Origin of the sequence: Empedobacter sp. UBA7252, from assembly GCF_002472765.1 — a bacterium.
Classification (GTDB): domain Bacteria; phylum Bacteroidota; class Bacteroidia; order Flavobacteriales; family Weeksellaceae; genus Empedobacter; species Empedobacter falsenii_B.
In genome coordinates this window covers 1-57671 of record NZ_DKSQ01000065.1, presented here as the reverse complement: position 1 = coordinate 57671, position 57671 = coordinate 1, and the positions used below count along the sequence as shown (strand labels likewise).

The 57671-nt window shown below is 31.2% G+C and carries 63 protein-coding genes, 3 tRNA genes and 1 pseudogene (1 of these 67 running past the window's edge); 36 read left to right on the top strand and 31 right to left on the bottom strand.

Annotation, left to right across the window (positions count from 1 at the left end):
- Positions 1–2194, bottom strand: partial view of a replication restart helicase PriA gene (priA, locus tag B2X73_RS09635; protein ID WP_286496372.1) — the 5' portion only. The gene continues 266 nt to the left of window position 1, outside the view; only the first 2194 of its 2460 coding nucleotides appear in the window; it begins with the start codon at positions 2192–2194; its stop codon lies beyond the left edge, outside the window.
- Between the two features lie 148 nt (positions 2195–2342).
- Between priA and B2X73_RS09630 the strand changes: the two genes are divergently transcribed.
- Both B2X73_RS09630 and B2X73_RS09625 read left to right on the top strand, forming a co-directional pair.
- Complete coding sequence (locus B2X73_RS09630; protein ID WP_115001209.1) at positions 2343–2654, top strand: hypothetical protein; 312 nt, start codon at positions 2343–2345, stop codon at positions 2652–2654.
- Between the two features lie 69 nt (positions 2655–2723).
- A complete protein-coding gene (locus B2X73_RS09625; protein WP_115001211.1) occupies positions 2724–3032 on the top strand; it encodes a hypothetical protein in 309 nt (102 codons plus the stop codon).
- A gap of 50 nt (positions 3033–3082) precedes the next feature.
- Here B2X73_RS09625 and B2X73_RS09620 read toward each other — a convergent pair whose 3' ends face one another.
- Both B2X73_RS09620 and B2X73_RS09615 read right to left on the bottom strand, forming a co-directional pair.
- Entirely contained in the window at positions 3083–4255 is a 1173-nt protein-coding gene (locus B2X73_RS09620) for a proline dehydrogenase family protein (RefSeq protein WP_115001213.1), read from the bottom strand.
- A 132-nt stretch (positions 4256–4387) separates the two neighbouring features.
- A complete protein-coding gene (locus tag B2X73_RS09615) occupies positions 4388–4636 on the bottom strand; it encodes a type B 50S ribosomal protein L31 (protein WP_038335685.1) in 249 nt (82 codons plus the stop codon).
- A 294-nt stretch (positions 4637–4930) separates the two neighbouring features.
- On the opposite strand from B2X73_RS09615, the gene B2X73_RS09610 reads away from it, so the two are divergent.
- Complete coding sequence (locus B2X73_RS09610; protein WP_257468169.1) at positions 4931–6319, top strand: hypothetical protein; 1389 nt, start codon at positions 4931–4933, stop codon at positions 6317–6319.
- Positions 6320–6351: 32 nt separating this feature from the next.
- On the opposite strand, the gene B2X73_RS09605 is transcribed toward B2X73_RS09610, so the two are convergent.
- From B2X73_RS09605 to B2X73_RS09590, 4 genes are read right to left on the bottom strand one after another with little or no spacing between them, the layout of a single operon-like run.
- Positions 6352–6813, bottom strand: coding sequence for a hypothetical protein (locus B2X73_RS09605; RefSeq protein ID WP_219034692.1), 462 nt, complete (start codon positions 6811–6813; stop codon positions 6352–6354).
- Between the two features lie 56 nt (positions 6814–6869).
- Complete coding sequence (locus B2X73_RS09600; RefSeq protein ID WP_115001214.1) at positions 6870–7328, bottom strand: LexA family protein; 459 nt, start codon at positions 7326–7328, stop codon at positions 6870–6872.
- Between the two features lie 12 nt (positions 7329–7340).
- Positions 7341–8675, bottom strand: a complete 1335-nt coding sequence (locus B2X73_RS09595; RefSeq protein WP_306459994.1) for a Y-family DNA polymerase — start codon at positions 8673–8675, stop codon at positions 7341–7343.
- A gap of 17 nt (positions 8676–8692) precedes the next feature.
- Positions 8693–9121, bottom strand: a complete 429-nt coding sequence (locus B2X73_RS09590; protein ID WP_180906237.1) for a CC0125/CC1285 family lipoprotein — start codon at positions 9119–9121, stop codon at positions 8693–8695.
- Between the two features lie 270 nt (positions 9122–9391).
- Here B2X73_RS09590 and ccsA point away from each other — a divergent pair, with 270 nt between their 5' ends.
- The 7 genes from ccsA (at position 9392) to B2X73_RS09555 (ending at position 16433) form a co-directional block, all read left to right on the top strand.
- Positions 9392–12682, top strand: a complete 3291-nt coding sequence (ccsA, locus tag B2X73_RS09585) for a cytochrome c biogenesis protein (RefSeq protein ID WP_291096329.1) — start codon at positions 9392–9394, stop codon at positions 12680–12682.
- Positions 12683–12797: 115 nt separating this feature from the next.
- Positions 12798–13286: a glutathione peroxidase gene (locus B2X73_RS09580; RefSeq protein WP_409410975.1), complete on the top strand. Its 489-nt coding sequence runs from the start codon at positions 12798–12800 to the stop codon at positions 13284–13286.
- Between the two features lie 108 nt (positions 13287–13394).
- Positions 13395–14096 carry a bacillithiol biosynthesis deacetylase BshB1 gene (gene bshB1, locus B2X73_RS09575; RefSeq protein ID WP_125349099.1) on the top strand — a complete coding sequence of 234 codons (702 nt, stop codon included), beginning with the start codon at positions 13395–13397 and terminating at the stop codon, positions 14094–14096.
- A 118-nt stretch (positions 14097–14214) separates the two neighbouring features.
- Positions 14215–14290: transfer RNA gene (locus B2X73_RS09570), tRNA-His, on the top strand.
- A 41-nt stretch (positions 14291–14331) separates the two neighbouring features.
- Positions 14332–14407: transfer RNA gene (locus B2X73_RS09565), tRNA-His, on the top strand.
- Between the two features lie 42 nt (positions 14408–14449).
- Positions 14450–14525, top strand: a tRNA-His gene (locus B2X73_RS09560).
- Between the two features lie 261 nt (positions 14526–14786).
- Positions 14787–16433 (top strand): dipeptidyl-peptidase 3 family protein, encoded by a 1647-nt coding sequence (locus tag B2X73_RS09555; protein ID WP_125349098.1) that lies wholly within the window; start codon positions 14787–14789, stop codon positions 16431–16433.
- A 48-nt stretch (positions 16434–16481) separates the two neighbouring features.
- On the opposite strand, the gene B2X73_RS09550 is transcribed toward B2X73_RS09555, so the two are convergent.
- Positions 16482–17117 carry an NAD(P)H-dependent oxidoreductase gene (locus B2X73_RS09550; protein ID WP_114999737.1) on the bottom strand — a complete coding sequence of 212 codons (636 nt, stop codon included), beginning with the start codon at positions 17115–17117 and terminating at the stop codon, positions 16482–16484.
- Between the two features lie 76 nt (positions 17118–17193).
- Positions 17194–17658 carry a hypothetical protein gene (locus B2X73_RS09545; RefSeq protein ID WP_147279970.1) on the bottom strand — a complete coding sequence of 155 codons (465 nt, stop codon included), beginning with the start codon at positions 17656–17658 and terminating at the stop codon, positions 17194–17196.
- 105 nt (positions 17659–17763) lie between these two features.
- Here B2X73_RS09545 and B2X73_RS09540 point away from each other — a divergent pair, with 105 nt between their 5' ends.
- The 3 genes from B2X73_RS09540 to B2X73_RS09530 are packed head-to-tail and all read left to right on the top strand — an operon-like array spanning position 17764 to position 19910.
- Positions 17764–18780, top strand: coding sequence for an aminoglycoside phosphotransferase family protein (locus B2X73_RS09540; protein ID WP_219034690.1), 1017 nt, complete (start codon positions 17764–17766; stop codon positions 18778–18780).
- A complete protein-coding gene (locus B2X73_RS09535; RefSeq protein WP_219034689.1) occupies positions 18773–19195 on the top strand; it encodes a RapZ C-terminal domain-containing protein in 423 nt (140 codons plus the stop codon). The genes B2X73_RS09540 and B2X73_RS09535 overlap by 8 nt, the downstream gene beginning before the upstream one ends.
- A gap of 1 nt (position 19196) precedes the next feature.
- Entirely contained in the window at positions 19197–19910 is a 714-nt protein-coding gene (locus B2X73_RS09530) for a nucleotidyltransferase family protein (RefSeq protein WP_219034688.1), read from the top strand.
- A gap of 377 nt (positions 19911–20287) precedes the next feature.
- Here B2X73_RS09530 and B2X73_RS09525 read toward each other — a convergent pair whose 3' ends face one another.
- Positions 20288–20659 carry a YchJ family protein gene (locus B2X73_RS09525; protein ID WP_219034687.1) on the bottom strand — a complete coding sequence of 124 codons (372 nt, stop codon included), beginning with the start codon at positions 20657–20659 and terminating at the stop codon, positions 20288–20290.
- A 30-nt stretch (positions 20660–20689) separates the two neighbouring features.
- Positions 20690–21412, bottom strand: a complete 723-nt coding sequence (locus tag B2X73_RS09520) for an RDD family protein (protein WP_219034686.1) — start codon at positions 21410–21412, stop codon at positions 20690–20692.
- Between the two features lie 29 nt (positions 21413–21441).
- Between B2X73_RS09520 and B2X73_RS09515 the strand changes: the two genes are divergently transcribed.
- From B2X73_RS09515 to B2X73_RS09490, 6 genes are all read left to right on the top strand, one after another.
- Complete coding sequence (locus B2X73_RS09515) at positions 21442–22437, top strand: stage II sporulation protein M (protein WP_219034685.1); 996 nt, start codon at positions 21442–21444, stop codon at positions 22435–22437.
- Positions 22424–23086, top strand: a complete 663-nt coding sequence (locus B2X73_RS09510) for a hypothetical protein (protein ID WP_280036848.1) — start codon at positions 22424–22426, stop codon at positions 23084–23086. Before B2X73_RS09515 ends, B2X73_RS09510 begins: the two co-directional genes overlap by 14 nt.
- Complete coding sequence (locus B2X73_RS09505; protein WP_286495855.1) at positions 23083–24327, top strand: hypothetical protein; 1245 nt, start codon at positions 23083–23085, stop codon at positions 24325–24327. Before B2X73_RS09510 ends, B2X73_RS09505 begins: the two co-directional genes overlap by 4 nt.
- The gene (locus B2X73_RS09500) at positions 24327–25313 is read left to right on the top strand and encodes an AAA family ATPase (RefSeq protein ID WP_286495856.1); all 987 of its coding nucleotides are present in this window, start codon (positions 24327–24329) and stop codon (positions 25311–25313) included. Before B2X73_RS09505 ends, B2X73_RS09500 begins: the two co-directional genes overlap by 1 nt.
- Positions 25313–26641, top strand: coding sequence for a DUF58 domain-containing protein (locus tag B2X73_RS09495; protein WP_219034682.1), 1329 nt, complete (start codon positions 25313–25315; stop codon positions 26639–26641). Before B2X73_RS09500 ends, B2X73_RS09495 begins: the two co-directional genes overlap by 1 nt.
- Before the next feature lie 78 nt (positions 26642–26719).
- Positions 26720–27337 (top strand): N-acetylmuramoyl-L-alanine amidase, encoded by a 618-nt coding sequence (locus B2X73_RS09490; protein ID WP_125349084.1) that lies wholly within the window; start codon positions 26720–26722, stop codon positions 27335–27337.
- 49 nt (positions 27338–27386) lie between these two features.
- On the opposite strand, the gene B2X73_RS09485 is transcribed toward B2X73_RS09490, so the two are convergent.
- Together B2X73_RS09485 and B2X73_RS09480 are read right to left on the bottom strand one after the other, a co-directional pair.
- Positions 27387–27740, bottom strand: a complete 354-nt coding sequence (locus tag B2X73_RS09485; protein WP_185144102.1) for a TonB-dependent receptor domain-containing protein — start codon at positions 27738–27740, stop codon at positions 27387–27389.
- 60 nt (positions 27741–27800) lie between these two features.
- Positions 27801–28490: a DsbA family oxidoreductase gene (locus B2X73_RS09480; RefSeq protein WP_286495857.1), complete on the bottom strand. Its 690-nt coding sequence runs from the start codon at positions 28488–28490 to the stop codon at positions 27801–27803.
- Between the two features lie 230 nt (positions 28491–28720).
- Between B2X73_RS09480 and B2X73_RS09475 the strand changes: the two genes are divergently transcribed.
- From B2X73_RS09475 to B2X73_RS09455, 5 genes and pseudogenes are all read left to right on the top strand, one after another.
- A complete protein-coding gene (locus tag B2X73_RS09475) occupies positions 28721–30010 on the top strand; it encodes an adenylosuccinate synthase (RefSeq protein WP_219034680.1) in 1290 nt (429 codons plus the stop codon).
- A 56-nt stretch (positions 30011–30066) separates the two neighbouring features.
- On the top strand, positions 30067–30921 hold the full coding sequence (locus B2X73_RS09470) for a fructosamine kinase family protein (protein WP_286495858.1): 855 nt from the start codon (positions 30067–30069) through the stop codon (positions 30919–30921).
- Positions 30922–30942: 21 nt separating this feature from the next.
- Positions 30943–32370, top strand: coding sequence for an adenylosuccinate lyase (purB, locus tag B2X73_RS09465; protein WP_125349080.1), 1428 nt, complete (start codon positions 30943–30945; stop codon positions 32368–32370).
- Positions 32371–32458: 88 nt separating this feature from the next.
- Positions 32459–32886, top strand: a pseudogene (locus B2X73_RS09460) (SGNH/GDSL hydrolase N-terminal domain-containing protein); the annotation flags it as partial.
- On the top strand, positions 32887–33525 hold the full coding sequence (locus tag B2X73_RS09455) for an SGNH/GDSL hydrolase family protein (RefSeq protein ID WP_286495860.1): 639 nt from the start codon (positions 32887–32889) through the stop codon (positions 33523–33525).
- Between the two features lie 100 nt (positions 33526–33625).
- On the opposite strand, the gene B2X73_RS09450 is transcribed toward B2X73_RS09455, so the two are convergent.
- Entirely contained in the window at positions 33626–34000 is a 375-nt protein-coding gene (locus B2X73_RS09450) for a DUF962 domain-containing protein (protein WP_286495861.1), read from the bottom strand.
- 114 nt (positions 34001–34114) lie between these two features.
- On the opposite strand from B2X73_RS09450, the gene B2X73_RS09445 reads away from it, so the two are divergent.
- From B2X73_RS09445 to B2X73_RS09435, 3 genes are all read left to right on the top strand, one after another.
- Positions 34115–34603 carry a hypothetical protein gene (locus B2X73_RS09445; protein ID WP_286495862.1) on the top strand — a complete coding sequence of 163 codons (489 nt, stop codon included), beginning with the start codon at positions 34115–34117 and terminating at the stop codon, positions 34601–34603.
- Positions 34604–34684: 81 nt separating this feature from the next.
- Positions 34685–34936, top strand: coding sequence for a type II toxin-antitoxin system ParD family antitoxin (locus B2X73_RS09440; protein ID WP_219034673.1), 252 nt, complete (start codon positions 34685–34687; stop codon positions 34934–34936).
- Positions 34929–35228: a type II toxin-antitoxin system RelE/ParE family toxin gene (locus B2X73_RS09435; protein ID WP_219034672.1), complete on the top strand. Its 300-nt coding sequence runs from the start codon at positions 34929–34931 to the stop codon at positions 35226–35228. The genes B2X73_RS09440 and B2X73_RS09435 overlap by 8 nt, the downstream gene beginning before the upstream one ends.
- A gap of 145 nt (positions 35229–35373) precedes the next feature.
- Here B2X73_RS09435 and B2X73_RS09430 read toward each other — a convergent pair whose 3' ends face one another.
- From B2X73_RS09430 to dnaA, 3 genes are read right to left on the bottom strand one after another with little or no spacing between them, the layout of a single operon-like run.
- Positions 35374–36081, bottom strand: a complete 708-nt coding sequence (locus tag B2X73_RS09430; protein ID WP_286495863.1) for an SAM-dependent methyltransferase — start codon at positions 36079–36081, stop codon at positions 35374–35376.
- A 9-nt stretch (positions 36082–36090) separates the two neighbouring features.
- A complete protein-coding gene (locus tag B2X73_RS09425) occupies positions 36091–36537 on the bottom strand; it encodes a low molecular weight protein-tyrosine-phosphatase (RefSeq protein ID WP_219034670.1) in 447 nt (148 codons plus the stop codon).
- 18 nt (positions 36538–36555) lie between these two features.
- Entirely contained in the window at positions 36556–37983 is a 1428-nt protein-coding gene (gene dnaA / locus B2X73_RS09420; RefSeq protein ID WP_286495871.1) for a chromosomal replication initiator protein DnaA, read from the bottom strand.
- A 255-nt stretch (positions 37984–38238) separates the two neighbouring features.
- Between dnaA and B2X73_RS09415 the strand changes: the two genes are divergently transcribed.
- The 3 genes from B2X73_RS09415 (at position 38239) to B2X73_RS09405 (ending at position 39636) form a co-directional block, all read left to right on the top strand.
- Positions 38239–38499, top strand: a complete 261-nt coding sequence (locus B2X73_RS09415) for a hypothetical protein (protein ID WP_038333588.1) — start codon at positions 38239–38241, stop codon at positions 38497–38499.
- A gap of 84 nt (positions 38500–38583) precedes the next feature.
- Positions 38584–39012, top strand: coding sequence for an acyl-CoA thioesterase (locus tag B2X73_RS09410; RefSeq protein WP_125349076.1), 429 nt, complete (start codon positions 38584–38586; stop codon positions 39010–39012).
- A 93-nt stretch (positions 39013–39105) separates the two neighbouring features.
- Positions 39106–39636: an adenine phosphoribosyltransferase gene (locus B2X73_RS09405; RefSeq protein WP_219035195.1), complete on the top strand. Its 531-nt coding sequence runs from the start codon at positions 39106–39108 to the stop codon at positions 39634–39636.
- A 38-nt stretch (positions 39637–39674) separates the two neighbouring features.
- Here B2X73_RS09405 and B2X73_RS09400 read toward each other — a convergent pair whose 3' ends face one another.
- Positions 39675–40322, bottom strand: a complete 648-nt coding sequence (locus B2X73_RS09400; RefSeq protein WP_286495865.1) for a SanA/YdcF family protein — start codon at positions 40320–40322, stop codon at positions 39675–39677.
- Between the two features lie 109 nt (positions 40323–40431).
- On the opposite strand from B2X73_RS09400, the gene B2X73_RS09395 reads away from it, so the two are divergent.
- The 3 genes from B2X73_RS09395 to B2X73_RS09385 all read left to right on the top strand — a co-directional run bounded on the left by B2X73_RS09395 (position 40432) and on the right by B2X73_RS09385 (position 41991).
- Complete coding sequence (locus B2X73_RS09395; RefSeq protein WP_219035197.1) at positions 40432–41223, top strand: HipA family kinase; 792 nt, start codon at positions 40432–40434, stop codon at positions 41221–41223.
- Positions 41201–41584: a DUF3037 domain-containing protein gene (locus tag B2X73_RS09390; RefSeq protein WP_125349073.1), complete on the top strand. Its 384-nt coding sequence runs from the start codon at positions 41201–41203 to the stop codon at positions 41582–41584. The genes B2X73_RS09395 and B2X73_RS09390 overlap by 23 nt, the downstream gene beginning before the upstream one ends.
- Before the next feature lie 80 nt (positions 41585–41664).
- Complete coding sequence (locus B2X73_RS09385) at positions 41665–41991, top strand: single-stranded DNA-binding protein (protein ID WP_125349072.1); 327 nt, start codon at positions 41665–41667, stop codon at positions 41989–41991.
- A 77-nt stretch (positions 41992–42068) separates the two neighbouring features.
- On the opposite strand, the gene B2X73_RS09380 is transcribed toward B2X73_RS09385, so the two are convergent.
- The 9 genes from B2X73_RS09380 to B2X73_RS09340 form a co-directional block, all read right to left on the bottom strand.
- The gene (locus B2X73_RS09380) at positions 42069–43292 is read right to left on the bottom strand and encodes an aminotransferase class V-fold PLP-dependent enzyme (protein WP_257468255.1); all 1224 of its coding nucleotides are present in this window, start codon (positions 43290–43292) and stop codon (positions 42069–42071) included.
- A gap of 136 nt (positions 43293–43428) precedes the next feature.
- Positions 43429–44748: a Fe-S cluster assembly protein SufD gene (gene sufD / locus B2X73_RS09375; protein WP_291096327.1), complete on the bottom strand. Its 1320-nt coding sequence runs from the start codon at positions 44746–44748 to the stop codon at positions 43429–43431.
- 78 nt (positions 44749–44826) lie between these two features.
- Positions 44827–45582: a Fe-S cluster assembly ATPase SufC gene (gene sufC / locus B2X73_RS09370; protein WP_219035199.1), complete on the bottom strand. Its 756-nt coding sequence runs from the start codon at positions 45580–45582 to the stop codon at positions 44827–44829.
- A 39-nt stretch (positions 45583–45621) separates the two neighbouring features.
- Positions 45622–45966: a four helix bundle protein gene (locus B2X73_RS09365; protein WP_219035200.1), complete on the bottom strand. Its 345-nt coding sequence runs from the start codon at positions 45964–45966 to the stop codon at positions 45622–45624.
- 44 nt (positions 45967–46010) lie between these two features.
- Positions 46011–47468, bottom strand: coding sequence for a Fe-S cluster assembly protein SufB (sufB, locus tag B2X73_RS09360; protein WP_114999857.1), 1458 nt, complete (start codon positions 47466–47468; stop codon positions 46011–46013).
- A 4-nt stretch (positions 47469–47472) separates the two neighbouring features.
- Positions 47473–48327: a hypothetical protein gene (locus B2X73_RS09355; RefSeq protein WP_221854567.1), complete on the bottom strand. Its 855-nt coding sequence runs from the start codon at positions 48325–48327 to the stop codon at positions 47473–47475.
- A 1-nt stretch (position 48328) separates the two neighbouring features.
- On the bottom strand, positions 48329–48658 hold the full coding sequence (locus B2X73_RS09350; protein WP_180906272.1) for a HesB/IscA family protein: 330 nt from the start codon (positions 48656–48658) through the stop codon (positions 48329–48331).
- A gap of 119 nt (positions 48659–48777) precedes the next feature.
- On the bottom strand, positions 48778–49749 hold the full coding sequence (gene trpS, locus B2X73_RS09345) for a tryptophan--tRNA ligase (RefSeq protein WP_286495867.1): 972 nt from the start codon (positions 49747–49749) through the stop codon (positions 48778–48780).
- A gap of 111 nt (positions 49750–49860) precedes the next feature.
- Entirely contained in the window at positions 49861–50517 is a 657-nt protein-coding gene (locus tag B2X73_RS09340; RefSeq protein ID WP_286495869.1) for a hypothetical protein, read from the bottom strand.
- A 64-nt stretch (positions 50518–50581) separates the two neighbouring features.
- Between B2X73_RS09340 and B2X73_RS09335 the strand changes: the two genes are divergently transcribed.
- The 3 genes from B2X73_RS09335 to B2X73_RS09325 all read left to right on the top strand — a co-directional run bounded on the left by B2X73_RS09335 (position 50582) and on the right by B2X73_RS09325 (position 52877).
- Positions 50582–51580, top strand: coding sequence for an energy transducer TonB (locus tag B2X73_RS09335; RefSeq protein ID WP_291047510.1), 999 nt, complete (start codon positions 50582–50584; stop codon positions 51578–51580).
- A 177-nt stretch (positions 51581–51757) separates the two neighbouring features.
- Entirely contained in the window at positions 51758–51952 is a 195-nt protein-coding gene (locus tag B2X73_RS09330) for a C4-dicarboxylate ABC transporter (RefSeq protein WP_135834486.1), read from the top strand.
- Positions 51936–52877, top strand: coding sequence for a PstS family phosphate ABC transporter substrate-binding protein (locus tag B2X73_RS09325; protein ID WP_135834485.1), 942 nt, complete (start codon positions 51936–51938; stop codon positions 52875–52877). The genes B2X73_RS09330 and B2X73_RS09325 overlap by 17 nt, the downstream gene beginning before the upstream one ends.
- 37 nt (positions 52878–52914) lie before the next feature.
- Here B2X73_RS09325 and B2X73_RS09320 read toward each other — a convergent pair whose 3' ends face one another.
- The 4 genes from B2X73_RS09320 to B2X73_RS09305 all read right to left on the bottom strand — a co-directional run.
- On the bottom strand, positions 52915–53559 hold the full coding sequence (locus tag B2X73_RS09320) for a hypothetical protein (RefSeq protein WP_219035206.1): 645 nt from the start codon (positions 53557–53559) through the stop codon (positions 52915–52917).
- A gap of 11 nt (positions 53560–53570) precedes the next feature.
- Positions 53571–54530, bottom strand: coding sequence for a PorP/SprF family type IX secretion system membrane protein (locus tag B2X73_RS09315; protein WP_219035207.1), 960 nt, complete (start codon positions 54528–54530; stop codon positions 53571–53573).
- 17 nt (positions 54531–54547) lie between these two features.
- Positions 54548–56386 (bottom strand): T9SS type B sorting domain-containing protein, encoded by a 1839-nt coding sequence (locus tag B2X73_RS09310; protein ID WP_219035208.1) that lies wholly within the window; start codon positions 56384–56386, stop codon positions 54548–54550.
- A partial coding sequence (locus B2X73_RS09305) for a hypothetical protein (RefSeq protein ID WP_291047508.1) occupies positions 56379–57671 on the bottom strand: 1293 nt, incomplete at its 5' end. The genes B2X73_RS09310 and B2X73_RS09305, both read right to left, overlap by 8 nt.

Here is a 57671-nt window from a genome sequence, read left to right as displayed (position 1 = left end):
GCTTGAAACGCAACTTGATTAACCGTGAATAAGGAGGATACAAAAATTCTTTTCGCTCATACAAAATATCTTTCATCGTTGGTGCATAACTGTAGGTTGTGACATTTTGCAAAATCTGATGTTCTGGCTGAAAAGATTGAATCAATACTTTTCCTTGTTCTTGACGACGACCTGCACGACCAGAAACTTGCGTTAACAATTGAAACGCTTTTTCGTGCGCTCTAAAATCAGGAAAATTTAACAAAGAATCTGCTCGAATAACACCAACAAAATTAACATTTCCAAAATCAAAACCTTTTGTAATCATTTGCGTTCCAATTAAAATATCAATTTCTTTGTTCTCAAAATCTTCGATCAATTTTTCGTACGCAAATTTCCCTCGCATCGAATCGACATCCATTCTTCGAACTTTTGCTTCAGGAAAAATTGTTTGAACTTGCTGTTCTATCTGTTCTGTTCCCAAACCTTTTGTATTCAATTCGTACGAACCACAACTCGGGCAACGCAAAGGTTTTGCTTGTGCATAACCACAATAATGACATTTTAGTTGATTCGAGAATTTATGATATGTTAAACTGACATCACAATTTGGACATTCGGGCGTATGACCACACGTATTACATTCCATAATTGGCGCATATCCACGACGATTCTGAAATAAAATGACTTGCTTTTTTTGATGCAATTGATTGAAAATTTCATCACGAAGTGTATGCGAAATATCTTCTGTAATTTCTTTTTCCTTTTGCGCTTTTTTGAGGTCAATCAAATTAATTTCGGGCAATTTTATACTCCCAAAACGTTCAGTTAATTCGACATAACCATATTTTTTATTTTTCGCATTATAATAACTTTCAGCCGAAGGTGTCGCTGAACCTAATAAAACCTTCGCATTCATCATTCCTCCAAGCAACATCGCCATATCGCGCGCATGAAAAAATGGTTTTACATCCATTTGTTTATAAGAAGATTCGTGCTCTTCATCCACGATAATCATTCCTAAATTATCAAAAGGCAAATACAACGCTGTTCGTGGACCAATGATAATATCAAAATCGCCATTCAAGGTTTTCTGCCACAATTCTACACGTTCATTTTGATTGAATTTCGAATGATAAACTCCTACTCTTTCTCCAAAATGTTTTTTGATTCGATGAACAATTTGAGTTGTCACAGAAATTTCTGGTAATAAGTACAACACTTTATTTCCTTTCGCAATTACTTGTTCCATCAATTTTAGATAAATTTCTGTCTTTCCACTTGATGTTACACCATGTAATAAAACGGTTGATTTATCCTTAAAATCTTCTTTAATTTGATTTAAAGCTGCAATTTGTTTCAAGGTCAATTCAGCAATTTCAGCAACTTCTTTCTCATCTTCATCTACACGAGAAGTTTGATGTTGATAAATTTCAACTGCTCCTTTTTCTGCTAAAGATTTAAGTACAGCATTTGTCGCACCTTGTTTTATAAAATCTGCAACTTTTAGCGGTTTTTCTTGCGATTGCGTTTCTAACGTAATCAATTGCAACAAGGTTTCGCGCTGTTTTGGTGCTTTATTTAATTGATTTAAAATCTCGATAAAGGCAGTTTCATTTCCTTTTAAATCTGGATGTAATCGGACATAATTATCAATTTTTGGCGTATATTTTTCGTTCAGTTTTTCATCTAACCGAATAATTCCTTTATCAATTAATAATTTAAGTGTTGGAATTGCTGATTTCTCGTCTACAATTAAAGCTGCTTCTTCAACTGAAATGATTTCACGCAATTTCAACGCTTCAAAAACTAAGAATTCATAATCATTTAGCTCTTCAATTGTTTCATAATTTGGATTAATTAATCGAACAAAAGTTTGAGATTCTAATTTTAATGCAGAAGGAAAAGCATTTCGAAAAACATCGCCCAGTGAACACATATAATAATTCGCCATCCATTCCCAAAAATTAATTTGCGTTTGCGTCACCAAAGGTTCATCATCCAAAAAAGCATGAATCGCCTTTGTTTTGTATAATTCTGGCGCATTTTGATGAATAGAATGTACAATTCCTGTATATAATTTTTGCGTTCCGAAAGGCACGGAAACACGCTGACCAACTTTAATTTGCTGTAAATCAATTTCAGAAAGATGGTATGTAAATGTTCCATTTAATGAAAGTGGTAAAATAATTTCGGCAAAATAATTCGTTGTCATTTTATATGATTAAAAACGCAAGTTAAACATTTTTTTGTGTTAAGAATGAAGATTACAATTGCTTAAAATTTCACAAATTATTAATATTTCATTTTCAGATAGTTTGAAGAATTAATACTAATTTTAAGAGAATTCAAAAACTATCATTATGTTACATGCCATTTTAGATCAGATTTCGGAATCGGAAAAACCAATTATAAAAATCATTTTCAGAAATGATGATACGCGTGTTGTTGCTTTTGGACTAAAAAAAAGTTTGAAATTAATCGATCATCAATTACCTGTAAATGCAAAAATTTTAATGCTGAAAGGTGAAATAGAAATTGATTCAAAAATTGAGATTGTCAATTTAAAAGAATTTGACGAATATATTCTTCCTCCAAAAGTTATTCATCAAGTGACTTCCTTACAAGATTCGATGATGTTGGTTATTCTAAATTTTAATAAAAAAAGTTTTTAAAATATAGTTAAACTCTATTTATTTACACTATAAAAAACTTTATATTTATGATTATTAATTTATCAAAATATGAAACTACTTTTCTCATTAACTACTCTCCTTACCTTAGCCCTATCTTCTTGCAGTACAAGTATTAAACACGATCGATTATTTACTGGAACGATTGTGAGAGATTGTACAGGAACTTACATTCGTGTTGATGACAAAGAGGATTATTTGGTTTGTAACAATGAAATATTTTCAGACAAAAAAGAAGGTGAAACCGTGAGTGTTATTTATGATTTTGAAAAAACATGCAAAGAGTTAGAAAATAAAGCAACTTGTATGATGTATCATGAACATAAAGGCAAGATTAGAATCAAGAAAAATAATAATTAATCAAAAAATCCACTCAAATTGAGTGGATTTTTGCTTTATATAAAATACGATTATTTCGATTTTTTACGACGCTCTAATTCTTTTTCAATCAGCATCAATTCGCGTCCTGTTTGTCCTGCAACAGAAGTGTTTTCTTGTGCTCGACGAACCAAGTAAGGCATTACTTCTTTGATTGGCCCGTAAGGTAAATATTTTGCAATATTGTATCCTAAATGCGCCAAGTTGAATGAAATATTATCACTCATTCCAAATAATTGTCCAAACCAGAAATTTGGATTATTTTTCTCAATTCCGTTTTCGTTCATCAATTTGATTAACAATTCGCAACTTTCTTCGTTGTGCGAACCTGCGAATAAACCAAAACGCTCGTGATGAGAAGCAATAAATTCTAACGCTAGATTATAATCTCTATCCGAAGCTTCTTTGTTTGGTTGAATTGGAGATGGATAACCTTCGGCTTGCGCACGTGCACGCTCTTTCTCCATATATGCTCCACGCACAATTTTGAATCCTAAGAAATATCCTTCGCGCTCTGCTTTTGCATGCATTTCTTTCAAATAAGCCAAACGATCATGACGATACATTTGCAACGTATTCCAAACTAATGCACGTTTTGTGTTATATTTCACCATCATTTCGTCAGTCAAATCATCTGCAGAACCTTGCATCCAAGTTTCTTCTGCATCTACCATGATATTAACATCCAAATCATATCCTTTTTGACATACTGCCTCGAAACGTTGACGAATATTAGCCCAAGATTTTTCTTCTTCTGCAGTTAACGTTTGTTTCTTCCCTACTTTTTCAAATAATTCGATTCGACCAAATGCAGTTGGTTTAAATACTACAAATGGAATTGATTGATTAGATTTTGCTAAATCAACCAAGTGTAACATAACGTCACGAACTTCGTCAAATTGTTTTTCTTCTGTTAATCCTTCGATAGAATAATCTAAAATAGAACTTACGTGATATTTAAATAATTCATTTGCGACAACCACACCTTGTTCTGCCGTTTCTCCTCCTACAAATTGTTTGTAGATTGTTTCACGAATTACAGGTTTTACGAATGGGATATCTACCGCAAATGGTAAATTAAAAAACTTAGTTCCAAAACTTGTCAATGCGGGGCTTCCGATTAACTTGTATAAGTAATACGCTTTCTTTAAATCTTTATCTGATTTCGATTCGAAAGCAAACTGTGTATTGTCGAATAAAGACATGTGAGTTAACTATTTTTTGTGTTAATATAACGTTACAAATTTATAATTAAAACCTGATTAAACTAAAAAAACCTACAAGAAATTCTTGTAGGTTTTTGATATATTTTAAAGATTGCAAATAGTTGCCTATTCTTATCCTTTTTTAGCGTATTTGCTTCTGAATTTGTCGATACGTCCTGCAGTATCAACCAATTTAGTTTTACCTGTGTAAAATGGGTGAGATGTAGAAGAAATCTCCATTTTGATTAATGGGTACTCTACTCCGTCAACAACTAATGTATCTTTAGTATCAGCACAAGATTTTGTGATGAACACATCTTCGTTAGACATATCTTTGAATGCTACCAAACGGTAATTTGTTGGGTGGATATCTTTTTTCATTTTTTTAATCTTCTTTGTTAACTTTATTGGAGTGCAAAGATAATATTATTTACAGAATGTTACAATCAATTTTATTGAAAAAACATTTAAAACAATACATTAAGCAAATTTAATTTCGAGTGTAATGGGCTTCTTAAAATTAAACCTGCACTTCTTGTACACATTTTTCGTGGTGCAAATATAAACATTTTAGTAATTCGTACAAATATTTTTGGTGAATCTATTCATAAAAATCTATTTTTTATCTTTGTCCATCTACAATAAAACCTATTATTTGCTGTTTAAACTTATATAATGAATCATAATTTTATGAACGTAAAAACATTAATCGCCGGACTTGGTATTGCTTCTTTGATTGGTTTTCAATCTTGTCGCGATGATTTTGACTATGATCCAATTAGTTCTGAATTGCGCTTTAGCAAAGATACCGTTTCCGTAGATACCGTATATAATTTCTCTAAATCTGAAACCTATCTGCTTAAAATTTATAATCCTGAGAATGATGATCGCGTGATTCCAAAAATATATTTGACACGTGGAAATAATTCATTTTTCAATATAAATGTAGACGGAAAAGCAGGAACAAGTTTCGAAAATGTGCCGATTCGCAAAAAGGATAGTTTATTTATTTTTGTTGAAGTAAATGCTCAAGAAGCGCCTCTTAATCCGCTTTACGATGACGAAATTAACTTTAAAACAACCAATTCTTCTAAAAAAATCAAGTTACTTTCTTGGATAGAAAAAGCTAAAATTCATACAAAAGATGCTACAATTTCTTCTGCAAATTGGAATATGGACGAAGCCCAAGTAATTGACGGAAATTTAACTATTACAAGTGATTTAACAATTGATAAAGGTGCAAAAGTTTATTTCAAAAAAGGAGCAAGTTTAACAGTTGGAAACAATGCAAAACTTACTGTAAATGGAGCTTTGAATGAAGAAGTGAAATTTCGTTCAGCTCGTCATGATAATAAATACGATTCGATTCCTGATCAATGGAACAAAATCGAACTAGCTCCAAATAGTACATCAAAAATCAATTATGCAAAAATTATTGGTGCAGATACTGGTTTACACGTAAATAATTCGAAATTAGATATTAGTAATGCTAAAATTGTTAATAATCAATCGTATGGAATTTTAGCAACAAACGCTACAATTACAGGTTACAACTTGGTGATGAATAATAGTAATTTGGCAACTTTAGCAATAGAATATGGTGGTTCGTACGAATTTTATCATTCTACTTTTGCCAATTATTACAATTTTGCGACAAGTGCTGGTCCAGCTTATTCGCTTTTCTTGAGTAACGAAAACAATGATAAAAATGTTTCGGCTTTGACAAAAGCAACGTTCGGAAATTGTATTATATATAATGAACGCACGCCAAATGCTATTTTATTGGATAAAAAAGATGGTGCGGCTTTCAATTATTTATTTGACACCAATGTTATTCACAATGCGGATACTTCAGTATTAAATGTGACAACTGCGCCAAATTTCTTGGCAAGTATTACGTTAGATCCGATGTTTGAGAATACAAATTATTTCGCAAATAAATTAGCTGTGAAAAATGAATCACCTGCTAAAGGGAAAGGAAAAATATCTTTTGCGCAACAATATCCGTTAGATTATAACGGACAACCTCGAGGAACAACTCCTACAATTGGAGCATTTCAATAAAATAAATAAGGTCGAGTAAAACTCGACCTTATTTATTTATTATTTAACTGAACAGATACTTTTCCTTTAAAATCATCTCCTTTAAAATTGATTCTATAACTTTTATAAGATTCTAAATGAATAGATTCTTTTTTATTCATTTTTCCTTTCGAAGCACTACCTATTTGAGTTAATTCTTTTCCTGTATAATCTACAATCGAAAAATCCATTAAACCATTTTTTTGTTTCACTTCATAATCTAATTCAAGTTCTATATCTTGATTTGTTTTCAAGAAATAATAAACTTCTCCTTGCATTTGTGTAAAGTCCAAAACGATTTGATTATTATTTCGTCTAATCACTTTTGTTGCTGAATATGTTGTTCCTTCTGTTTTATAAATTCCATCAATACTCAAATATCTTGACGCATTCGTTGACACATTCGAAACAGTTGAAATTGTAATACAAGATTGCACCAACATCACTGCAAAACACAATAAAATAAATTTTCTCATAACATCATATCTTTACTATTAAGATGCATGTTTTATAAAAAAGTTACAACAAAGATTTAAATTCTATTCGTTATTTCTCGTACCAAAACACCAACAACTCCTAAAATAACCACCTCATCATTTTCGTGTATTTGAACACAATCTTTGTAATTTAGATTTATCGCAATCAGTTTATTGTTTATTTTATCAAAGCGTTTCAACGTATAATCTTCATTATTAACAGAAACAATAATATCATCGTGATGCAACGGAATAAGATCTGTCCGAATCACCAAAATATCATTTTTTTGATAAACAGGATACATCGAATCTCCACCAACGACAATCAAAAAAGTAGATTCGGGATGCGTTAAATAACGTTCGTCCAAACTTATTCTATCGTCCACAAAATCTTCTGCAGGTGAAGGAAATCCAGCATTTACATGACCAAAATTCGGAATATATTTTTTCTCACCATCTGTATTTATAACAAAAAGGTTGAGTTCTTTGTCTAACATTTTTATCTCTCCATTCATTTTTTCTATCGTTTAATACACCACCAACAAATCTTTCCACTTGGTTGTATAACAAGGTGATAAATTATTTTGACGCATTTTCCACGTTTTATTCAAATCTTGCGAAGCTAATTTTATTTTTGCCGCACCAAATTTTTTGTTCAACAAATCGATGACTTTCATCAAATCTGGGTGATTTGGATTTTCTTCTTCAAAAAGCGATAATTGTTTTTGATCTGACGAAACAATTCCAGACACCACTACTCCAGCCTTTTTGTACTCATAACCATCTTTATAAATTTGCTCAAACGCTTTAATTGCAAATTTGGACAACGTTATACTTGAATTCGATTCGTAAGGTAAATGGACCGAAATTGTACGGTAATATTGTGGTTTATTTCTATCAAAATTATTGGTCTGAATAAAAACTGTAACCAAATTGCAAGAAGAATTCTGTTTCCGAAGTTTCTCTGCACACGAAACCGCAAAAGTAGCAACACGCTCTTTTACATATTCAAAATCGTTGGTATATTCTTCAAAACTACGCGTCGTTGCAATACTTTTCTTTGCCGAAATCGCTTCTAAATCTAACACCGCTTCACCTAACAAATCTTTTTTCAAACGCAAACCTACTATCGAAAATTCTTTCCGAAGAAAATCATCTTTTAATTGTACAAAATCCAACGCTTTATTGACACCGATCATTCTCAAACGTCGCGACATTCGTCGACCAATTCCCCAAACATCTTCAATATTTAACCATTTTAACGCTTTATGGATTTGTTCTTGAGTCTGAATAATATATACCCCTTGATGAACTTCTGGAAATTTTTTCGCAATATGATTCGCTAATTTCGCCAAGGATTTTGTTGGAGCAATTCCTACACAAACTGGCAATTTTGTAAATTGATATATTTTAGATTTGATTTCTAATCCGTAATTTTTCAAATCAAAACGATCAAATCCATTCAATTTTAAGAAACATTCGTCTATCGAATAAATTTCCTGATCAGGCGAATACAACGATAAAATCGACATTACACGATTGCTCATATCCGCATATAATTGATAATTTGACGAAAAAACTTTGATTTTTTTCTGTTCAAAAATACGTTGAAATTGATGCGCAGGCGCACCCATTGGAATTCCAGCTAACTTTGCTTCGGCAGAACGCGAAATTACACAACCATCATTATTAGACAATACTACAATTGGCTGATGAAGAAGCTTCGGTTGAAAAACACGATGGCAACTGGCGTAAAAATTATTACAATCTATCAATGCGAACATAATACAAAGTTGAGAAGTTAAAACGCCACATTGTGTCATCGAAAATGTTAAATTATTCAAAAATAAAAAACCACTCAAATGAGTGGTTTGTATTCTTATTTAATTTTATATTTTTTATGCAAATCTTTTATTACAACAGCTGGTTCATAAACCGTTTGAAATTTTATCGGTTTACTGTTTTTGAAATATTGTACTTTCAGCCACGTATCATTATTATCTAACTTTGTATAGCTGTTACTTTTTTCCAAAACTTTATCGTTCACCGTACTTAAAATTGCAAAATAATCAAAATTATTACGCTGACCAATTTCTGCTGCTCTCAACAAAGCATAGTCAAACGTTTTGTCTTTTTTATTGTATTCGTTTCCATCAAAACTAACAATATAGGTATCATTGTTCACCTTTTCTTCGGTATAACCGCCTGTACCATTATCTTTTTGGTATGCAACAGCCTTGCTGTTATGACAACTTGCTAAAGCAAAAATGAAAGCTCCAGCACATAAAATTTGAGTTAATTTTTTCATATCATTATAATTGGTTATTGAGCTTTAACAAAAATTGTTCCTTTTAAGATATGTTTTTGATATTTCTAAATATTTTCTTAACAAATTATTTTTGAATAAAATACTTTGTTATAAACATTTCTGATTAACAGTGTGTTTTTTAAACATTTAAAATCAATTTTGGCACAACATATTTAACATTCTATTAACTCATTGATTCTAATAAAAATCATTTAAGTTTTAATGCTTTATCTGATAAACTCACCTATTTTTGTAAATCAATTATAAGTAATGAGTAAATTAGAAAAATATCTATTTTCTACCAGAACCATGACGGTCTTGCTATTCATCTACGCAATCGCCATGGGTTATGCCACTTTCATTGAAAATGACTACGATACGGCTACTGCAAAAGCTGTTATTTACGAGGCAAAGTGGTTTGAGGTATTAATGATTTGGTTGATCGTTTTGTTCTTAATGAATATCAAACGATACCGATTATGGTCAAAGGAAAAATTGCCTTTATTGGTTTTCCACTTAGCATTTTTGTTTATTTTTATTGGAGGAGGAATTACTCGTTACATCAGTTTCGAGGGTGAAATGCCTATTCCAGAAGGAGGAACAAGTAACGAAATTACATCGTACAAATCTTATTTCAAGATGATGGTTGATGATGGTACACAACGTTTGGCGTATGACAATCATCAATACAATATGACGTATTTTGACAGAAAAGATAGTACAAGTTCTTTGTTCCGTAGACACTTTGAAGGTGAATATCAGTTCAAAGATAAAGTCATTAAATTAAAAACTTTTGATTACGTACCTCACGCTTTAGATACGGTTATAAGAAAAAAAGAAGGAATTAATGTTTTAGAAATCGTGACAGTTGGACAAGCTGGACGTAATTCTGTTTTCATCAGAAATGGTGAAATAAAAAGTGTTAATGGAACTTTAGTTTCGTACAATAGACCGCAAGATGGTGCGGTACAAATTACTGGAGAAGGAGAAAATTTGGTTATCAAATCGCCTTTCGAAGGAGAATATGTACAAATGGCTGGACAACAAGTTGGACAAATTACAGACATGCAAAAATTGCAAGAAGGTGCTGGAAAAGTTGAATTTAATGTTCCTGCTCCATTAAAACTACGTTCGTTATATACAATCAACGGAGCGCAATTTGTAGTTCCAAATCCGGCTTTCAAAGGTGAAGTTTTATATAGACAAGGTTCTAAATTTAAAGCAGAAGAAAAGAATCTACCTGGTGCAATTAGAGCCGAAGTTATTGTTGGTGATAAACGCGATACAGTGACAATTGTTGGTGGAAAGGGTGTCACAAATTATTCTGCTGATGTACAAATTGACGGAATGAATATTTCGTTAGGTTACGGTTCTAAATTAGTAAAAGTTCCATTTAGCATTCGTTTAGATGACTTTATTTTAGATCGTTATCCTGGTTCTACAAATCCTTCTTCTTTCGAATCTAACATTACAGTTATCGACGAGGGAAAAGAAACAAAACATCACATTTATATGAACAATGTAATGGATTATAAAGGTTACCGTTTCTTCCAATCGAGTTATTTTCCAACGGAAGACGGAACTATTTTACAAGTTAACCAAGACTGGTGGGGGACTAACATTACCTATTTAGGATACTTCTTATTATTTGGAGGAATGTTTGTTTCATTATTCTGGAAAGGAACTCGTTTTACGCAATTAAACTCTCTATTAAAAAGTTTACATACCAAAAAAATAAATATTTTACTTCCATTATTTTTACTTTCTGGATTAGCATTTGCTCAAAATCCAAGTACTACTGATGGAGGAAAAAATGGACATCAAAAAATTCAGACTGATTCGGAAAAAGGGAACGTTCATTCATCAGAGCACATTGGTAGTTTTTCTACAAAAATGGCTGATGGAGATGAATTAGCGAAGAATGTAAAAATTCCTGACGAACACGCTGATAAATTTGGTCATTTACTTACACAAGATATCGAAGGACGTATAAAACCTCTTAATACACAAGCTTTAGAAATCCTTAGAAAAGTTTATAAAAAAGATAAATTCCACGGATTATCTGCCAATAAATGGTTTATTTCTTTGCAATTAGACCCTGCTTATTGGGTAAATGCTCCGATGATTGAAGTTGGAGATAAAGGAGGAGATCGTTTAAAGAAAATTACAAGCGCAAACGAAGATGGTTACACATCTTTAATGAATTTGATCGATCCAAAAACGACTCGTTTTAAATTAGATAAAGCCTATAACGAGGCATTCTCAAGAAAACCTTCAGAGCGTTCTAAATTTGATGAGGAAGTAATTAAGGTTACAGAGCGTTTCAATATTTTAGATCAAACTGCAAAAGGATATCAATTAAAAATAATTCCAGTTCAGAATGATCCTTCAGAGCGTTGGACTTCTTGGATTTATCAAACACAAGAAAATCCTGTAGAAATCGATACAATGGCACTTGGAATGATTAGTGTTTATTTTAACATGGTTTCGAAAGGATTAGAAAATGGTAATTGGACGCCTGCAGATAATGCGGTAGATTATATCGATAAATACCAACAAAAATGGGGTAAAAATGTTGTGCCTTCTCCAACAAAAGTTGAGATAGAAGTGTTATACAACAAATACAACGTTTTCTTTTGGGTGATGATTGCTTATTGTATGGTTGGTGGAGTTTTAATGATTTTATCCTTCATTCAGTTATTTTCAGAAAGCAAAGCACTTCATCGAATTATCAATGTTTGTTTGGGATTAATATTTATTGTCTTTATCGTACAAGCCGCAGGACTTGGTGTTCGTTGGTATTTAACTGGACACGCACCTTGGTCTAATGGTTACGAAGCCATTGTATTTATTTCATGGATTAGTGTTTTAGCTGGATTGTTATTATACAAAAACCGAAACGCATTTATTCCAACAACAGGAGCTATGGTTGCTGTAATTATGATGGGATTTGCACACGGAGGTTCTATGTTAGATCCACAAATTACACCACTTGTTCCTGTACTAAAATCATATTGGTTAATTGTACACGTTGCGATTATCGTTTCATCTTATGGTTTCTTTGGATTAAGTGCTATTTTAGGAGTTTTCTCATTAATTATCATGATGATTAAACCAAATAAAAAGATTGAAATTTCGCTAAAAGAAATGACTTACGTTTCTGAAATGTCATTAACAATTGGTATTTTCTTACTTACCGTTGGTACATTCTTAGGAGGTATGTGGGCAAACGAATCTTGGGGACGTTACTGGTCTTGGGATCCAAAAGAAACTTGGGCTTTCGTTTCTGTAATTGTTTATGCAGTTGTTTTACATATGCGTTTAGTTCCAGGATTGAGAGGGAAATTTGCCTTCAATGTTGCAGCAATGTGGGCTGTTTGGACAGTAATTATGACGTATTTTGGCGTTAACTATTACTTATCTGGATTACACTCATACGCAGCCGGAGATCCAATTCCAATTCCATTCTGGGTTCCTGCAACAGCAGTCGCAATGTTAGTTTTATCTATTGCAGCTTGGTATTTCCAAAACAAAGTTTACCACGTAAAATCAAAAAATTAATTTCTTTAAATATTATAAAATAAAAAAGCTCATCCAAAGATGAGCTTTTTTATTTTAACCTACTTTAACTTACAAATCATAACATTTTTTTTAAATTTGTTTAAAATAGTACGCAATGAAATATTTATTCATCGGATTTTTAGGGCTATTTATAGCTTGTAATGCGCAAGAAACTAAGAAAGTTTCTAAAAAGCAAACCATTCATCAAACAACAAAAACACCTCAAAAAGTGAACAAAATTTACGATTATACATTCAAAGATATCAATGATGACGATTTTAATTTCGCGGATTTGAAAGGAAAGAAAATCTTAATTCTTAACACAGCTTCAAAATGTGGTTACACACCTCAATATGATGCTTTAGAAAAATTGTATCAAGAATATAAAGATCAAGGTTTAGTTATTGTTGGATTTCCTTCAGACAATTTTGGAGGTCAGGAATTTGACAACAATGAAGAAATTGCAAGTTTTTGTAAATTAAATTATGGCGTAACTTTTCCTTTGATGTCAAAAAGTGATGTAATTGGAAAAAATCAAAATGAAATTTTCAAATTCTTAACAAAAAAATCATTGAACGGAAAATCTGATAATGATGTAAAATGAAATTTTACGAAATTTTTGATTAACGAAGACGGAACTTTAGAGGCTTCTTATCCATCAAAAGTAACTCCAGATTCAAAAGAAATAATAGATTGGTTAAATAAATAGTAAATGAAGTTAGATATTCTTGCAATTGGAGCTCATCCTGATGACGTAGAATTGGGATGTGGAGGAACACTTGCAAAAGAAATTAAAAACGGTAAAACAGTTGGTATTCTCGATTTAACAAAAGGAGAATTGGGAACTCGTGGTACTGATGAAACGCGCCGTGTAGAAGCAAATGATGCCAAAAACATTTTGGGAGTTGCTGTAAGAGAAAATCTTGGAATTCCTGATGGTTTTTTCTTGAATGATAAAGAAAATCAATTGAAAATTGTCGAAATCATTCGCAAATATCAACCTGATATTATTTTGAGTAATGCACCTCACGATCGCCATCCAGATCATGGAAAAGGTTCAGATTTAGTGAATACTGCTATTTTCTTATCGGGTTTACCAAAAATTGATAATGGATTACCAGCTTGGCGTCCAAAAAAGCACTTCCACTACATTCAATGGTTGCCTTTAGAACCTCATTTTGTAATTGATATTTCTGGTTTTGTTGATACAAAAGTGGAAGCTTGCATGGCGTATAAAACGCAATTTTTTGATCCAAATTCGAGCGAACCTCAAACACCAATTTCATCGAAGAATTTTACAGATTCTATCCGATATCGTGCATATGATTTAGGAAGATTAATCGGAACTGAAGGTGGAGAAGGATTTATTTCGCGAAGTTATATTGGCGTAAATAATTTAGATTCTTTAATTTAGAAATAAAGGTGTAAAAAACCTTTATTTTTTTGTCAAAATTATTTGCAAGTACCGATTAATAGGCTATATTTGCAGTCCAATTGAGAGATTAAATAAAAGTTAATTTCGCAATAAAAATGGTGATTGTAGCTCAGTTGGTTAGAGCGCCGGATTGTGGTTCCGGAGGTCGTGGGTTCGAGACCCATCATTCACCCTAAAACTTTAGAATTAGTTTCAAAAGAAATTCAAACCAAATGGTGATTGTAGCTCAGTTGGTTAGAGCGCCGGATTGTGGTTCCGGAGGTCGTGGGTTCGAGACCCATCATTCACCCTAAAAACTTTAGAATTAGTTTCAAAAAAAATTCAAACCAAATGGTGATTGTAGCTCAGTTGGTTAGAGCGCCGGATTGTGGTTCCGGAGGTCGTGGGTTCGAGACCCATCATTCACCCATATTAAATCTCAATTTCAATAGAAGTTGAGATTTTTTAATTGAATTAATATCAAAACTTGGGAGCAATGCAAAAATTTGTGATAATCTGAATAAGAAAAAAGCTCTATCTCTAACTTCTTACAATTGCATTCTAAAGCTTTTTTATTTTTGGATTAGGAGTCAGGATTCTTGGTTATTTTAAATTATATTTTTATGGATAAAAAAAATAAGAATGATTTTTAGTTTGATTCTTCGTTGTAAATTTACCAAAACATTCAAAATGAAAAAATCATCAATATTCTTAGGAATGATTGCTTTTGCTGGAGTTTTAAGCTCTTGTTCAACTCAAAAAACAGCAGCAGAATCAACTCAAACCTCAATAGAAATGACAAAAGATTACGCTTTTCAATATTATGCTCAAGTTCCATTAACAACAGATATTTCGCATTTAACAAAAAACGAAAAAGAGATTTTACGTTTGATGTTCAAAACGGCAGATATTATGGACGATTTATTTTGGCAACAAGCTTATGGTGCTAAAATAGATTTGATGGACGAAACGAAAGGTGAAGCCAAAGAATATGCAAAAATAAACTACGGTCCTTGGGATAGATTGAATAACGAAACGCCTTTTATAAACGGTATTGGAGCAAAACCTGCTGGTGCAACTTTCTATCCAATTGATATGACGAAAGAGGAATTTGAACAAGCAAATATCAAAGATGGTAAATCTCCTTACTCAATTATTCGTCGTAATCGTGAAGGAAAATTATATTCGATTCCATACCACGAAAATTTCAAAAATCAATTATCAAAAGCCGCTGAATATTTAACAAAAGCATCAGAATTAGCAGAAGATGCTGGGCTTAAAAAATATTTAAAATTACGTGCTGCAGCTTTGATAAGCGATGATTTTTATGCAAGTGATTTGGCTTGGATGGATATGAAAAATGCAAATATTGATATGGTGGTTGGTCCGATTGAAAATTACGAAGATCAATTGTTTGGATATAAAACTTCATATTCTGCATATATTTTAGTAAAAGATATTGAATGGTCGAAAAAATTGGCAAAATTCGTTCAATATTTACCAGAATTACAGAAGAATTTACCTGTTTCTGCAAATTACAAAAAAGAAATTCCTGGAACTGATTCGGATCTTAATGCGTATGATGTGGTGTATTATGCGGGAGATTGTAACGCTGCTGGAAAAACAATTGCGATTAATTTACCAAATGATGAAAAAGTTCAACTAGAAAAAGGAACGCGCCGTTTGCAATTAAAAAATGCTATGAAAGCGAAATTTGATAAAATTCTTGCCCCAATTGCAACTGCTTTGATTGATGAAAGCCAACAGAAAAACATCAAATTTGATGCATTCTTTTCTAATGTGATGTTTCACGAAGTGGCGCATGGTTTAGGAATCAAAAATACAGTAAATGAAAAAGGTTCTGTCCGCGATGCTTTAAAAGAAGCTAATTCAGCTTTAGAAGAAGGAAAAGCTGATATTCTTGGTTTGTATATGGTGAATCAATTGTTGAAAAAAGGTGAATTGACAGGAACACAAGAAGATTATTTTGTGACTTTCTTGGCTGGAATCTTACGTTCAGTTCGTTTTGGAGCAAGTTCTGCACACGGACAAGCAAACATGATTGCGTTTAACTATTTTGCTGAAAATGGAGCTTTCGAAAAAACTACAAATGGACGTTACAGAGTAAATGTAGCTAAAATGGAAAAAGCAATGAATGGTTTATCAGAATTAATTTTGACACTTCAAGGAAATGGAGATTATGATGGTGTAAAAAAATTATATGCTGATAAAGGAATTATTCACGACGATTTACAAAAAGATTTAGATGTCTTGAAAACAAAAAACATTCCAGTTGATGTTGTTTTTGAACAAGGTCCAAAAATGTTGGGATTGTAAAAATAGATTCAATAAAAAAGCTTTCTCAAAATTGAGAAAGCTTTTTTGTTATTCATATAATTTCGTAGCAAAATCCTTCATCGGATTTCTAACTTTTTTCATTGGCGCTAGCCAATCTTCACTGTCTCTGTATCCCAAAGGAAGCATTAAAACGCTTCGCATTCCTTTTTCTTTCAAATCAAGCAAATCATCCAATTCAGCATTATCAAAACCTTCCATTGGCGTACTATCAATTTTCAATTCTGCTGCTTGAGCAAGAGCAAAACCTAATCCAATGTATGCTTGACGAGCTGTATGTGCAAAATTTTCTTCAGAAGTTTGAGGCAAATAAATTCCTTTCAATTTATCTGTATACGAACCAAAACGACCTCTTGGCAAATCTCTCTCATCCGTTGTATAATCGTAAATTGCATCAATACGATCTTCTGTATAACGATCCCAAGCTACAAAAACCAATAAATGCGAACAATCTACAATCGCTTGCTGATCATAGGCAATTGGAACAATTTTTTGTTGCAATTCTTTATTTTTAATAACTAAAATTCTGAACTGTTGCAAACCTGATGAAGTTGGTGCTAAACGAGCTGCTTCAACAATTTTTTTAACGTCTTCTTCTTCAACAATTAAAGACGGATCATATTTTTTTGTAGCGTAACGCCATTTCAAATCATCTATTAAAGACATAATTACTTATTTAAAATCTTTCTAAAAATACATCAAAAAAGTAATCGATCGACCAAAAAATATGCTAAAATTTATGTTATTTATCTTGTTTCCATTCCAAAAAATAACTTCCAGTTGCATTCGTAGAATTCCAACGAACTTGATAATCACCTTTTGCTAAATCAACTGTAAAATTTTCTTCTTTCGAATTTGTAAGTTGACGATTAAACACTACTTCATTATTTTGATCTACAATTTCAAAAATCATTTCGCCTTCTAATTTAATATTCGAATGAAAATTAGCAGTTAAACTTTTCGAAACATTTAGCTTGATATAACTCGTTCCAGAAGCATCTTCAAACTTCGCTTTTGTCCAATTATCACCATTCGAATTCGACCATTTCGAATCCCCCACTCCTTTGTCAAAAAAAGTTCCTTGCGATTTGATATTTGGATTATCCACTTTTCTATAAAAATTATTCGAATCAACATCTGCATTAACTTTTACTGTAATACATGATTGTAACGAAATCATTGCGATAATAAGTGCTATTTTTTTCATATTAGTTTCTCTTTTACTAAATAGATGCAGCATTTTGAAAAAAGTTACAGCAAACAAATATTTTTAAATCATTTTTGATATGCGTAACTTTCGCAAAATATTCTGATGAACGATACTACAGCTCAATTTTTGCAAGAAAACTTTACTCAAAAAGCAATTGAAAGTTTAACTCAACTTTCAGGAGGAGGTTCAGCTCGAGTATATTCGAGATTTTTTGATCAAAATCAGTCGTATATTTTGGCTGAAAGCTCTAATATTGAAGAAAATAAAGTATTTATTCAGTTCTCTTTAGATTTAAAAAAAGTCATCAATAATATTCCAGAAATTGTTTCAGTTTCAGAAGATTTTGCAACCTATGTTCAAACAGATTTAGGAGACGAAACACTGATGAATATTGTCTTGAATGATTTCGAAAAAGCAAAACCTTATTATTTTAAGACATTAGAAAAATTAGCAATTGCTCAAATTCAAGGTGCAACTAAAATCGATTTTAATCATACTTTTTCGTATCCAAAATTAGATAAAACATTAATTTTAAGAGATTTATTTCAGTTTAATTTTTACTTTTTAGATGTCTTAGGAATTGATTACAATGCAGGAAAATTAATCAAAGATTTTGATCGTTTTGCGTCTCAATTTGATAAACTTTCGCCACAAGGTTTTGTGTTCAGAGATTTCCAAACGCGCAACATTATGATTCATCAAAACGAACCTTATTTTATCGATTATCAAGGCGGTTTATATGGACCTGTTGTCTATGATTTGGTTTCGTTAATTTGGCAAGCAAAAGCCAATTTACCATTTGAATTTAAAAAAGAATTATACGAATTTTATTACCAAGAATTAACCAAACAAATTCCAACTTTAGTTCCAATAGATTTTCGTCAATCGTACGAATATTGTGTAGTTGCTCGACTTTTACAAGTTTTAGGAACCTATGGTTTGAGAGGAATTATTGAACGTAAAAAACACTTTTTAGAAAGTATTTCATTTGGGCTTAAAAACTTAGAATCAATAATCGATTATCCTATATTACAAAATTATCCAGAATTAAAACATATTATAAAAATCCTTGTTCTTCCAGAAACGTTAGAACGCATAAATCATAAAATAAATGGCTAAATTAAACATCAACGTTCGTAGTTTTTCGTATAAAAAAGGAATTCCAACCGATCCAACTGGAAATGGTGGTGGTTTCGTTTTTGATTGTCGTGGAATTCTAAATCCAGGTCGAATTCAGGCATATAAAACACAAACAGGGCGCGACGAAGAGGTTAAAAAATACTTGAAAACAGAAACTAAAATTGCAGTTTTTTTAGAAGGTGTTTTTCAAATTATTGACATTTCGATCGAAGATTATTTGCAACGAGGTTTCGAGAATTTAGAAATTAATTTTGGTTGCACAGGCGGACAACATCGATCAGTTTATTCTGCTGATGCGACTGCAAAACATATTCAAGAGAAATTTCCAGAAGCGCAAGTTACGTTACATCATATTGTGCAAGAAGAAAAAAATTGGATAAACGAGGCGTATTAATATGAAAGCAATGATTTTTGCAGCGGGTCTTGGGACTCGTTTAAAACCATTTACTGACAACCATCCCAAAGCTTTAGCAGTTGTAAATGGAAAACCTCTTTTGCAACGAAATATAGAATATTTGAAATCTTTCGGAATTAATGAAATCGTGATTAACGTGCATCATTTTGCAGATCAAATCATTGAGTTTTTAGAAGATAATAATTATTTCGGAATTGAAATTACTATTTCAGATGAAACAGATCAAGTTCTTGAAACTGGTGGTGGTTTGGTTAAAGCAAAAGCTAATTTCGAGGAAGATTTTTTGGTGATGAATGTGGACATTTTAACAGATCTAAATCTTGCTAAATTTATCAAAGCACATCAAGAAAACAAAGCGTTAGTAACGTTAGCAGTTTCTGATCGAAATTCATCTCGTAAACTATTTTTCAATGAACAAAATGAATTAAAAGGTTGGCGAAATCTGAAAACAGAAGAAGAAATAAAAGCTGTAGATTCTTTAGACAATTGCAAAGATTTAGCTTTTAGTGGAATTCATGTTATTTCTCCTACTCTATTTGATAAAATTACAGAGAAAGGTAAATTTTCTATCATGAAAGTTTATATGGACTTGATGAAAACTGAATCTATCATTGGTTTTGATCATTCTGGCGGAATTTTAATCGACGTAGGTCGACCAGAAAGCGTGTTAGAAGCAGAACAATATTTTAAATAGAAAACAAAAAACTCAATTCAATGGATTGAGTTTTTTTATGCAAAAAGTTTACATATCTTAGATAGAATGAAATACATTAATTATTTTATCTATTTAACTATTGTTGTAGTGATAATTCTCGCTTCAATACTTTACTTTTCTTTCAAAAATAAAGTTGGAAAGATTCTGCAAAAATAAATTACAATAAAAGCTTAGTTTTGATTAAGAAAGGATTCAAAGATACTTATCCTTATGACGAACGTTTTTTAGAAATTTATGATACAGAAATTCAGGATAAATTGAAGGAATTGTAAAAGTAATTGCTCAAAAAAAATATCCATTTTTTTTAATTTCTAGACTTCGCTTGAAATAATATTTTCTGAATTTATTTTTAAAAATCAATAAAACTCGCCATCTACATAAAACCATTTGCCATTCTCTTGCACAAACCTAGAAAGTTCATCATGTTCGTAGATTTCACCTTGTTTGTCTTGGTAATAAGCTCTAAATCGAACTTTATTATCTTTAGCAAAAACAATTTCTAACTTTAACCATTTATTCGATTTTGCCCAATCTTCGATATCACTAAAATCATTATCTTTTTGCGTAGAAGAATGTGTTGTATCAACTAAATATTCAGGCAAAACCATTGCAAAAGCAGCGTAACGAGAACGCATCAACTCTTCGGGAGTTTTTGGCAATTCAATATTCAAATGAAAAGGTTCGCAACAAGTTGCATATACTTTTCCAGAACAACAAGGACAATTCATTTTATTCTTTATTTTTTGCAAAGATACTGTTTACTTGTCTTTGTGGTAATGATAATGATCCTGAATCACCACTTGAATAAAATCAATATTTCCTAAACCATCACTTTTCACCTCCATTATTTCCTCCAGTTTTCGCGTTAATTTTAATAAAATATCATAATTATTATTGTTTAATGCAGACGTAAAATTTTCTTTTACAATATTAATATCACGATCAGACAGGCGATAAACTTCGGGAAAACGAATTTTATAGGTTTCAGAAACTTCAGCGAAAATAGTTTGTGATAAAGCTAATTTCGGATTCAAATCAATCAAACATGTATTCGCAACAATATCACCTAAACGTTGACCATTTTTATTTATAATCATCGTTATCAACGCGATAAGTCCAGTAAATAAAAACAATTCGACACTTCCAATTACCCAACGCAAGAAATAATCAAAATTATTGGCACGATTTCCGTCCATTCGTATTACACGAATTTTCATAATCCATTTTCCAATTGTTTGCCCTTTCATTAAAATCTCGAGAACCAACGGATAAAGTAAAAATATAAAACCTATTATACTATAAATTCCCATACGAAACCATTCGTCTCTATTCGGAATAAACTCAGAGAAATAATACATACCGTAGACTAATATGATTCGGATAATCATATCGATGATATACGCAAGCAAACGTTTTCCAAGTGGTGCAATATTATAAGCAATTTGCACGTTTTGAGGTGTATTGACTAAAAGTTTATTCATATATTTGGTTCACTAACAACTACTCTACAATGAGAGAAGCGCATTTTATTGATAAAAATAAGTCTAAATGGTCTGATATTGAACATAATTTGAAAAATAAAATTGATGTTCATCCAGATATTTTAGCAAAAAACTACATCGAAATTACAAATGATTTGGCGTTTGCTCAAACTTATTACCCAAAAAGTAAGACAAAAGATTATTTGAACGAGTTAGCTTTATTTGCGCATCAGTCAATTTACAAAGATCAACGAACTTCTGGGAATCAATTTGTGCAATTTTTCAAAGAAGATGTGCCAAATGTAGTCTACAAAAATCACAAAATGTTGTTGTATTCATTCTTAATTTTTGCCTTAGCGGTTTTAATTGGCGTTTTATCATCGCATTTCGATCCAGATTTTACACGATTAATTTTAGGAAATCAATATGTAGACGAAACGTTAATGAACATCAAAAAAGGTGATCCTGCAGCAATTTACAAATCAGGAAGTCAGACTGGCTCTACATTAGCTATAACCATCAACAATATTCGTGTTGCTTTTTTTGCTTTTACATTAGGATTATTTTTCAGTATTGGATCAGGATATATTCTATTTTCGAACGGAATTATGTTAGGTGCATTTCATTATATGTTTTTCAAAGAAGGCGTTTTGGGAAAGGCAATGTCAGCAATTTGGATGCATGGAACAATCGAAATTTCGGTGATTATTATTGCTGGAGCTTGCGGATTAATGCTTGGAAATGGCTTTATGTTTCCAAAAACTTTATCGCGAAAAAAATCACTCACAATCAAAGCAAAAGAAGCGGTAATGATTTTATTAAGCACTGTTCCAATGTTTATTATAGCTGGATTTATCGAAGGTTTTATTACGCGTTTATATGATGTTAATATTGTATTGAGTTTATTGGTAATAATCCTTTCATTAATCTTAATTATTTGGTATTACATCATTTATCCGATTCAAAAAAATAGACAAAAAACTTTTTCGTTCAATCAAACTTTAGAATCGAATGAAACAATTTAGACTATTTTTTACATTTACATTATTATTAATTCAATTCGTTGTTTTTGCACAAGAAAAAACAGCAGAATTTAAAGCATTCAAAGAAAAATATGCTGGAAAAGAATTTGATTATAATGATGTTCCAAAACCTAAAAAAGAATTCGAACCTGGCTTTTTCTCAAAAATAATCGAAGGTATTTTTAGATTTCTCTCTTATTTACCTTGGGAAATCATTTTCTATTTTGTAATTGGATTATTCTTAATTTTTCTTGCCACACGTATTTACAAAAATGGTGGAATTCTTAAACGAAATTCGAAAAAATTATATGACGAATCTGATTTTGATTTTATCGAAGAAAATTTAGCCGAAGTTAATTTGAATTCATTAATCAATAAAGCAGAAACAGAACAAAATTTTGCTTTAGCAATTCGTTATTTGCATTATCAAAATCTACAAAATTTAGATAAAAAAGGTTGGATTGAATGGGATCCGAAGAAAACAAATCAACAATTTATCAATCAAATAAAAGACGAAAAATCAAAGATTTTATTCAATCAAAATACTAAAATTTTCAATCAAGTTTGGTTTGGAGAATTTAAAATTGATGAAAATAAATACCACGAATTCAAGACAAATTTCAATCAGTTTAACCAATATTTAGCCTCATGAAAAAGAAATTAGGTATTCTATTAGGCGCTATTTTATTGATCGGAATTTTTATATTTTCTTTCTCAAAACTTCGTTATAAGCTTCCTAAATCATGGAATGTAAGCCTTTATCAAAATAGTAAAGATCCGTACGGATTATTTATTATGCACGAAGAACTTGGGAAGTTATCTAATGGGAAAATGAAAGATTTGGAAAAACTTTCTGAATTAAAAATTGATCCTAAAAAAGCAAAAGATTATGCAGTTGTTGTGCTCGGTTCTGAAATTTATTTTGATACAGTTTCTAAAAATTTATTGAGCAAAATTGCCGAAAATGGTGGAATTGTGATGATTGCAGATTATTATGACAATTTTGGTGATGACACAAATGGAAAAGAAGATATTAACGAAGAAACGTATTCTACAGATACGCCAACAACTGATTCTACGGAATCTGAAGAGAATATCTTGTACAATCAGACAATAAATATTAATGATAATTTTGAACTTAGAACAAATAAATTGTTCAAAATAAAGAAGAAAAAAGAAATCGAACATCACTATTTTAGCGATATCACAAATGATTCTGAAATTTTTGGAACAATTACTTATAAAGATAAGGCTTACCCAAATTATTTAAAAATCAAACCAAAAAATTATAAAGGTTATTATTTATATCACGCAGAACCGCTTTATTTTACCAATTATTATTTGTTAAATGAGGACAGTTATTTCTATGCTAAATCAGTTTTAGAACCACTGAAAGGGAAAACTATTTTTTGGTACAATACCTCGAAAACTTATGCAGGAAGTTCATCAATGATGCGTTTCATAATGAGCGAACCAGCTCTAAAAGCTGCTTGGATTACGTTATTGGTTTTACTTTTCTTCTTTTTAATTTTTAGAAGCAAACGCGAACAACGCATCATTCCAATTTATACCAAAGAAGAAAATCATACCGTCGAATTTGCTAAGACAATTTCCTCTTTATACCAAGAAAATGGCGAAGTAAAAGACATTGTTTCAAAGAAAATCGATTATTTTTTATACAAATTGAGAAAAACATTTTTAATCGAAACAGACGATATTACAAACAAACAATTCATTGAAATTGTTGCACAAAAAGCAAATTTGAGCCAAGAAGAATGTCTTGAAAAATTCACGATTCTGAAAAATATTTATCAAAAAAATCAACCAAATGAACACGATTTGAAAATTGTGTATCAAATCATCGAAAACTATAAACAAAAAGCAAATATCTAATGAGCGAAAATACATATCAACCATTCGAAAATAGAGTCGATTTTTCGGATGTACAACATAAAATGCAAACTGTAAAAAATGAATTGAAAAAGGTAATTGTCGGACAAGATGATATTATCGATCAATTAATTTTGGCTTTGCTTTCTAACGGACATTCTCTGATAGAAGGTTTGCCTGGAGTTGCCAAAACAATGATGGCAAAATTGTTGGCAAAAACGATAGATTCTGGTTTTAGTAGAATTCAGTTTACGCCAGATTTAATGCCTTCTGATGTGATTGGAACGTCTATTTTAAATTCTAAAATCAATGAATTTGAGTTCAAAAAAGGACCAATTTTTTCGAATATTATTTTAATTGATGAGATTAACCGTTCGCCTGCAAAAACTCAAGCGGCTTTATTCGAATCGATGTCAGAAAAACAAGTGACGGTTGATGGAACAACTTATCCTTTACAAGCTCCTTTTCTAGTTTTTGCAACTCAAAATCCAATCGAGCAAGAAGGAACGTATCGCTTACCAGAAGCACAATTGGATCGTTTTATGTTTAAGATTTATGTCAAATATCCTTCGTTAGAAAGTGAAATTGAATTATTGAAAGAACAACAAGAACGCAAAAATATTGACAAAGAAACGTTGGTAGAAAAAGTAATTTCAGGAAATGAAATTATTGAGTTCCAAGATCGCATAAAATCAGTTTTCGTACACGAAGCGTTGATTACGTATATTGCGACAATTGTTCATCAAACCAGAATCGATCAAACCTTGTATATGGGTGCATCGCCACGTGCTTCTATCGCGATTTTAGATGCTGCAAAATCAAATGCAGCGGTGAATGGACGCGATTTTGTGATTCCAGAAGATATCAAGCAAATTGCGCATACAATTTTGGGACACCGCGTTGTGATGGTTCCTGAAAAAGAGATGGAAGGTTTTACAACACAACATATTATTCAGCAAATTATTGATCGCGTAGAAATTCCTCGTTAATGAAATTTTTCAGAAGCTTATTTCTTACCAATCGCTTTTTTTATGCGGGATTATTCATTGCATTTTGTTATGTGATTGCATTTTTTCTATCTCCTATTTACATTATTGCAAAGATTTTGACACTTGTCTTTATCGTCAGTGTTATTGTCGAAATATTTTTGGTTTATATTCCTAAAACTTCCATTGAAGTTCTTCGAAATTATCCAGAACGACTTTCAAATGGTGATGAAAATGAATTGGAACTTTTCGTAACAAATCATTATCAATTCCCTCTAAATGTAAGGATTATAGAAGAGTTTCCTGTTCAATTACAATTAAGAGATTTTCAGTTTAGAAAACGATTTAAAAGTAGTCAAAATACTAAATTTGATTTCAAAATTCGACCAACAGAACGAGGTTCATATAAATTTGGATTAACAAATGTATTTATTTCTGTTTTTGGATTGATTGAGAAAAAGATCAAAATAAACGAACCAATTTCGATTGCTTGTTATCCTTCTTATTTGCAATTAAAACAGTTTCAATTATATTCTACCGCTCAGTTACAGAATCAATTTGGAATGAAAAGGATTCGAAAAATTGGAACAAATACAGAATTTGAAAATATAAAAAATTATACGATTGGTGACGAATATCGTTTAATCAATTGGAAAGCAACGGCAAAAGCAAATCGACTGATGGTCAATCAATTTCAGGAAGAAAAATCGCAGCCTGTTTATTCGTTAATTGACTTAGGGAGAACGATGCGAATGCCTTTTGATGGTTTAAAATTGTTGGATTATTCAATCAATTCTAGCTTAGTTGTCGCAAATATTTCACTTCAAAAAAATGAAAAAGCAGGTTTAATAACATTTAATAAAAGAATTCAAGATCACGTTGTTGCGGATAGAAAAAATCATCAAATGCAATTGATTTTGGAGAAATTATACAATGTACAAACTGATTTTTTGGAAAGTGATTTTGGACAATTGTATGCCTATATCAAACGAAAATTAACGCAACGATCGCTTTTATTTATTTATACCAATTTTGAAACAATTGATGGTTTGGAACGTCAATTACCATATCTGAAATTGATTAAAAAATCGCATGTTGTCGTTTTGATTCTATTTAAAAATTCGGAATTGAAAAAACTTAATCATCAGAAAGCAAAGACTACTACTGATATTTACGATCAAACAATTGCCGAAAAGTTTAATTACGACAAAGAATTAATCATAAATCGTTTGCATCAATTCGGGATTTTAACGATTTACTGCGAACCACAAGAATTGTCTATTAACTTAATCAATAAATATTTAGAGATAAAAGCGCGAGGTTTGTTTTAAAAAAAGTTTTTTTAACCATTTTTTTAGAAAAATAAGCACAATTATTGCTTAAAGTTGGTCAATTTAATCTGAACAACCATGAAAAAACTATTACAGATCTTTTGTTTAATTTTAACAACAAGTCTTTTTGCACAAACAAATTTTATCGAAAATAAAACACTTTCTACAAAGCGCGTAATCCTTTTGGACGCTGGACATGGAGGAACAGATACTGGCGTAAAAAAAGATGAATTTCAGGAAAAAGATATTGCGCTGAAAATTGCAGAAATTATTCAAGAAAAAAATCCTTTTACAGATATTGATTTTGTATTATTGAGAAAAGGTGACGAACAAATTATCAATACAAGTCGTGCGAAAATGATTAATGAAATAAAACCTGATTTGGTTTTATCAATTCACGCAAATTATAATGTAAAAGATTCGAAAAAAGGAACAGAAATTCACCTTTCTCCATTGAATCCTACTTTCGAAGAATGTAAAATACTTGGCGAAAAAATTGGAACAAGTATAAGTTCTTTAGGTTTTGAAAACTTAGGAATTGTTGAAACAAATTCGAAAATATTACGAGATTCACAAGTTCCAATTATTATGATTGAAATCGGTTATTTGACAAATGACGATGACCGAAAAATATTAACAAACGAAAGTAATTACCCTAAAATAGCAGATAAAATTTTTGAAGCATTGAAGAATTAGACATAAAAAAATCTCAGAGTATTTTGCTCTGAGATTTTTTGTTTTTTCTCTATTTTCCATCCAATTCTTGTTCTTGATGAAAGGCAATTTGACCAAAATCATCTTGTATATTTTGATAATAAACTTTTGCTTGTAAATAATCTTTGAATCCATAACTTAACTCGAAATTATACACAAAAGCTGGTTGCATAAAAGGATTTCCTTCTGTGTAAGAAATAGGATTACTATACCATTTATTTGGATTTAATTCCCAAAAAGCTGGTCGTTGAATTCTTCGCCCAAAATTAAAATTGAACGAATGATCTTCTGTTGACTGATATTGAATATAAAACTTTGAAAAGCTCTTTTCATAAAAATCAATTAGCAGAAAAAATTGTACAATTTTTAGAAAATTATCAATCAATATAAAACGAAAAAAAGGACTTCAATTGAAGTCCTTTTCTATATTTATTTGCAAATTGTATTAATCACAATTTCCGTCTACATCACAAGAAGCACCATTTTGTGGTTGGTCCAAATGATCTTTTTCGTAAGCTTGTGTCAAAGCAGAAACGAAATACTCGACTGGTTGAGCACCAGAAAGTGCATATTTACGGTCAATTACGAAAAACGGAACGCCAGAAACACCAATATTACGCGCATCTAAAATATCCGAAGCAACTTCAAAAACATTTGCATCAGAATTTAGCATTTCAAGAACTTCGGTTTTGTTCAAACCAATTTCTTCTCCCAATTCAGCCAAAACTTCATAATCAGCTACATTTTTACCTTCTGTAAAATACGCTTTAAAAAGTCTTTCTTCTGCTTCCGAACCTTTTCCATTCGCTTGCGCAAAATGAATCAATCGGTGAGCATCACCCGTATTGACAACTTTAGAATTTTGTTGTTGAAAATCAATTCCAACAACTTTTCCCATTTCAGCCAATTGATTATTCATTGCCGAAACTTGTTCTTCCGAAATTCCTTTTGTTTTGATTAAATAATCATTGACAGAAGTAATTTCAGTTTTTGATAAATCAGGATTTAACTGAAAACTTTTCCATTCAACCTGTATTTTATCTTGATAAGGAATTTGCGTTAAAGCTTGTTCAAAATGTTTTTTTCCGATATAACAGAACGGACACATTACATCCGACCAGATTTCAATTTTCATTATAGAAATTTTTGGTGTAAAAGTTTGTAAAAATACGCTTTTTATTTGAATGGATTCGGTTATTTTTCGGTTAATTTTATCTTGAAAAATTATTAACAAAATCTTGAAAAATAATCGTGCTAAATTGAGTTTTAAATTTGTTTAAGACAAGGTTTAAATTACCTTTGCAGTGAACCAAGAAAAGATGATTAGTTTCATTTTTATTCCAAATCAAATAACGAACAAACAATATGTCAACACACGTAGTAGTCGGTCTTCAATGGGGTGACGAGGGAAAAGGAAAAATTACAGATGTATTAGCCGAAAAATCGGATTATGTTGTACGCTACCAAGGTGGTAACAACGCTGGTCATACGGTATATGTAGGCGATGATAAATTTGTCTTACACTTATTACCTTCTGGAGTTTTACAATGCAAAGGAAAATGTATTATTGCGAATGGTGTCGTAGTAAATCCTGAAGCTTTTTTTGCAGAAACTGAACAATTAGAAGCAAAAGGTTTATCTACAGATCACGTTTTTATCTCGAGAAGAGCGCATATCATCATGCCTTATCACATTTTGTTAGACGAATATCGTGAAGAATTTGCAGGAAAAGATAGTCAAATTGGTACAACAAAACGCGGAATTGGTCCTTGTTATGAGGATAAAGTAGCGCGCGTTGGTATTCGTGCAATTGATTTATTAAATCCTGAAGTTTTAGCAGAAAAAATCAAAGAAAATTTAGTGGTTAAAAATGCTTTATTCGAAAAATTATTCAATAAAGAACCATTAAAATTCGAAGACATTTACGAAAAATATTTAGCTTATGGTGAGCGTTTGAAAGAACGTATCTTAGATTCTGAGTTAGAAATTAACCACGCAATTGACGAAGGTAAAAATGTATTATTCGAAGGTGCTCAAGCATTAATGTTAGACATCGATTTTGGTACATATCCATTCGTTACATCATCTTCTCCAACAACAGGTGGAGTTTGTGTTGGTGCTGGAGTTCCTCCTACAAAATTGAAAAATTTGATTGGAGTTTCGAAAGCATATTGTACACGCGTTGGTAACGGTCCTTTCCCAACAGAATTGGACAACGAATTAGGAGAACAAATTCGTCAAGTTGGTCACGAATTCGGAGCGTCGACAGGTCGTCCACGCCGCACAGGTTGGTTAGATTTAGTTGCATTGAAACACGCTTGTATGATTAATGGAATTACACATTTAGTAATTACTAAATTAGATGTAATGTCGAATATTGATACAGTAAAAGTTTGTACAGGTTACAAAACAGAAGACGGAAAAATCATTGATTATTTCACTTCTTCTACAACTAAATTAGCTGATTACGAAGCGCAATACGACGAATTACCAGGATGGAAAGAAGATATTACAAACGTAAAATCTTTTGATGAGTTACCGCAAACAGCGCAAGATTACATTCACTACATTGAGAAATACTTAGGAATCGAAGTTTATTTAGTTTCGGTTGGACCAGAGCGTTCTCAAAACATTATTAGAACAACTTTATTTTAATAAATTAAATAGTATAGCCTGACTTTTGTTGGGCTATAACTTTATGAGATATTTTTATGAACGAAATTTTAGTACGATTAAAACAATTGAATTTAGGTATAGATTCTATCGTCCCGATGAAAGGTGGTGATATTAACGATGCTTTTCGATTAGAATCGTTTGATAAAAAATATTTTTTAAAGGTAAATTCCGCAAACAACTTTCCTCATCTTTTCAAGAAAGAAGCACGTGCTTTAGAAGCCATCAAAAAGACCAAAACATTTTCGGTTCCGAAAGTGGTAAATGTTGGCGAAGCTGGAAAAGATTTTCAATATTTATTATTAGAATGGATGGAAACCTCTACTCCAACTGTTGTAAATTGGGAAAACTTAGGAAAAAATTTAGCAAAACTTCATCAAAATACAAGTAAACAATTTGGTTGGTCAGAAGATAATTACATTGCAATTGTCGTTCAGCCGAATAGTTTAACAGATTCTTGGAGCGAATTTTATGCAAAAAATCGCATCATGCCAATGATGAAACTATTGCAAAACAAACAATTAATCAATTCAAAACAAATAAAATCTGCAGAGAGTTTATGTAAACAATTGAATTCGATATTTCCAGAAGAAAAACCTGCTTTATTGCATGGAGATTTTTGGAATGGAAATATTTTAGCCAACAAAAAAGGCGAATTCTCGGTTATAGATCCTGCAATTTATTATGGTCATCGCGAAATGGATTTGGCTATTGCAAAGCTTTTTGGAGGATTTGATGATGTATTTTTTGATGCCTATCACGAAAATAATCCTTTAGCACCAAATTTCGAAGAGCGTTTACCAATTGCACAATTATTTCCATTGCTGATACACGCTTACCTTTTCGAAGGTTATTATGTGAAAGATGTGCAAACCATTTTGAAAAAATTTTAAAAAACAAAACAAACAAATACAATGAACAAGTATCAAAATCCTTTAGAATCGAGATATTGTAGCGACGAAATGCTATATATCTTTTCTCCTGAGAAAAAATTTACAACATGGAGACAGCTTTGGATTGCTTTGGCAGAAATTGAAAAGGAACTTGGATTAGATATTACAGACGAACAAATTCAAGAATTAAAAAATAATGCAACTAATATTGATTATGATGTTGCTGCGGCTTACGAAAAGAAATTTCGTCACGATGTAATGGCTCACGTGCATACGTACGGAGATGTTGCACCAAGCGCAAAAGCAATTATTCATTTAGGCGCTACTTCGGCTTTTGTTGGCGATAACACAGATTTGATTCAGATTCGTGATGGATTTCAACATGTAAAAGGACAATTAATCAATGTGATTGATGGTTTAGCAAAATTTGCGCGTCAATACAAAGATTTACCAACTTTAGGATTTACGCATTTCCAACCAGCACAATTAACAACCGTTGGAAAACGTGCAACACTTTGGTTACAATCTGTTTTATTAGATTTAGAAGAATTAGAATTCAGAATAGATACGTTACGTTTTCGCGGTGTAAAAGGAACAACTGGAACAGCGGCTTCTTTCAAAGAATTATTTGATGGAGATTACCAAAAAGTAAAAACATTAGACAAAAAATTATCTGAACGTTTCGGATTCAAAAATGTTTTTGCAGTTTCAGGACAAACTTACGATCGTAAAATTGATGCTCAAGCATTAGAATTATTATCAAACATTGCACAATCTGCACATAAATTTACAAACGACTTGCGTTTATTACAAAATTTAAAAGAGATTGAAGAACCTTTCGAAAAAAATCAAATTGGATCTTCTGCAATGGCATACAAACGCAATCCTATGCGTTCAGAGCGTATCGCCTCTTTAGCGAAATACGTGATGTCCTTAGCAACTTCTCCTGCAATGGTTGCTTCAACTCAATGGTTCGAAAGAACGTTGGACGATTCGGCTAACAAACGCTTAGCAGTACCTCAAGCATTTTTAGCGATTGATGCAATTTTAATCATTTGGAACAATATTTTAGATGGTTTAGTCGTTTATCCTAAAATCATCGAGAAGCATATCGCGGAAGAATTACCATTTATGGCAACCGAATATATCATTATGGAAGGTGTTAAAAATGGTGGAGATCGTCAAGAATTACACGAAATTATCCGTACACATTCTATGGAAGCTGCAAAACAAGTGAAAATGGAAGGAAAATCTAACGATTTAATTGAACGTATCATTGCCGATGAAAATGTAAAAATTGACAAAGAGAAATTAGTCGAATTATTAGATCCGAAAAACTTTACAGGATTTGCTTCTGAACAAACAGAAGAATTCTTAAAAGATTTGGTTGATCCAATTATCGAAGAAAATAAAACACTTTTAGGCGCTCATACAGACCTTAAAGTGTAAACACGCTTAAGACAAACACATGAAACAAAAAAAAGACTTCCAAATTGGAAGTCTTTTTTTAATTTTAACCTTTAATCAATTATAACCAATGAGAAAATTCTTTCTGTTTTTTGCACTTATTTGTTCTTTTCACGTAGTTGGACAAATCAAATATATCACGAACAAAGAATTTACTGTACAAGGAAAAGCCTTTGATAATACACCTTTTTACCATAGAATCGATACCAACAAATACGCAAATCTTCCTGAAAAAGTAAAAGGTTTATTTACTGCTCCCGCTGGATTATATGTTATATTCAAATCGAATACTTCACAAATAAAACTGGATTGGACAACTCGTTCTACTTATTTGGGCGCGAATACAACTGGAATTATGGCGCGTGGGTTTGATTTGTATATCAAAGAAAACGGAAAGTGGATTTTTGCAGGTGCGGCTTTACCAAATCAGCAAAATATCAAAAGTGAATTGATATCGTCAAGAATTTATCAAAGACAGAAAAGGAATTCATACTTTATTTGCCACTTTGGAACGAAATTACAGATTTAAAAATAGGAATTGATGCTTCCGCTAATTTTATCAATCAACCGATTGCGTATAAAAAGAAAATCGTGGTTTATGGTTCAAGCATTGTGCAAGGTGCTTCGGCAAGTCGTCCTGGAATGAATTATCCTTCTATTTTAACACGAAAAACAGGCTATGAATTCATTAATCTTGATTTGAGTGGAAGTGCAAAAATTGAAATTGAATTGGCTGAAATGATCAAAGATATTCAAGGGGTTGATTTGTTTATCTTGGATTGTGTTCCAAATAGTTCACCCGAAGAGATCAAAAGTAGAACAATTCCGTTCGTCAAATTACTCCGAAAATATCATCCAAAAACACCAATCTTGATGGTAGAAAGCTTGATTCGACCAATGAGTAAATTTGATTTAATCGCTCACGAAGATATGACAAGACAAAATCAAACCTATCGAGCCCAATACGATGCGTTGATAAAAGAAGGCATAAAAGATTTGTATTTATTGAAAGGTGATAATTTAATTGGTTCGGATAACGAAGGTTCTACAGACGGAATTCATCCAAATGATTTAGGTTTTAGCAGATTATCAGAGGCCATTGAGAAAAAAGTAAATGAAATTTTGAGTAAGAAATAGATTAATACTTTATACCAACTTTTCTCAAAATAAAACCTAACAACCAAATAGGACCAACCAACAAAAATTGTAAATCTTTGAGAAAACTTGGCTTCTTCCCTTATATTTTGTGTCCAACGAATTGTAAAATCCACGTGATAATAAATACTACCAAATAAACTAACCAAGATTTTGTACCGAATTGCACATTGCACAACGAAATAAAATATTCCATAATCAACATTAGAAAAATCATAATGAAACCAACGACAACCGATAATCTAAAATAAAATATTGAAACAATAACCAATGCAATGATTGAAGCTATACTGATATAACCAAAGTTCTGAACATACAAATGCGGCGCTGGAATGTAGGATATAAAACCAAGAATCGTCCAAAAGATTAAAGGAACACAAATCCAATGAATAGTTTTGTTTGTTCCATTTTGATGACTTTCTCCATATTCACTAAAAAGTTGTTCTATTTTTCTCATATTGGATGATTTTAACTTAAATATAGGTTGAATTTGTTTGATTATTAAACTTTAAAACCAAAATTATAGTTGTAAATTTGAATATAACTTGAAATATCTTACAAAATCCAATTAATGTTTACAAAAATTATAAATGTATTTGCAATACTATTTGGTATCACACTCTTTACCCTACTAACTTATATTTTTTATAATCAAGCTTCTAAAGATTTATCTAAATATTCGCAAGTTGAAGGTATAATAACAAATAAAGGTATTATAAATTCAAACAAAAATTCTAAAATATTCTTTTTAAAACTTTCTAATTATCCTCAAAATCTCGCAGTATACAAAATGACTAAAAATTATTCAGAGCTTGATAATAATATTAGTCACGGTGACAAAGTAAAAGTATATTTTTCACCTTCAAATTCTAATAAAAATAACTTGGATATAGTTCAAATAGAGAAAGAAAATAAAATTTTATTAAGTTATAATACGCACAAAACCACCTACTATTTTTTAACCGGAATAACTACAATCGCTACATTATGTATCATTTTAATGACAGTTTATTATATAAAAAGAAATAAAATTGAGAATCCTATACCACCTATTTTCTAAATAAAACAAATTCAATATTAAAACATTAGCAATAGTTACCAAAATTTGGTAACTTTATTTTATTAAACTAAATAAGACGTTATGGGACGAAATACATCTGTTTCTTTGGGAAATTATTTTGAAGAATTTGTTGATACAAAAGTCTCTCAAGGAAGATACAAAAATGCAAGTGAGGTTATTAGAGCTGGTTTGAGACTTTTGGAAGAAGAAGAAGATAAAATTCAGTTATTGAAAAATTCGATACAAGAAGGTATAGATAGTGGAATTGCAGAGGATTTTGATGCAAAAAAACACCTCGAAACTTTGAAAGCCAAAATAAAAAATAATGGCTAAGTATTTCTTGACAAATAAAGCTGTTGAAGATCTTTCGAAAATATATGAATATACGTTTGAATTGTGGTCACAGAATCAAGCGGATAAATATTATGAAGAACTAATCAATTTTTGTCAGTTATTAGCCGAAAACCCCATGATTGGAAGAAATTATAGTGAGATTAATTCTGAACTTTACGGATTTTTAGCCAATCAACACATTATCTTTTATAGAATTCTAACTAAAGATGAAATTGAAATAACAAGAATTCTCGGTGCGGAAATGGATTTGAAGAATCGTATAAAAGAATAAACTTTTTAATTTTCTCACTTCAACTATTTTCACCGCAAAAAACGATTATACGAGAAAGCCAACTTTTTCAAGTTGGCTATTTTATTTACTTTGGATAAACGACTCGTGAAAAGCAACACGAAGTGTTGATCTATATTATAAAATTTTAAGCTTGCATCACAAAAATAGCAGGACGTTTATGAAAATCATACTTTTCATTTTTCCACTCTTTGATCGATAACGTGCGGATATCTTCGTCCTCTAATGTAATGTGGCACGCGACACAAATCTTGGTTTCGGCACGAAGAATCTTCGTTAAATCGTCTACCATTTGATTGTTACGATAAGGCGTTTCCATAAAAATTTGAGCAATTCCCGTTTTCGCGCTTTCAGCTTCCAAATGCGCTAATTTCTTTTTACGTTCTGTTTTATCGATTGGTAAATAACCGTGAAAAGCAAAGTTTTGACCATTCATTCCAGAAGCCATTAACGCCAACAAAATCGACGATGGACCAACCAAAGGAACTACCTGGATGCGTTTCTGTTGCGCAACTTTTACCAACTGCGCACCCGGATCTGCAACCGCAGGCAAACCAGCTTCGGAAATAATTCCGATCGTTTTGTTTTGATCAAATAATTTGATCAAATCTAACATTTCTTCTGGCTCTGTATCTTTGTTTAGAATGTAAATATCTAAATCGGCTTGAACTTTTTCGGGGCAAACTTGTTTGATAAATTTACGTGCAGATTTTTCGTTTTCTACCACAAACGTATCAATTGCTCGAATAATGTCAAGATTGTATAAAGGCAATACTCTACTGTGTTCGCTTTCACCTAAAAGTGAAGGAATCAAATAAACTTTAGCCGTTTTCATTGTATAATTTTAAAGATTATATTTTTTGATGATTCCGTCTGTGGCTTCATCTAATAATTGATAAACATGCTCGAAAGCATCTTCTCCATCGTAGTAAGGATCAGGAACATTTTGCGTTTGCCCTATTCCATCTTTCAAGATCAATTTGATTTTACTTTGCTCCTCTTCGCTTCGAGCTAATTGTTGCAAATTAATTAAATTTTGTTTATCCATTGCAAAGATTAAATCAAACTCATCGAAAAAAATTGGATTGAAATGCATTGCACGTTGATCAGAAATATCAACACCATATTTTTTAGCAACCGCAACCGAGCGTCTATCTGGTTGTTCACCAACATGCCAATCACCCGTACCAGCAGAATCTACCAAATGATTGTCGCCAACCTTTGATTGTAAAATTCCTTCTGCCAACGGAGAACGACAAATATTACCTAAACAAACCATCAAAATTTTCATTGAAAAAATATTTATAGATTAATCTGAAATTTTACGTGAAATATCTTCAATATAACCACGAAATTGCTTGTCCGTTTCTTGTAAATTTTTCACTGTTTTACAAGCGTGTAAAACTGTTGCGTGATCACGTTTACCGATTTGTGTTCCAATACTTGCCAAAGACGCTTTTGTATATTGTTTTGCAAAATACATTGCTAATTGACGCGCTTGTACGACATCACGTTTACGTGTTTTTGACTGAATATCTTCAATCTTCACTTTAAAGTATTCACAAACTGTTTTCTGAATGTAATCAATCGAGATTTCTTTGCGAGCTGTTTGTACTAATTTAGATAACGTACGTGATGTTAAATCTAAGGTAATTTCACGTTTATTCAACGTTGCTTGCGCAATGATTGAGTTTAATGAACCTTCTAATTCACGCACATTTGTATCAATATTTTGTGCGATATAATCCATTACTTCATCAGGAAATTCGATACCATCGTTTTCTAATTTTTGTTTCAAAATTGAAAGACGTGTATTGTAATCAGGGTTTTGCAAATCGGCTGATAATCCCCATTTGAAACGAGAAATTAATCGATCTTCCATATCTTGAATATCTGCTGGAGATTTATCCGAAGTCAAAATAATCTGATTTCCTCTTTGATGTAAATGGTTAAATATATGGAAAAAAACTTCTTGCGTTTTTGCTTTTCCAGATAAAAACTGAATATCATCCATAATCAAAACATCAATCATTTGATAAAAGTGAATGAAATCATTTTGATTATTATTTTTTACAGCTTCAATAAATTGTTGTGTAAATTTCTCAGTTGAAACATACAAAACAGTTTTCTCTGGGTGTAAATCTTTTACTTCTAAACCTATCGCATGCACCAAATGAGTTTTTCCTAACCCTACTCCACCATAGATGAATAGTGGATTGAACGAAGTTCCTCCTGGGCGTTTGGCAATCGCACGACCAGCCGCACGTGCTAATCGGTTTGATTCTCCTTCGATAAAATTATTGAATGTATAATTATGATTTAATTGCGAATCAATTTTTAATTTTTGCAATCCTGGAATAACGAAAGGATTCATCATTTTACCAGCTTGCAAATTAATTGGCGCTTCTACCTCTTGTGGGCGAGGTTTTTCTTTGTTCGAACTTGGAATACGTACCGTGAATGGCTCACGTCCTTGCGACTTTTGATCCATCAAAATACTGTATACCAATTTTGCATCAGAACCTAATTCTTTTTGTAAGGCACTTTTTAAAATTTTGATATAATGCTCCTCTAACCATTCGTAAAAAAATTTACTTGGTACTTGTATTGTTAAAACATTATTATTTAGTTTGCCCGGACGTATCGGTACAAACCAAGTATTGAAGGCATCTTCTGCAATGTTGTCTTTTATAAAAGACAAGCATTTTTCCCACACAGAATTTGCAGTTATCGTCATAATATTGTCCAAAAGTGCTTAAGTTTTAATGTAAAATACTGAAAGTCAATGTTAAATTTTCATCAACCCTTCTCTACAAAATTGTGAACAAATTTTGAATAAAAAAAATGATTTAGGTATTGATATATTAAAAAATACTTTGTATAATTAAAAATAATCAATAAGTAGTTTTAGATAAAATAAAAATACTGCAAAGATAATCTTTTCGGACATATTTTGGCTTATAAAACTATTAATTCTTATTTTTGTATCACTATGGAAATTACACAAGAAAAAATTGACTTCGCAATTATCAAAGTAGAAAATCATTTAAATGATTTGGGCATCAAAAATAATTTTTCTCTTTTACGAATTGAACAAGGTGAAGAAAAAAATGTAAGGACTTTTTATTATGAAATAGCAAATCCTACTTTCAAAACAATTATTCAAATTCAATATGATTTCTTAAAAGAAGAGCAAAAAGATTCTTCGCAAACTTCTTTTAGTTGGATGGATTACAAAAAAATTACTGAATAGACTTTTTCATTTTTTATATAATTAATGATAAAGTCTTTTTTTTGTTCTCTACTTTTGAAGATTAAAATGATGTTTTAGAAAATTATGGAGAAGATAGAAGAAACCGAACAATTAAATGTTTTTCGCACCAAAACTCGTATTCTATATAAACACACCGATCAAATGAAAGTGGTTTATTATGGAAATTATCCTGAGTTTTATGAAATTGGTCGTGTAGAATTGATGCGCAAACGTGGTTTTCCTTATGCTGAATTGGAAGCAATGGGAATTCAGATGCCAATTATTGAAATGCATACAAAATATATTGGTAGCGCTTTGTACGATGAATTAATCGAAATTGAAACAACAGTTCATGAGCGTGACAAAGGTGTTCGCATTCGATTTGATTACAATATATATAATGAAGTGGGAAAAATAATTAATCAAGGATACACTATTTTATGTTGTATTGATGCCGAAACTCGTCGTCCTGTTCGTATTCCAGAACGTATTTGGACAAGTTTAGGTTTATAATATTATTTAGAATCATTAATTATTCGTTAAAACAAATTCTTGCAAATGATTTCTCATTAAATTTGTTCCTTAACAAAACATGATTAAAAACGAATGTCAACACTTCAAGAAAAAATCAATCAAACGATTGTAGACGTTATCGATTTTCCAAAAGAAGGAATTGTCTACAAAGACATTACTCCATTGTTCTTAAATTCTGAACTTTCGAATGAAATTGTAGACGCTTTTGTAGAAAAAGCAAAAGGTAAAGTGGATATTGTTTGTGGAATTGAAAGCCGTGGATTTTTGTACGGAATTCAGATTGCACAAAAATTAAAAGTTCCTTTTGTATTAATTCGTAAAGCTGGTAAATTACCTCCTCCAACAATTAGTCAATCTTATGATTTGGAATATGGACAAGCAACTATCGAAGTAAATTCGAATTACATCAAAGATGGTGCGCGAGTTCTAATTCACGACGATGTTTTAGCAACTGGTGGAACTGCCGAAGCTTGTGCTAAATTGGTAGAAAAATGTGGTGGAAAAACAACACAGTTTTCTTTTATTGTTGATTTAACTTTCCTACATGGTAAAGATAAATTAACATCTTTTACAACTGATATTGTTACTTTAACAGAATATTAAACTAAAAACTCCGCTCAAAATTTTGAGCGGAGTTTTTTTTATTTTTTAGGCGCTATAATCACTTCTGGCGCTCTTTCATTACCAATATCCAACAAAGCTTTTATATTCGCTAAAATTTCTCTAAAACTCTGTTTACCTTCCGTTTTATAAGGTCCGCTATCCGCATTATATCCAATACAATCCAATCCGAAAACTTTTCCTAAGAAAAGCGCTCTTTTGAGATGATAAGATTGAGAAATTAAAATCACTTTATCAAATTGATAAATATTTTTGGTTCTGTAGATTGTGCTATATGTATCCAAACCTGCTCCATCTAGATAAGTATCTTCAATTTTGACACCTCTATCCAACAAGTATTTTTCCATCACATCAATTTCATTAAAATTCTCGTGAAGTTTTTCTCCAGAAAGTAAAATTACATCCACTTGATCCTCTTTGTAAAGTCGAATTGCAGCATCCAAACGATCTTTCAAAAAACGAGTTGGTTGTCCATTAGCTTGCACTTTTGCACCAAAAACAACTGCCACACGATAATCTGACGGAATATTTCCTTGATAATTGTAAATGTAATACGAAGTAAAAACTTGAATAATCAATGCAACGATCAAAGTAAAAACCGCTATTAATCCAGCGATAAACATACTTTTACGCATTACAAATCTTCCTATTTTTACAAGTTTACTCAACTATCTTTTGTTTTAAAAAATTTTAACATTCAACAGTCTATAAGTTTAGTGATATTTAAAAATTATAAATGTGAAAATTATTTTAAATTTTTCATCGTAATTTTAGAGAATGAATGAGATTGAGTTAAGAACAGTTACCGTTGAACGCTATTTGCAACCTTTGCGCGAAGGTGGTTCTTTGCCTGCACTAGCTGATGCAGATGACGGTTTTAAATATGTTTTAAAATTTAAAGGTGCTGGTCATGGTCCTCGCATGCTGATTTCTGAATTATTAGGAGGAGAAATTGCACGTGTTTTAGGATTTAAAGTTCCTGAATTAGTTTTTGCAAATTTGGACGAATATTTTGGTCAATCCGAAGCTGATGAAGAAATTCAGGATTTGTTAAAATTTAGCGAAGGAACTAATTTGGCTTTGCATTATTTATCTGGTGCAATCAATTATGATCCTGCTGTAATGAAAATTGATGATAAATTATCTTCTCAAATTGTTTGGTTAGATGCTTTTTTGACGAATGTTGATCGTACTTTTCGCAATACAAATATGTTAATGTGGCACAAAGAATTGTGGTTGATTGATCATGGTGCTTCCTATTATTTTCATCATTCGTGGGACAATTGGGAAAAAGCAGCTCTTGCACCCTTTACGCCAATTAAAGACCATGTTCTATTGAAAAATGCTACAAAACTTGAAGAAGTTGATACAGAATTTAAAGCGATTTTGAATGATGAAATCATTGATAAAATTGTCGATTTGATTCCTGATGAATGGTTAGAAACAGAAGTTACACATGCTACTCACGAAGAAATGAGAACGGTTTACAAAACATTTATCAAAACACGATTACAACATTCCGAACTTTTTATAAACGAAGCGAATAATGCCAGAAAAAATCTTATATGAGTATGCAATTCTTCGTTTGGTTCCTAAAGTTGAACGCGAAGAGTTTATCAATGTTGGAGTAATTTTATTTTCGAAAAAAGAAGATTATTTGAAAGTAAAATATTTTATTAATGATAGTAGAATCAATGCTTTTTGCCACGAATTAGATCTTGATTTTATTGACAGTAATTTGAATGCTTTGTCTAAAATTGCCGAAGGAATTCATCCCGAATCTGCTGTATCTAATTTCGAAACCCCTGAACGTTTTCGTTGGTTAACAGCTGTCAGAAGTTCGTCTATCCAAAGTTCTCGTCCGCATCCTGGTAAAACAACAAACCTTGATAAAACCTTGGATCAATTATATAAAGAACATGTTTTATAAAAGTTAAACGCTTAAAAACGAATGTTTTAAAAATATTTTCTTAAATTTGGTCATACATTAATTTTAAATTATTTATCGCCATGAGTACATTAAGAAACAAAGTTCAGCTAATTGGGAATGTTGGTAGCAATCCTGATGTTAAAACATTAGAAAACGAAAAGAAGTTTACAAAATTTAGTCTAGCAACGAACGAAAGCTACACAAATAGCAAAGGTGAGAAAGTTCAGCAAACGACGTGGCACAATTTAGTTGCTTACGGACCAATTGTAAATGTGATCGAAAAACATGTAGAAAAAGGGAAGCAACTTGCTATAGAAGGCAAATTGACTTACCGAGATTATCAAGATAAAGATGGTCAACAAAAAACGATTACAGAAATTATAATTGATGAAATTGTACTTCTTTAGCGTTTAAAATAAAAGGGAAACAGTGATGTTTCCCTTTTATTATTTTATAAGATTCCAAAATAAATTTGGAATATGAATTATCCTAACATTCGAATCGCGGTTTTTAGACCTTCAATAAATGTATCTATTTCTTCTTTTGTATTATAAACAGCGAATGAAGCTCGTACCGTTCCCGGAATATTGAAATGCTGCATAATTGGTTGTGCACAATGATGACCAGTACGAACAGCAATTCCTTTTTTATCCAAAATCATTCCGACATCAGATGAATGAACGCCGTCAAATTTTAAGTTGAAAGAAACTGCGCCAGAATGTTCTGCATCTTTTGCATAAATCTCCACTTCATCAAATTCTGATAGACGTTGAATTGTATAATCTACCAATTCTTTTTCGTAATCGTGAATCGTTTGCATTCCAATAGAATTGATAAAATCTACCGCAGCTCCAAGTCCGATAATTCCTGCAATATCTGGTGTACCAGCTTCGAATTTGAAAGGTAAACAAGCGTATGTTGAAACCTCCATTGTTACATCTTTTATCATCTCTCCTCCTCCGTGGAAAGGTGGTAATTCATTCAAAATATCTTCTTTTCCATACAAAATACCGATTCCAGTTGGACCGTACATTTTATGACCAGAAAAAACCAAGAAATCACAATCCATTGCTTGAACATCAATTGCAGTATGTGGAGCAGATTGTGCCGCATCAATCAAAACCCAAGCACCTTTTGCATGCGCTTTTTCGATAATTGTTTTGATCGGATTTACAACACCTAATGCATTTGAAACTTGATTAACACAAACTAATTTGGTTTTATCTGTCAATAAATCATCCAACTTCTCAATATCCAAAATACCTTCTGCAGTTAACGGAATATATTTTAGTTTAGCACCAGTTCGCTGACACAACAATTGCCAAGGAACGATATTAGAATGATGCTCGATTTCGGTAATAATAATTTCATCATCGGCTGATAAAACATTACGAAGTGAATTAGAAACTAAATTAATTCCTTCCGTCGTTCCACGCGTAAAAATAATTTCGTAATCGTGTTTCGCATTGATAAATTTCTGAATCTTACGACGCGATTCTTCCATCAAATCTGTTGCTTCTTGACTTAATGTATGAATTCCACGATGTACATTTGCATTGTACTTTTCGTAATATTCGTCCAAAACATCTAAAACAACTTTCGGTTTTTGAGAAGTTGCACCATTATCTAAATAAACCAATGGTTTTCCGTTGACTTCTCTATTTAAAATTGGAAATTGACTTCTTATTTGTTGAATATCTATTGACATTTTTTTAAGTTTTGAGTAATGAGTTATGAGTGATGTGTAATAAAAAAGTAAGTATTCAAAATAGTTTCAAATACTTACTTTATATTTCAAAATAAGTTCAACTTAAAACTTATTACTTATAACTCAGAACTATATTTTATAATTCGAAATCTAAACTAACTCCTAATTTTTTTGCAATTATAGAGTTAACTCGATTTGAGATTTGTGGAATTTGTACATGTCGCAAAGCGTCTGCAGCAAAGGCATACAATAACATTGCTTTCGCTTCTTTCTTTGGAATACCACGTTGTTGCATATAGAACAAAGATTCTTCTTCTAATTGTCCAACTGTACATCCGTGCGAACATTTTACATCATCAGCAAAAATCTCTAATTGAGGTTTTGTATTAATTGAAGCTCCATCAGATAATAAAACATTATTATTTTGTTGGAATGCATTCAATTTTTGCGCTTCTTTGTGAACATAGATTTTACCATTGAAAACTCCTTGCGCTTTCTCATCATAAATTCCTTTGTACAATTCGTGCGACTCACAATTCGGGAAATTATGCTCCACAAATGTATGATGATCGATATGTTGTTTTCCATCAATCACCGTAATTCCGTCCATTACAGAGTTACAATTTTCTCCATTTTGGAAGAAATTCAAATTGTTACGTACAATTTTTCCTCCAAAAGCAAACGTAAATACATTGGCACGAGAATCTCTTTCTTGATTGATGTATGTATTATCAACTAAAGAAGCATCGTTAGAATCATTTTGGAATTTGTACCAATGAATCTCAGAATTACGTCCAACATTCACCTCCGAAACAACATTTGTTAAGTTTGCTTTTTCGTCTAATGTTTGATGTCTTTCGATAATTTGAACTTGCGCATTATCTCCAACTACAACCAAATTACGTGGTTGATACATCGCTTCTTGAGAAGCTCCTGTTGAGAAATAAACAATCTGAATTGGCTTAGATAAAATTACATTATTTGGAACATAAATGTAAGCTCCATCTTTTGCAAAAGCTGTATTTAAAGCAACTAAACTTTCACCTTTTTTCGCAATTTTTCCGTAATAATTCTCAATTACAGCTTGATGAGTTGTTTTATGCATTGCGCTTGACAAGACACAAATATCAGCTTCATCATGTGTTGTATTTGACAAAAACGAAGAATATTTTCCATTAATGAATACGATTGTGTACGTATCGATATCATTAATCAAATATTTCTTGATGTCTTTGTACTCTACTGCAACTTCGTCTTCTGGGAACAATTTGTAATCCACCTTCAACAAAGGAGCAAGATTTGTATATTTCCATTCTTCGTCTTTACGTGTCGGAAAACCTTTTTGATTAAAGATTTCGATAGCTTCTTGACGTAAACCTTCGATTCCTTTATTCACTTTATTTTTTTCGTTGAACACTAAATGACGAGAAACTAAATTTTCTTTTAAATCAATCATTTTAGATATTGTATTAATGTATTATGTAAGAAGTAAAAAGTACTTTGGACTTAATACATTTTACATTTTACAAAATGTTTAGATTCCTGCTTCTTCTTTTACCCAGTCGTAACCTTTTGCTTCTAATTCTAAAGCTAATTCTTTACCACCAGATTTAATGATTTTTCCGTCTGCTAAAACGTGTACAAAATCAGGAACGATATAGTCTAATAAACGTTGGTAGTGTGTAATTACTAACACTCCATTGTTTTCATTTTTGAATTCGTTTACACCATCCGCAACAATACGTAAAGCATCAATATCTAAACCAGAATCAGTTTCGTCTAAGATCGCTAATTTTGGGTTTAACATTAACATTTGGAAAATTTCGTTACGTTTTTTCTCACCTCCAGAGAAACCTTCGTTAAGCGAACGAGATAAGAAATCTTTTTTGATTCCTAATAATTCAGCTTTTGCACGAATTTCTTTCAACATTTCAGAAGCTCCCATTTCTTCTAAACCTTGCGCTTTACGCGTTTCGTTGATAGAAGTTTTGATGAAGTTTGTTACAGAAACTCCAGGAATTTCGATTGGATATTGGAAAGACATAAAAATTCCTTTTTGTGCTCTTTCTTCTGGTGCTAATTCTAAGATTGATTCATTATCAAACTCGATATCACCATCGGTTACTTCGTAATCTTCTTTACCTGTAATAACGTTAGATAAAGTTGATTTTCCTGCACCATTAGGTCCCATAATCGCGTGAACTTCACCTGGATTAATTTGAAGGTTTAAACCTTTTAAAATTTCGCGCTCTTCGATACGAGCATGTAAGTCTTTTATATTTAATAACATAATCTAATTTGTAAATTAGTTAATGTGATAATTCTTTAATTATCTTGATTTTGATGTACTTATAATTTTATTCACAATTTTAGAAATGTTTACCAATTTATCAGATAAACTTTCTGTATTTGGATAATTTTTAGATAATTGACATAATTCTAACCAATACTTGGTTTCATCAATTTCTTTTGCTGCAATCTTAAACTTGTGAATAAAATCATTCAAGCTTTCAGCGTTTTGAGCTTCTCTAATATTTGCTCCTATTGAAGTTCCTGATTTTAATAATTGATTTGAAATAACAAATTTCTTATCCAATTCAAGTTCTTCACAATATTCTATAATTAATAGTGAAAATTCTAAAGTTAATTTTAAAATGATATTATCTTTTTCCATCATTAACTCATTAACAAATTATCACATCAACTCATTATTAATAACTATCCTACAGAACCTTCTAATGAGATTTCTAATAATTTTTTCGCTTCAACGGCAAACTCCATTGGTAATTTGTCTAATACTTCGCGGCTAAATCCGTTTACGATTAATGCAATCGCTTTTTCAGTATCGATACCACGTTGATTACAATAGAACAATTGATCTTCACCAATTTTAGAAGTTGTTGCTTCGTGTTCTAATTGAGCCGATTTATTTTCGATTTCGATGTAAGGGAAAGTATGCGCACCACACTCGTTACCCATCAACAATGAATCACATTGAGAGAAGTTACGTGCTCCTTCAGCGTTTTTCATCACTTTCACCAAACCACGGTAAGAGTTTTGAGATTTACCAGCAGAAATACCTTTCGAAATAATTGTCGATTTCGTATTCTTACCGATGTGAATCATTTTTGTTCCTGTATCCGCTTGTTGATAATTATTTGTTACCGCAATTGAGTAAAACTCACCTACCGAATTATCTCCTTTTAAGATACAAGATGGATATTTCCATGTTACCGCAGAACCTGTTTCAACTTGCGTCCACGATACTTTTGCATTTTTCTCGCAAACTGCACGTTTTGTTACAAAGTTGAAAACTCCACCTTTTCCTTTATCATCACCAGGATACCAGTTTTGTACAGTAGAATATTTGATCTCAGCATCATCCATAATGATTAACTCAACCACAGCAGCGTGTAATTGGTTTTCATCACGCATTGGCGCTGTACAACCTTCTAAATACGAAACATAAGCACCTTCGTCCGCAATTAATAAAGTACGCTCAAACTGTCCTGTTCCTGCAGAGTTGATACGGAAATACGTTGATAATTCCATTGGACAACGAACACCTTTTGGAATATAACAGAATGATCCGTCCGAGAAAACTGCCGAGTTTAAAGCTGCATAAAAGTTATCTGTTGGCGGAACTACTTTACCAATGTATTTTTTCACCAATTCTGGATGTTCTTTAATTGCTTCCGAAATTGACATAAAAATAATTCCTTTTTCTGCTAATGTTTCGCGGAAAGTTGTTTTTACTGAAACTGAATCAAAAACCACATCAATCGCAACTCCAGACAAACGTTTTTGTTCATCTAAAGAAATTCCTAATTTCTCGAAAGTTTTTAATAATTCAGGATCAACTTCGTCTAAACTTGCTAATTCTTTCTTTGGTTTTGGAGCTGCATAATACTGAATAGCCTGAAAATCTGGCTTTTCGTAAGTTACGTTTGCCCATTCTGGTTCTTCCATTTTAACCCAAGCGCGGTAAGCTTCCAAACGCCATTCCGTCATCCACTCAGGCTCCTCTTTTTTGGCTGAAATAGCACGCACGATATCTTCATTCAATCCAACTGGGAATTCTTCATATTCCATTTCAGTCGTCCAACCAAACTCATATTGCTTTTGGCTAGCAAGATCTTCACGTAGATCGTCTTCTGTATATTTTGTGTTACTCATCTTATTATTTATAAAATGTATAGGTAAAATTAAACTGTAAAGGTTGCTGTTTATCAGCTTTATTTCCTAAAAATTTGAATTCTTTTAATCGTTGATTTTGATCTAAAATCACCTCAAATTGTGGTTGATTATTTTTCGAAATCTGATATTTATTTTGAGCAATTAATTTAATTTCTGACCAAGGTCCTTCTACCAAATTAATTTTTTCTGTTTTTTGCGCAACATCTGGTGTATATTCTTTTATTTTGAATGGCACCTGAAATGTCGAATTGCTATAACAAATCTTATTAATGTCTTGACCTAATGATTTTGTAATTCTACAATCGTGCATTAATCGATCTTCGAAACCAATTTTCTGCTCCATATAGGTTTTCTTCAACATCACATCTCCTTCTAACCAAATGATATCAAAAAGTTTATTTCCGTTTTTGACATACATATTTTCTTGGTCATAAAAGAATTGATTTGTTTTTACTTCACTTCCTTTTCTTGCTATTGTTTCGGCAGAAATTACACCATCTTTGTACGTATAACTTACTTTAGTTGGTGTTGCAACCTCATCTGTCAATTCAAAATCAAGAAGATTTCCTGTCGCATCATAATTTGCTTTGTACGCAACTTTTTTGTTTGATGCATTGGTAATGGTGATTGTTTTGATTTTTGATTCGTCTAAATCCAACGCTTTTATAAAAGGTTTTACATTAAACAAACCGAAAAATAGTTGTTCTGAATAAGCTTTATTCAATTTTTTTGAAGATTCGGTTGGTTGAAAAACCATCAAATCTTTTTCTACAATTGTATTTTGTCCAAAAGCAACAAAACCAATCAAAAACGTAACGAATAAAGCTATTTTTTTCATCTTAAACAGCAAAACTTTCTCCACAACCGCACGTGCGCGATGCATTTGGATTATTGAATACGAAACCTTTTCCATTCAATCCTCCTGAATATTCTAATGTCATTCCAACAAGGTATAAAAATGATTTTTTGTCAACCAAAATTCTTACGCCATTGTCGTCAAACAATTTGTCATCTGCACTTTGTTCTTTCGTAAACTCTAAATTATAGTTTAAACCTGAACATCCTCCACTCGTAACTCCTACACGAACAAAAGATTCTTCGATAGAAGTTCCTTCTTCTTGTAAAAGTGATATTATTTTATTTTTTGCTGATTCTGAAACCTTAATCATTTGATTCTAATTTTATATTGCAAAGATACTTATTTAAAATGACTTCAAATAATGAACGATATAAATATTAACAATCGCTTAAGTTATATTATTTATCGCCAACTTACAATTTGATCAAATTACTTCAATCCCAATTTGTTTCGCGTACGTTTCAATACTTTTTGTGCAACATCTCTTGCTTTCAATGCACCATTTTCTAAAAATGCATCCAAAGTCACTTTATCATTCATCAACTCATCAAATTTAGTACGCGCATCAGCATATTTCTCTAAAATTAATTCGTATAAAGTCTGTTTTGCATGACCATATCCGTAACCTCCATTCAAATAATTTTGACGCATTTCCTCTACTTGTTCTGGCGTTGCCAATAATTTGTATAAAGCAAAAACATTGTCTGTATCTGGATTTTTAGGATCTTCTAATGGAGTTGAATCCGTTTCAATCGACATTACTTGCTTGCGCAATTGTTTCTCTGGTAAGAAAATATTGATAAAATTATTTCTTGATTTAGACATTTTGTTTCCATCAGTTCCTGGAATCAACATAATATTTTCATCAATTGCAGCTTGTGGTAAAACAAAAGTTTCTCCCATTTGGTGATTGAATTTTTCGGCAACACTACGTGTAATTTCTAAATGTTGCAATTGATCTTTCCCAACAGGTACAACTTCAGCATCATACAATAAAATATCCGCAGCCATCAAAATTGGATACGTAAATAATCCTGCATTTACATCTGCTAAATAATCTGCTTTATCTTTGAAAGAATGCGCTAAAGTAAGACGTTGAAATGGAAAGAAGTTCAATAAATACCATGTTAATTCTGTTGTTTCAGTCACATCAGATTGACGGTAAAAAACTACTTTCGAAGGATCTAAACCTAATGCCAGCCAAGTTGCAGCCACTTCGTACGTATTTTGTTTTAACACTTCCGCATCTTTAATTTGCGTTAAAGCGTGTAAATCAGCAATAAAAATGAAAGAGTCATTTCCTTCTTTCTCCGTTAATTCGATTGCTGGAGAAATTGCTCCTAAAATATTTCCTAAGTGCGGAGTTCCAGTAGCTTGAACTCCTGTAAGTATTCTTGGCATTTGTTTTAAAATTTAAGAAGCAAAGATAAACTTAATCAACGAAATGCACCAATTGTAACGAGAAGTTTATTTGAATTAATTGACAAGAATGACGAAAAACATATGGATGCACTAAAAAAGCTTTCCAATTTGTCGAAATGGCCAAGAAATTGTGCGACTTAATTTTCTTAAAATAGTTGGAGATTTATAATAACTTACAACTGCAGCACCTAAAACAATATCTCCTGTTTCAGTTTTTATATTCTGACATATAGAAGAATTTGTAAAAGTGAATTCTTTAATTCCATAGCTATCATATTCTAAAGTATAAAAATCTTGATTAATCGGAACCTTTATTTTAAACTCACCATTTTCATTTGTATATACAATATTTTTCGAATTTTTAAGATTTACTGGAATATCATATTCTGGAAAACCATTACCATCATTAATAATTCCTTGCACTACAATCGAATCATTTTCTGTTTGTGCTTTTGTGATAGTTGAAAAGCTTAAAAATCCAACTAAAGAAGAAAGTTGTAACCATCTTTTGGATTGATTAGAAATAGATTTTGAAGCTTCGTATGAATTAAATTGTTCTAAATTTCTGGTTTTAATTTTTACACAAGCGGTAGGATTATCATTCAGAAAAGTTTTTAATTCTTTGAACGAATAATGGTCCAAATTGTGAACACATTTAGAACAAACATCACAAAACTTTTGTTGTGACTCCGCATCCTTCATTTCGTTCCAATTCTGATTGCATTTTTTATCAATTTGTAGCTGCATAAAAATCTACTTTTCAATAAAATTAAACTTTTTTCGAAAATTTTTCAAACCTCAACCAACCTTTTTGCAAAAAGATGAATCTATAAAGAAAAAAGATTCATTAACCTTAAATTATATTGATATGAGTAACAAAGCTTTTTTAGACATTCTTTTCGAAAACCGAAACAAAGAATATGGTGCGTACCAACTAAGACAAGTTGCAAACCACGATTTGATGAAATCTCTTTTTGTTGGGATTGGTATTGTTGCATTAATTACTGGTGGAACTATTTATGCAAATAATAAAACAATGAATAATGAAATAACAAAAAAAGATGATGGTGTAATTGTTATTTTAGATAATGTGACTCCTCCTGATAAAAAAATAGAAGAAGTAACTCCTCCAAAAGAAGATCCACCGATGGAAGAAAAAACAATTCAATTAAAAACAGATCAGGCGAAACATATTATTCCAACTCCAACAGAAAGTCCAAAAGTTGAAGAAACTATAAAATCTGTTGACGAACTAAAAGGAAAAGATTTAGGCGTTTTTAATAGAAATGGTGATAAATCTAATGGACAAGTTGGTGGTGGAGAAGTAAGTGACGAAGGAAATAAAGTAGGTAAACAAAATACGGACATTCCAGAAGGTCCAAAAACTCCAGAACCTAAAAAACCTGATGTTGCAATTTCAGCGAAAAATGCTGCAGTAATGGCAATTTATCCTGGTTGTGAAAGTGAGAGCAAAAAAGGAAATGCAGCTTTAACAAAATGTATGAGTGATAAAATCTCGAAAGAGTTAGGTGGAGAATTAAGTGATTTTGCCGAAACTGCTTCTCGAAATAATATTGGTTCAGCGGTTGCAAAAATGCAATTTATTGTAAACAAAAATGGAGAAATTTCACAAGTAAAACCGTTAAGTGGAAGTAATCAAGATTTAGGCAAAGAAGCTAAATCTGCGTTGGAGCGTATCAATAAACAAATTCTAAGAAAAGGTAAAAAAATAACGCCTGCAAAATTAGAAGATGGTTCGGATGCAAATTTAATCTTTTCAATTCCTGTTAGATTTCAAACAAACGAATAATTAATAATACTTTTCTTTCTGAAACCATTGCATTCATTTTTTTGAGTGTGATGGTTTCTATTGTTTAAGAAATTGAATATCTATTCAGAAAAAGTTCTTTTAAATGTATATTTGTCGCATAAAATTTAAGTTTTAAGTCAATCTTAACACAATAAAATTGTAACTTCGTTGCGAATTATGAATAAGAATATTGTTTACGGATTGATTGGTTTCGGTTATTTTTTGATCGGAATTTTTACTTGGAAATATCAGTTTTTCATCATCAAATTAGATGAAATAAAAGCGATGTTATTGGGTATTTTATTTATTGTTTATGGCGCTTTTCGTGTTTATCGCGGTATAAAATCTTATAAAAATGATCAAAAAAATTAGTTTACTTTCACTTTCGGCCTTTCTTATTTTTTCCACTTTTAGTTGTAAAGACAAAGAAAAACAGACAAAAGCTGAACAAAAAACTGCTGTAAAACGCGCTTTACACGAATACGGAGATTTGGCAATGACGGTAGATCCAAGCTTTAAGAATTTGGCGCAATCGTTAGCAAATATGTATATGGTTGATTATCCAGATGTAAAAATTACGATTAACGAAGAGATTGAAGAAAAAGCTATCAAAGATTTTTATGAAGGGAAGATTCCTATTTTGATGGTAAGTAAGCCTTTAACAAAAGCTCAACAACAACATTTATTCAATAAAACAACAACAAAATATATTTCTTCTGTAATTGCATTAGACGCAACAGTTTTTATTACCTCTGTTGATAATTCAATCAACTCTATCTCGATGAATGATATTAAGGATAATTTGTATAAAAATGATCCGAAAATAACATTTGTTTACGATCATCCAAACTCTGCCAATTACAATACAATAAATGATAAATTAAAATTATCTGTAGAAAATGGCGCAAAAGTAACAGCTATGGGCGATGCAGAAAAAGTGATTGATTTTGTACAAAAAGATAAAACTGCAATCGGAATTATTGGATTGAATATTTTAAGTGATAAAGGAAATCCGAAAGTTGAAGAATATCTTAAAAAGGTAAAAATATTATCAATTGCAGATGATAAAGGAAATTTAGCATTGCCAACTATTCCGAATTTGAAATATGGTGTTTATCCTTTTTATCGTCAAATTTATATTTTGAAAAATGAAGTTGGTTTCGGAATTGGAGCTGGTTTCACAAGGTTTGCAGGTTCGCAACGTGGACAAAAAATTGTAACACGCGAAAGTCTTCAACCTTATTATATTTATAAACGTGAAGTTCAAATTAATAATCTAGAACAACCCTTACAATAAAAACAGAAAACCTTCCGAAATGGAAGGTTTTTTTTGGTTATTTTCTATTATCTATCTCTTTTCTTAATTCTATTATATGTTTGAAATTAGACAGATCTTCTTCATTCAAACTATACCATTCAATCCAATCTATACGCATTGTTGTGTCATATTCTCCTAACAAAGCATCAAGTAAAATATAAATTGTATTTTGCATTTGTCCACTACCATCAAAATTCTTGATGTATAAATCTATTCCATATAAACCTTCATTTATAGACGATTTATAATACAAATCATCATAAGATATTTCATAATCATTGTAACGAATCCCTAAATTATCATTACCAATTCTTTGGCGAAAAGCAATAATATTCCAATTTTTGAATTTCGGAGATTGTTTAACTAGTTTTTCAACTGATACAAAACTCTCTTTTAAACCATCAGCCGAAATCGTAAATTCTCTTTTCCCATTTTCTAATATTGGACTTGAATTAAAAGCTAAATTTGAATCAACCTTTACTAATTCATTTCTAATCTTATCATACAATTCTAATTGTAATTCTTTGCTATCTATATTATCATAAATGTATTTTTCATTTTTTTTAAACCAATTCCAAAAATTAGTTTCTGGACTTGACTTACAAAAACTAAAAGATGAACAACCAACAATAAATAGGACTAAAAGTAAAATTTTATTCATTATTCATAATATTAATCAAATCTTGCTCCCCAAGGGTTTTGCAAATCGAAACCTAAACTAAATAACATTCCGTTCTTGCGACCATCAACTTGATAATCTGATAAACCAATATCGTAGGAAATTCCAGCTTTTAAAGAACCAACTTTAAACTTTAGGATTGGTGAAACAAACAACGGATTGCTATTTTTAGAATCCATTCCTTGCTTGTACCCTACTCCAATATCAACGCCTTGATTATTGTCTCCAAAACCAATATGCGACATCAAGTTTATATCCAAATGACGCTCCGAATTCGAGTTCAAATTATACACCAAAGAAGGTTCTAACGCAATTCCTTCGGAAACGTTCCATTTATATCCAACATTGAAATAATACCACGTTGGCAAAGGCTCTACATTGTTCACATAATACACATTTTGGCTTAACGGAATATCCAAAACCGACACTCCAGCGGAGAAACCAGCATATTTGAAAGATAATCCCAAATTCGCAAAATATGTAGAATATTTATCTTCTTGTAAAGCAGGGTCATTCGGATCTTCTGCGATAATTTTTGAATAATCAAAACGTTGCGAAACATTAGAAGCACCAACACCGAAAGAGAAAACATTGATTTCATCTCCATCATAACTTCTATCATCAATAGGAATGTGATATGCTGCATTAATTCCGAAACCAGTCATTTTAACTGCCCCATTTCTATCGTTGAAAAATTGCATTCCCAACGCCAAACGATCTACAATAATTCCGTGAGCACTTACCGTTTGTGTACTTGGACTTTCAGGTAAATCGTCCCACTGATTGCGATGCGTTCCTGTTATAGAAATCACATTCGGGTCTTGTCCTGCGTACGAAGGATTAATTAACATTTTATCACTCACCAAATAGTGATTATAAAACGGTAACCCTTGTTGTGCTTCTACTTTATAAAGTGAGAATAGAGTTAATATGAATAGTGTTATTTTTTTCATAAATATGTTTCAATCAATTAATTGATTTTTCGTTTAACTAATATACTACCAGAATATAAAACTTGCAAATCATCTGATTGCTTCGAGAATTCTAACAAATACCAATATGTCCCATCTGCAACAGGTTTACCATTTAGCGTTCCGTCCCATTTTATAATATCTGTTCCTTCTTGTGTCAATATCTGTTTTCCGTAACGGTCAAAAATAATCAATTTGTACGAATTTGATGTATCGGTAACTTTACCATCTTTTGTCATTGGTTGCCAAATATCATTAAAACCATCATTATTTGGTGTTACAACATTTGGTAAAGCAAGGTAAATAACATTTTTACGCTCCGAAACTCCACAATTATTCAATCTTACTCTTACTGTAAAATTATTATTTTTGATATTATCTGGAATAATTAATTCATTCTTTGTTTGCCAATCTACAATTACTTTTCCATCAGAATCAAACAACGCATATTCTAACTTTCCATTTCCTTTTGCAGAAACAATTATACTTTTTTCGTTGATTGTAATTTTATCAATTGTAGGCAATACTGAAAGAGAAACAACTAACGTTTTAACAATAGAACAACCCGATAATTTATCTTCAATTGTAATTTTATAATTACCTGCATCAAGCTCAAAAATATATGTTCCTAAAATTCTAGTTCCATCTTCTTTTTCTACCTCATAATAATACTTATCGTAATCTGTTTGAGTTGTAAAATCTAACTTATATTTTTCTCCTGTACACAATGGATCTGGATTTTCAACCTCGATATTAGGTAAAGAATTTTTCTTGTAGTTTAATTTTAAGGTAATCACACCACAATAGTCCAAATTATAAAAATCAACATCTACTGAACCTTGATTAGAATTAAATTGATCAAAAATTTGATCTTTTGTTTTAGAACTTGTTAAAGAATAATTAGTTTGAATGTAATCTAAAATTGCTTGAATTTGAGTTTTCGCATCATCGTTTTCACCTTCACAAAAAACAATTGGATTCGCTTTTGTATAACTTTCTAATGAAGGAACATCAACAATTAAATCTTGTTTTTTATTGACCGTTAATTCTACAGCTGTTAAACAAATCTCTCTTAATGTATTTTTAAATTCAATTGGAATATTCAAAGAAGTATTTCCTCCAAAATTCAATATTCTTTGGATAGAATTTCCTTGAATATATTCTGTTCCATCAATAAATATTTTGTAATCAAAAACATTTAGTCCGAAATTATTTTTTAATAAATCATCATCAATTGTTAATGTTTCTCCTTCGCAAAACACACCTGAAAATGTTGCAGATACAACATTTGGTTGATTAACTGTTTTTACAATTAAATACATATCTTCTGAAAAACAGCTTTCACCAACTTTTTTTATTTTAAAACTTAATGTTTGATTAGAATTTGCATTAACATTAACTGGTAAAAATGGTGTTCCATCTAAATTAAAAATATCAAAATCTGTAATGTTTGAAATTCCAAATTTATCTTTAATATGTTCTTTTATTTCATCTATATCAAAAGTATAATTTTGTGTCACACCTAAACAAACAGGATTGAATAAAACTTCAAAAGGTTTTGTAGGAATAGAAGAATCATTTAACGTAATTTTCAACGGAGCTGTAGATTCACAAAAACCAGCTTTATTTCCTGTAATTGATAAATTAAAACTTGTTTGTGTTCTATTGTTGTAAATCTCATTATACAAATTTTGAAGTTGTGATTCAATATAACTTGTACCATTATAAACCAAATTTATAGTAACTAAATTATCATTCTTTTTTACATTATTGATGATTAATTCAAATTCAGAAAAAGAAAAATCACTTCGGCAAAAAGTTAAAGTCAAATTATCCAAATCTACATTTGTTTTTTTTCTTAACTGTAAACTCTACAATATTACTTGTACAAGATGCATCAGAACGATCTTCAATCTGAACATTAAACTTAGCTTCATTCCCAATAAAATTATAAGGTGTTGTTGGCATATTCACTAAACGATAAATAGTTGAGTCAACTCCTAAAGCAGTTAAAATTTCAGCTTCTGATAAAATTTCAGTATTACAAACTTCTGCAAATTTTCCAGAAGGTAAAATAGGATTTGAGTTAATTAGCTTAAATTCAACTTCTCTTGAAAATAAATCTATAGAACAGAACTCAGCACCAATATATTTTAATTTGATTCTATAATTATTAGAATTATTTAAAGGAATATTTCCATTAACAATTGCGTCATCAACATATACTTCATAATCTGCATATTTAGAGGAATTAATAGATGGAGATATTCTACTAATTAAATCCTCTTTTAAAAAAGTTATTGACGTAGCACAATATTGTTCTGTTTTGTTTTGAACTGTATAAATCAACTCTGGAATAAATTTGAATTTTATAGATTTATAGATATAAACTAATTTATTAGAATTATCATAAACTCTGGCATACAAAATTTGTTCTATTCCGTTAATATAGCTGATATTATCATTTGTAGATGTATTATCTGGTTTATAAAATTCTATATTCCCAACATTTATACTTGGGTCTGAAACTCTAATATCATTTATAATTTTGGTCTTCACATCTGATAATAAATAATCATCTGTATAACAATGGTTATCAAAAACAAGATTATCTACTGTTTTAGCTCCACTAATTGTTAACTCTAAAATTGGATTATCTGTACCATAAATTGCTATTACAATAATTTCTCCTTCTTTTAACTTACTTCCATTTTCAAAAGCACTTACAAAACCATCTGTAGAATTTGATATACAATCATTTAATTTACCACCCTTTAAACCCTTCTCTTTTGTTATGTTACTATAAACAGCTCTAATTGGATTTATAGTTGTATATTCATTAGAACTTGAACCTGTTCTTACAAAAATATCATTAGGATTCGAATTTTTCGAAAGTCTCCATAACATAAAATGGAATTTATCAATATTTCCTTTCAATGTAAATTCAAAATCCATATCATTCGGTGCTACGTAATAATAAAAATTATAATAGCCAGTTGTATGGAACTCACAATTCATTAAACGTGGAACAAAAGAATTTACACTTTCGTTAGGTAATGTTATTCCAGAAGTTACTATATCATTAATTTTATTTATTAAAGGATGTGTAATCTTCCCTAAAAA

What these genes read in the sequence shown, in the direction of transcription:
- B2X73_RS09405 (WP_219035195.1), top strand. Translation starts at nt 39,106, where the DNA reads ATGTCAACACTTCAAGAAAAAATCAATCAAACGATTGTAGACGTTATC.
- B2X73_RS09605 (WP_219034692.1), bottom strand. Translation starts at nt 6,813, where the DNA reads ATGAGAAAATTTATTTTATTGTGTTTTGCAGTGATGTTGGTGCAATCT.
- B2X73_RS09445 (WP_286495862.1), top strand. Translation starts at nt 34,115, where the DNA reads ATGTTTACAAAAATTATAAATGTATTTGCAATACTATTTGGTATCACA.
- B2X73_RS09490 (WP_125349084.1), top strand. Translation starts at nt 26,720, where the DNA reads ATGAAAAAACTATTACAGATCTTTTGTTTAATTTTAACAACAAGTCTT.
- B2X73_RS09395 (WP_219035197.1), top strand. Translation starts at nt 40,432, where the DNA reads ATGAATGAGATTGAGTTAAGAACAGTTACCGTTGAACGCTATTTGCAA.
- sufC (WP_219035199.1), bottom strand. Translation starts at nt 45,582, where the DNA reads ATGTTATTAAATATAAAAGACTTACATGCTCGTATCGAAGAGCGCGAA.
- B2X73_RS09510 (WP_280036848.1), top strand. Translation starts at nt 22,424, where the DNA reads ATGAAACAATTTAGACTATTTTTTACATTTACATTATTATTAATTCAA.
- B2X73_RS09440 (WP_219034673.1), top strand. Translation starts at nt 34,685, where the DNA reads ATGGGACGAAATACATCTGTTTCTTTGGGAAATTATTTTGAAGAATTT.
- B2X73_RS09425 (WP_219034670.1), bottom strand. Translation starts at nt 36,537, where the DNA reads ATGAAAATTTTGATGGTTTGTTTAGGTAATATTTGTCGTTCTCCGTTG.
- B2X73_RS09525 (WP_219034687.1), bottom strand. Translation starts at nt 20,659, where the DNA reads ATGAATTGTCCTTGTTGTTCTGGAAAAGTATATGCAACTTGTTGCGAA.
- B2X73_RS09625 (WP_115001211.1), top strand. Translation starts at nt 2,724, where the DNA reads ATGAAACTACTTTTCTCATTAACTACTCTCCTTACCTTAGCCCTATCT.
- B2X73_RS09315 (WP_219035207.1), bottom strand. Translation starts at nt 54,530, where the DNA reads ATGAAAAAAATAACACTATTCATATTAACTCTATTCTCACTTTATAAA.
- B2X73_RS09555 (WP_125349098.1), top strand. Translation starts at nt 14,787, where the DNA reads ATGAAAAAATCATCAATATTCTTAGGAATGATTGCTTTTGCTGGAGTT.
- B2X73_RS09365 (WP_219035200.1), bottom strand. Translation starts at nt 45,966, where the DNA reads ATGGAAAAAGATAATATCATTTTAAAATTAACTTTAGAATTTTCACTA.
- B2X73_RS09325 (WP_135834485.1), top strand. Translation starts at nt 51,936, where the DNA reads ATGATCAAAAAAATTAGTTTACTTTCACTTTCGGCCTTTCTTATTTTT.
- purB (WP_125349080.1), top strand. Translation starts at nt 30,943, where the DNA reads ATGAACAAGTATCAAAATCCTTTAGAATCGAGATATTGTAGCGACGAA.
- B2X73_RS09535 (WP_219034689.1), top strand. Translation starts at nt 18,773, where the DNA reads ATGGCTAAATTAAACATCAACGTTCGTAGTTTTTCGTATAAAAAAGGA.
- B2X73_RS09515 (WP_219034685.1), top strand. Translation starts at nt 21,442, where the DNA reads ATGAGAGAAGCGCATTTTATTGATAAAAATAAGTCTAAATGGTCTGAT.
- sufD (WP_291096327.1), bottom strand. Translation starts at nt 44,748, where the DNA reads ATGATTGATTTAAAAGAAAATTTAGTTTCTCGTCATTTAGTGTTCAAC.
- bshB1 (WP_125349099.1), top strand. Translation starts at nt 13,395, where the DNA reads ATGAAGTTAGATATTCTTGCAATTGGAGCTCATCCTGATGACGTAGAA.
- B2X73_RS09340 (WP_286495869.1), bottom strand. Translation starts at nt 50,517, where the DNA reads ATGCAGCTACAAATTGATAAAAAATGCAATCAGAATTGGAACGAAATG.
- B2X73_RS09580 (WP_409410975.1), top strand. Translation starts at nt 12,798, where the DNA reads ATGAAATATTTATTCATCGGATTTTTAGGGCTATTTATAGCTTGTAAT.
- B2X73_RS09415 (WP_038333588.1), top strand. Translation starts at nt 38,239, where the DNA reads ATGGAAATTACACAAGAAAAAATTGACTTCGCAATTATCAAAGTAGAA.
- B2X73_RS09500 (WP_286495856.1), top strand. Translation starts at nt 24,327, where the DNA reads ATGAGCGAAAATACATATCAACCATTCGAAAATAGAGTCGATTTTTCG.
- B2X73_RS09615 (WP_038335685.1), bottom strand. Translation starts at nt 4,636, where the DNA reads ATGAAAAAAGATATCCACCCAACAAATTACCGTTTGGTAGCATTCAAA.
- B2X73_RS09355 (WP_221854567.1), bottom strand. Translation starts at nt 48,327, where the DNA reads ATGAAAAAAATAGCTTTATTCGTTACGTTTTTGATTGGTTTTGTTGCT.
- B2X73_RS09470 (WP_286495858.1), top strand. Translation starts at nt 30,067, where the DNA reads ATGAACGAAATTTTAGTACGATTAAAACAATTGAATTTAGGTATAGAT.
- B2X73_RS09410 (WP_125349076.1), top strand. Translation starts at nt 38,584, where the DNA reads ATGGAGAAGATAGAAGAAACCGAACAATTAAATGTTTTTCGCACCAAA.
- B2X73_RS09495 (WP_219034682.1), top strand. Translation starts at nt 25,313, where the DNA reads ATGAAATTTTTCAGAAGCTTATTTCTTACCAATCGCTTTTTTTATGCG.
- B2X73_RS09330 (WP_135834486.1), top strand. Translation starts at nt 51,758, where the DNA reads ATGAATAAGAATATTGTTTACGGATTGATTGGTTTCGGTTATTTTTTG.
- B2X73_RS09350 (WP_180906272.1), bottom strand. Translation starts at nt 48,658, where the DNA reads ATGATTAAGGTTTCAGAATCAGCAAAAAATAAAATAATATCACTTTTA.
- dnaA (WP_286495871.1), bottom strand. Translation starts at nt 37,983, where the DNA reads ATGACGATAACTGCAAATTCTGTGTGGGAAAAATGCTTGTCTTTTATA.
- B2X73_RS09550 (WP_114999737.1), bottom strand. Translation starts at nt 17,117, where the DNA reads ATGTCTTTAATAGATGATTTGAAATGGCGTTACGCTACAAAAAAATAT.
- B2X73_RS09380 (WP_257468255.1), bottom strand. Translation starts at nt 43,292, where the DNA reads ATGTCAATAGATATTCAACAAATAAGAAGTCAATTTCCAATTTTAAAT.
- B2X73_RS09545 (WP_147279970.1), bottom strand. Translation starts at nt 17,658, where the DNA reads ATGAAAAAAATAGCACTTATTATCGCAATGATTTCGTTACAATCATGT.
- B2X73_RS09600 (WP_115001214.1), bottom strand. Translation starts at nt 7,328, where the DNA reads ATGAATGGAGAGATAAAAATGTTAGACAAAGAACTCAACCTTTTTGTT.
- B2X73_RS09505 (WP_286495855.1), top strand. Translation starts at nt 23,083, where the DNA reads ATGAAAAAGAAATTAGGTATTCTATTAGGCGCTATTTTATTGATCGGA.
- B2X73_RS09450 (WP_286495861.1), bottom strand. Translation starts at nt 34,000, where the DNA reads ATGAGAAAAATAGAACAACTTTTTAGTGAATATGGAGAAAGTCATCAA.
- B2X73_RS09390 (WP_125349073.1), top strand. Translation starts at nt 41,201, where the DNA reads ATGCCAGAAAAAATCTTATATGAGTATGCAATTCTTCGTTTGGTTCCT.
- B2X73_RS09320 (WP_219035206.1), bottom strand. Translation starts at nt 53,559, where the DNA reads ATGAATAAAATTTTACTTTTAGTCCTATTTATTGTTGGTTGTTCATCT.
- B2X73_RS09430 (WP_286495863.1), bottom strand. Translation starts at nt 36,081, where the DNA reads ATGAAAACGGCTAAAGTTTATTTGATTCCTTCACTTTTAGGTGAAAGC.
- B2X73_RS09610 (WP_257468169.1), top strand. Translation starts at nt 4,931, where the DNA reads ATGAATCATAATTTTATGAACGTAAAAACATTAATCGCCGGACTTGGT.
- B2X73_RS09530 (WP_219034688.1), top strand. Translation starts at nt 19,197, where the DNA reads ATGAAAGCAATGATTTTTGCAGCGGGTCTTGGGACTCGTTTAAAACCA.
- B2X73_RS09520 (WP_219034686.1), bottom strand. Translation starts at nt 21,412, where the DNA reads ATGAATAAACTTTTAGTCAATACACCTCAAAACGTGCAAATTGCTTAT.
- B2X73_RS09630 (WP_115001209.1), top strand. Translation starts at nt 2,343, where the DNA reads ATGTTACATGCCATTTTAGATCAGATTTCGGAATCGGAAAAACCAATT.
- ccsA (WP_291096329.1), top strand. Translation starts at nt 9,392, where the DNA reads ATGAGTAAATTAGAAAAATATCTATTTTCTACCAGAACCATGACGGTC.
- sufB (WP_114999857.1), bottom strand. Translation starts at nt 47,468, where the DNA reads ATGAGTAACACAAAATATACAGAAGACGATCTACGTGAAGATCTTGCT.
- B2X73_RS09475 (WP_219034680.1), top strand. Translation starts at nt 28,721, where the DNA reads ATGTCAACACACGTAGTAGTCGGTCTTCAATGGGGTGACGAGGGAAAA.
- B2X73_RS09590 (WP_180906237.1), bottom strand. Translation starts at nt 9,121, where the DNA reads ATGAAAAAATTAACTCAAATTTTATGTGCTGGAGCTTTCATTTTTGCT.
- trpS (WP_286495867.1), bottom strand. Translation starts at nt 49,749, where the DNA reads ATGCCAAGAATACTTACAGGAGTTCAAGCTACTGGAACTCCGCACTTA.
- B2X73_RS09620 (WP_115001213.1), bottom strand. Translation starts at nt 4,255, where the DNA reads ATGTCTTTATTCGACAATACACAGTTTGCTTTCGAATCGAAATCAGAT.
- B2X73_RS09435 (WP_219034672.1), top strand. Translation starts at nt 34,929, where the DNA reads ATGGCTAAGTATTTCTTGACAAATAAAGCTGTTGAAGATCTTTCGAAA.
- B2X73_RS09385 (WP_125349072.1), top strand. Translation starts at nt 41,665, where the DNA reads ATGAGTACATTAAGAAACAAAGTTCAGCTAATTGGGAATGTTGGTAGC.
- B2X73_RS09540 (WP_219034690.1), top strand. Translation starts at nt 17,764, where the DNA reads ATGAACGATACTACAGCTCAATTTTTGCAAGAAAACTTTACTCAAAAA.
- B2X73_RS09480 (WP_286495857.1), bottom strand. Translation starts at nt 28,490, where the DNA reads ATGAAAATTGAAATCTGGTCGGATGTAATGTGTCCGTTCTGTTATATC.